The sequence below is a fragment of the Nostoc sp. ChiSLP03a genome (assembly GCF_034531215.2).
In the GTDB taxonomy this organism is placed as follows: domain Bacteria; phylum Cyanobacteriota; class Cyanobacteriia; order Cyanobacteriales; family Nostocaceae; genus Nostoc.
In genome coordinates this window covers 1-49664 of the sequence record NZ_JAVRBQ020000030.1, presented here as the reverse complement: position 1 = coordinate 49664, position 49664 = coordinate 1, and the positions used below count along the sequence as shown (strand labels likewise).

The window sequence follows — 49664 nt, the reverse complement described above, 5'->3', positions numbered from 1 at the left end:
TAGGGAAGGGGGGCTAGGGGGGTTAGGTTTCCGAGGTCTAGAAGTTACTAAAAATACTTTTCAAACATTCTCTCAGAGCAAGGATTATCGGGACTAAAGTCCTTACTACAAACTTGAAATTTATTTATGCCTAGATACTTAGCAGTTTTTAACTGTCTAGAATCAAAGACGTTTGTGGAAGAGAAAGCTTTTGTTCTTCCATAACGTATTACATAGATATGAGAATCTTTATAAAGTTAATAAAGCTTAATCTTAAAAAGTTTGTTTTTTATTACAAAAACAAAGATTTTTGTATAAGGCGTCACTTTTTACTAGTAAACTATCGCACTATTATCACACTTTAAAGTTTGATATTGTCAGCTTTCTATTAAGTTAGCTGATTCATCTACAGGAAAATTCATACAAAGATGAGAAGACAATTTAACCGACGCAAGTTTATAATCTACGGTTCTTTAACTTTTGGTAGCAGCTTTTTTTTGAAAGCTTGCGCGAATAATTCTCCAACTGCGACAGAAAGTCCAGCCGCACCTCCTGCTGCTTCCCCAGCTGCGGCTACTGCTGGTGACACCATCAAAGTAGGTATTTTGCACTCTTTGAGTGGTACGATGTCTATTAGTGAAAAAAGCGTTGTTGATGCTGAAAAGTTAGCAATCAAAGAAATTAACGCAGCTGGTGGTGTCTTAGGTAAACAAATTGAAGCAATTACCGAAGATGGCGCTTCTAACTGGGATACTTTTAGAGAAAAAGCAACTAAGCTAATCGATCAAGATAAAGTCGCTGTAGTTTTTGGTTGTTGGACTTCTGCTAGCCGCAAAAACGTTAAGCCAGTATTCGAGAGCAAAAACCACATGCTCTGGTATCCTGTGCAATACGAAGGTCAAGAGTGTTCTAAAAATATTTTCTACACTGGCGCTGCACCCAATCAACAAATCGAACCATCTGTTGATTGGCTGTTAAAAAATAAGGGCAAAGAATTCTTCTTAGTTGGCTCTGACTACGTTTTTCCCCGGACAGCTAATACCATCATTAAAGCTCAACTGGAAGCTTTAGGCGGAAAAACAGTTGGTGAAGATTATTTACCTCTTGGTAATACAGAAGTTACACCAATTATCACTAAAATCAAGCAAAATTTGCCCAATGGCGGCGTGATTTACAACACTTTAAATGGTGATAGCAACGTTGCTTTCTTCAAACAATTAAAAGGGGCTGGATTGACACCAGATAAATATCCCTCTATGTCTGTAAGTATTGCCGAAGAAGAAGTGAAAGCAATTGGTGTAGAGTATCTCAAAGGTCATTATGCAGCTTGGAACTATTTTCAAACAATAGACACACCTGCTAATAAGAAGTTTGTAGCAGCTTTCAAAAAAGAATACGGTGAAAATCGGGTGACAAATGACCCAATGGAAGCTGCCTATATTGCAGTTTATTTGTGGAAACAAGCAGTCCAAAAAGCTGGTACTACAGATATAGCTAAGGTAAGCGCTGCGGCTTATGGTCAAACTCTAGATGCACCTGAAGGTAAAGTGACAATGGATGCCAATCATCACATATCCAAAATTGTGCGGATTGGTCAAGTAAGGCTAGATGGTTTATTTGATATTGTCTATGCTACTCCAACAGCAGTTGAGCCGGTTCCTTGGAATCAATTTGTAAAAGAAACTAAGGGATTTGCTTGTGATTGGAGTGACCCTGCTAAGGGTGGTAAGTTCAAGAAAGTTTAAGTCAATTAGTCATTAGTCATTAGTCATTAGTCATTAGTCATTGGTGAAGAACAAAGGACGAATGATAAATGACCAATGACAAATAAGGAGAAATAAGTGTTAGCAGGATTTTTAGAAGCTGTATTTAATGGGATTAGTATTGGCGCGGTATTATTAATCGCGGCGTTGGGACTGGCGATTATATTTGGCTTGATGGGCGTTATCAATATGGCGCACGGCGAATTGATGATGTTCGGTGCTTATACAACATTTGTTGTGCAAAATGTCTGCAAACAATTGGGTGGGGTGTGGTTTGAAGTTTATATATTTTTGGCTTTGATTATTGCATTTATATTCACGGCTGCTGTGGGATTGATTTTAGAAAAAGGTGTGATTCGTTATCTCTATGGCCGCCCATTAGAAACTTTATTAGCAACTTGGGGAGTAAGTTTAATTTTTCAGCAGTTTGTTCGCAGTGTGAATTGGGTATTGATAATTGGTATCGGCTTATTTTCTCTGCTGTTTTTTGGAGGTTTATGGATTTTAAATTCTCGCACTGATTTGGGAAGGGTTCGTAACTGGATTGTGGCGGTGATATTTTTATTATCGCTGGGGGTGACAATCACAACGGGCAATTTCTTGAGTCAAACTTATCAGTTAGCAGTAACTCAACCTTGGTTTGGCGCTCAAAATGTGGATGTAACAGCACCGACTTGGTTACAAGCAGGGATATCTTTAGGTGGTGTACAATTACCCTTTGCCAGATTATTTATTATTGCTTTAACAATCATCTGTGTGGCAGGAATTTACTTATTTTTACAGCGTTCTAGCTGGGGTTTAAGAATTCGGTCGGTGACACAAAACCGGAGTATGAGTGCTTGTTTGGGTATCCCAACTCAAAAGGTGGACGCGATTACTTTTGCACTGGGTTCTGGTTTAGCTGGTGTGGCGGGATGTGCGATTAGTTTACTCGGTTCTGTGGGGCCAAATACGGGACAAAACTATATTATTGATACTTTTATGGTGGTTGTCGTTGGAGGTGTGGGTAATTTAGCCGGGACAATTGTGGCGGCGTTGGGTATTGGTACGGCTAATTTTTTAATTGGTTCTGGGACTTTGGCTTTGTTGTTGACTCCTGTTAAACCTTTGGTAGATTTCTTTACTTTTTTTGCCACGACAAGTATGGCCAAGGTGATGGTATTTGCGCTGATTATTGTGTTTTTACAGTGGAAGCCTGGGGGAATTTTTCCGCAGAAGGGACGTACTGTTGATGTTTAACGAACCGCAGAGACGCAGAGGACGCAGAGAATGAGGAAGAGGGGAGGAAGGTTATTAATTGAGGCGGGGGTGGTAGTCGCGATCGCACTCCTGCTTATAATTATCATGCCACTGCTGCTGTCGGAGTTTCGCCTAAATTTGTTGGGGCGATTTTTATCGCTGGCGATCGCAGCTTTGGGTATCGATTTGATTTGGGGTTATACTGGTTTACTAAGTTTGGGACATGGTATTTTCTTTGGTTTGGGTGGATATGCGATCGCAATGTACCTGAAGCTGCAAGTCCCTACTGGAGAATTGCCTGATTTCATGGGGCTTTATGGGGTTACAGAACTTCCCGCCTTTTGGCAACCTTTTTATTCTTTTCCTTTGACAATAGCTTTGGTGGTATTAATTCCGGGGTTGTTGGCGGGATTATTGGGATATTTGGTTTTCCGAAATCGCATCAAGGGAGTTTATTTTTCCATCTTGACTCAAGCCGGAACGATTGTATTTTTCAACTTCTTTAACGGTCAACAGCAATTTTTCAACGGTACGAACGGACTGATAGATTTTACAACTTTGTTTGGCGCAACGGTGAGCGATGCCAAGACGCAGTTTATTTTCTACACGCTGACGGTAGTGTTTCTTGCAGCCACCTACGGAATTTGTCGCTGGTTGACAACTGGACGCTTTGGGAAGTTGTTGATAGCGATTCGTGATGATGAAAGTCGGGTAAGATTTTCTGGCTATGACCCTACAGATTTTAAGGTGTTGGTGTTTGCAGTTTCCGGTGCGATCGCAGGTATAGCAGGAGCATTTTACACCATTCAGAGTGGTTCTGTATCACCCAGAGCAATGGATATTGCCTTTTCGATTGAAATGGTGATTTGGGTAGCAGTAGGCGGACGCGCTACTTTAATTGGCGCGATTGTCGGAACTTTGTTAGTAAATTATGCCCGCACTTTTTTAAGCGAACAATTTGCCGAAATCTGGCTATTTTTCCAAGGCGCACTATTTTTGATAGTCGTCACAGTCCTTCCTGACGGTATTGTGGGATGGTTGCGCAGTCAGAATATTTCTCTTTTCCACCGTCGTCAAGAAATTGCGACATATCCCACCTTAGAAGAAGACCCCGAAGTGCAACATGAACGCGAAAATATTGGAAACTGAAAATGTAACTGTTAGCTTTGACGGTTTTAAGGCTTTAAACCAGCTTAACTTTAGTATGAATGTGGGGGAATTACGAGTCGTAATTGGCCCCAATGGTGCGGGAAAGACAACGTTTCTAGATGTGATTACGGGGAAAGTTCAGCCAACCGTGGGGCGAGTTTTATTCAAAGGTAAAAATCTACGTTCTTTACCTGAATATAAAATTGCCCGATTGGGAATTGGACGCAAGTTTCAAACACCTCGAATTTACCTGAATTTAACACCACGCGAAAATTTAGAAATTACCAGTCATAAGAAGAAAAATGTCTTTTCTACTTTGTTTGAACGTTCTCATGCTGTGGAAAAGAATCATATTAAAGGATTATTAGAAACTATCGGGTTAACTTTTAAAGCCGATATCAAAGCAGCTTTACTTTCTCACGGAGAAAAGCAACGTTTAGAAATTGGAATGTTAGTAGCACAGTCTCCAGATTTATTACTTGTTGATGAACCAGTTGCTGGTTTAACAGATGAAGAAACTTACAACATCGGCGAACTCCTTTTAGCACTAGCGCAGAGTCATTCAATTTTAGTAATTGAACATGATATGGAATTTGTGCGTCAAATTGCCAAGAAAGTAACGGTGTTACACGAAGGTTCGGTGCTGTGCGAAGGTAATTTTGAAGAAGTGCAAAATGACTCTCGTGTGATTGAAGTATATTTGGGAAAACAGGAAGAATGAAAAACCCAGTTGCACTTTCTATGCACCTGCTGATTCTGGTCTATTTGCGCTGTTAAACACCTGCTCTACTGTTAGCGCCCAATCAGCAATTACTACTGATTCCATGCAAGTTGCACCTGTAAATATCTTATCCTCATACTGCCCGTCCACCCACTGACAAATAGTAATTTGTTGTATCTGTGGGTCAACAATCCAATACTCTAATATTTCCCTAGCAGCATACTCTGTCCGCTTATAGCGATAATCACGAACACTGTTTGCCGTCCCCGGAGAAACAATTTCCATCACTAGCGTAGGCGGCGGCATATCACGGGTGAGGGTAGCGCGAGTAGCACCGATAAGGGCAGCATAAGATTCTTCTGTGTGAACCATTAAGTCAGGTAAACGACATCTCGCCCGTCGCCCTGCTACCTCAATTTCTGTATCTTTGTGAGCAATTAAATAAAAGGGGAAATATTTTAGTAGTTCAACGAATAGAAATCTTGCCAGATTGCTATTTTCCTGACTTTCTGGTGGCATCTCGACTAGTTCTCCATCCACCAACTCATAGCGCGTGTCTGTACCATCGTCATAGGTAAGATATTCTTCAAAGGTCAGCAGTTTTTGAGTTTTCGTCCTTTGGGTCATTTGCTTTGCCTTCTTACCCTACACAGACTACCACTGAATGTTATTGCCATTCTAATCGAATACCGTTCAGTTAAGGAGAATCGTAGCTTGAGGAGCCACTGCCCTATTTCAGTTGTGAAAAATATCAGTGGTGGCTGTTATTTGACTACACTTGACAGTCAACAATCACTGGTAAACCTTATGCTACATTAATATTACAATTTATTAGACGAATTCCCTCATGTTTACTCGTTTTGAGATGCTATCTAGACGTGCATCAGAGTTGACAAACTGCTTCTACTGTGGCGCTTTCCTTCCAGCAATATCTGGAGAACACATCTTCAACTCATCTTGGGGCGGTTCATATAAAGATAAAAACTTGATTTGCTGTCAATGCAACTTTAGCTTTTCAAATTCGACAGACAAAGCTTTTCTTATTTATGTGCAAGCTGTAATGAATTCATGGGTATTCAAAGGAGAACGTCATCAGGAAGTACCTAAAATCATTTTAGAAAATGAATACTTTTTAGATCAAGGCGCCAAGCTAAAGCTTAAACAACCTCTTATTGAAGACGAAGTTTTGCCTGATAAAAGTATAAAATCACGTCTTATTTTCAATTCTAAAAGTGAAGCCAAACGTTGGATAGAAGGAGATGGTATTGCTACTTGGCTGGGAAGGACTCCATCAGCCGAAGAAAAAGAAAAACTTAAGAAAATTATTATAGAGGCACAGCTAAACATAACAGATGCAAAACCTCAACGAACCTCAACTCAGCTAAATCTTCGAGAACAATATCGTTCTACAGCACATACAATTCTTAAATGTCTTGGATTTTTCTTGCCAGAGTGGGTTCAGGGAGATTTGACTAAGCCAATCCGAGAATTTGCTAGATATGACAAAGGTGATTGGCGGACTTTTGCCATTGAGACTAAAGAATTTTTTTCAGTAGCTGAACAAGCAACAAGAATTTTGGGTTTAGGAGTTCAGCATAATTCAGTAGAAGTTTACTGGAATTCTTCGACAAAAATGGTGGTTGGAGTATTGACTATTCTTAACCGTGTTAAGAGATCGGTTGTCATTGCCCAAGATTACTCTGGTTCAGACTCTATTCTATATGTTGTCAAAGGTACACACGGTTCTAAGAAACCGCCTGATTCAGTATTTATTGAAATTGATTTTAAGCAATTTTCTCTACCCCTATTGAGTGTTCAATATTTTTCATCTCCCAACAATCTTTGCCAGTATTTCCGTGATGAACTCGCAGTTTTAATGGAAATTTACTATCCAATTGATGCAATTACAGCTCGTTTAATCCAAGAGATTGAAAAAAACAATAAGAAAAATTTGAAACTTGACCAGGTAAGTTTAGAAGAGTACCTAAACTTATTTTTGAGCTTTCTCCTAGATTTAGGCAAAGTTGTTGGTACTTCTGTAGACATGAGTAAAGCTCGTTCTAAGCTTCTTGAGTATGGTTTCGCTAACCAAGCTGATCAGCACATTGGAAAATTGTATACAGATCCAGATGTTGAATTTTTCATGACACTTGCTTTTGAGCGCATTGTAAAAGACTTTCATGCTGGGGTGCATAGTGTAGGCTAACACGGCGTTGCAGCACACGGAAGGGAGATCCTGGTGCTTAGATATCTATGCAAAAGTCCTTAACATCCCACCCTTTAATTTCCTCCCCAAAGCATTGGGGAGGGAAGACAAAGCTTAATTTTCTATGCAGTTTTCTCATTTTTATCTGATGCTTGCTCTGCAATATTTTTTAAGCGGCTTGCTCTCATTTTGCGGAGGCGATCGCTATTACGAACACCACCCGCCATTTCATATTCAGCGCTGTCTTTGCCGTACTTGATAGCAACCACCATTAACATTTTCTCAGAAAGCTGCTTCAAGTTTTTTTCCATCTCTTAAACTTCTGTTAAAGTAGAGTCAACTATAGCCAGAGCGCTATTATGAACATCAATTTTATTACGTAACTGTTCGATTGAATCAATCAGTTTTTCTAAAGTATAATCTTCTTCAAATTTAATGCTGGGAATAATCGATTTCATCCCAGATGCTCTTAATTCAGCTTTTTCTAAAACGCGGGATGTACGCTTTTGACGAGACATAATTTTTCTCTTTTAAGATATTTCTAAAACTAGCTTGCCTCAATTAAACCCGATTCCGGTTCAGCATAAATCGCAAATTCTCATAATAAAATTTTTAGCTTATACCAGTAATATCTCGGTATATAATTACTCCTGTACGAGAGCAAGAGGTAGAAAACACAAGAGTAGTCGCTACAAACTTGAGAGTAGTCGCTACAGGCTTGGGTGTAGTCGCTACAGACTTGGGAGTAGTCGCTACAGACTTGGGAGTAGTCGCTACAGACTTGGGAGTAGTCGCTACAGACTTGGGAGTAGTCGCTACAGACTTGGGAGTAGTCGCTACAGTATTTTAATAAAGCTTACTGGTATATCTCTTATCTTGCAGCACAATCTAAGGGCAGCGATGGTAAAGTCAAATATATGTGGAGGTGGTAACTATGACTCAAACCCTACCCAAGTTAGTAACCTTTGAACAATTTATCGAGTGGTACCCCTCAAACGGGGCGCGATATGAACTACATAAAGGAGTCATTGTAGAAATCTTCGCCCCAACTGGTGAACACGAAAATGTTGTTGGATTTTTGGCGGCACAGATAACCTTCCAGTTCTTGCAAATGGGACTTCCGTTTCGCATCCCCAAAACTGCCTTTGTCAAAATTCAGAGCAATAACTCAACCTATTCTCCTGACATTTTGCTATTAAATCATGACAATCTCGTGAATGAACCTCTGTGGAGCAAGCAATCGACTGTTATTCAAGCTGCATCTATCCCACTAGCTGTTGAAATTGTTAGCAGCAACTGGCGAGACGACTACTATGACAAGTTCAGGGATTATGAAGAGATGGGGATTCCTGAGTATTGGATTGTAGACTATGCCGCGATCGGTGGCAAAAGATTTACTGGTAATCCTAAACAAAAAACTATTACAATTTGTGAATTAGTTGACGGAGATTATCAAATGACTGTGTTTAGGGAAAATAATCTTATTGCATCGCCTTTATTCCCCAAACTCAACTTTACAGCACAACAAATTTTTGATTCTGCTTTCTAAGTTTCGGCTTGAACGTATCGCGGCAGTCCAAAATATAACCAGATTCACAATTAGCTGCTAGTAACAGATAAGCTTGGCTTAACTGCTACTTTGCATTAGCTTCGCAACACTTTATCAAAGGTTGTTTAGCTAAATTCTCTAAATCTACGGATTTAAGCAAATTCATCCACTCCACCGCTAGAGTTGGATCTTCAGGTTTGCTAAGACGTAATTCAGCTAAAGTAGTTAAGGCATCGAACCAAATACCATTTTCGGCATAAAGGTTTACCCGTTGCTGAGGAGTTGCTTGCTTCAAGCTATCTACTAATTGAGGATTTGGATTGACTCGTTGCACCCATCCTTCCACATACTCTCGTTCTGGAGGTTGTTGTGGATTGCAAATGACTTTTATCTTAAAAAACCAGTGATACATCTTGTCTACTTGCAATGGAGAAGCATTTGCGTTTAAGCGTATGCTAACAATTCCTGGTGTTTCTGGTATTGTTACTATTGTTCGGTAAAGAGTTTGACTTGATTTACCTGACTCATCTTTGACAACAAATTCAATGGAATCAATTAGAGACTTTTGATAGGGGACAAAAAACCAAAAATTTGGATATTCCTCATTTGTCAAGCCCCAAACTTTAGTAACAGAAACAGCTTCTGTTTTTCCTTGATTGACCGTCTCTTTGTATATAGGTACAAGTCCAACTATAGACTGATTCCCAACACCACAACCGCGACTTGCAGCCCCTCCGCGATCGCCTGCTGCACCCCTGTCTGGAGGAGGCGGGGGAGGCGAAAATTTCTTAGGAGTGACCGCTGCAACTGGTGTCATCCAAATCATTGGAGAATAGGCGATAATTCCCCACAAAGTCATTCCCACCGCCGCGATTAATTGCATTTTTTGCCAATAGCTTTTCATCTGAATTCTGACTCCTGAATTCTGACTTGTTAAATATTAATTTTTAAATTTGATGTTTAAATAAGTTGTAGCTATTAAACTATTAACTACTAAAGCCAACATAGCAGGAATTAGCGGAACCCAACAACTATATACAATTAAAAATATAAAACAACTAACGTATAAACTAATAATGGCTATTCCTCCTGCCAAGCTTAAGTAAATGAATCGGTGCAGATAAGCAGTAAATAAACCGCCTAAAAAAGACCAACCCCAAACCCAAATAACCTCACCCCAAAGCGGCCAAGTCCACAACAGAGGTTTTCCGTCCAAAGCAGCACTGAGCAGTTGACTGACCATCTGGGCTTGTAAAAATACTCCTGGTATTGCGTGTAATTTTCCTTGAGGAGTGATGTAGGGAGTTAACCAGTAATCACCAAAAGTTTCTGCTGTTGTGCCAATAATGACTATTTTGCCTTTGACTGCATTGGCATTTAGCTTACCTCTTAACACTTGTTGTAAGGTCATACTTGGTGCAATCGCTTCTGGTGAAGGAGAAGAACGATAATTTAATAAAATTTGGTGTCCAAAAGCATCAACTCCTTGATAACCTCCGGTATGAGCTTCTATTGGTTTAAATGTCACCTTCCCTAATTGCCATGCGCCATCAGGGGTAAATTGCAACCGAATTCCTTTCGTATATAGGTAACGCAGCGCCAGTTGAACGTTCAAGGCATAGGGCGCAGTACAAGGAGATGAAGGCGCAGGAGTTAACGCTAACAGCTGGCGACGCACGACATTATCTGAATCTACGGCAATATCGCTAAAACCGAGATTCTGTGAAGAAACTTCTGGGGGTGGTTTTACACCTGGTTTTCCGGCTTGAGAATCGCTGAGTTGACATACCCCGACAAAGCGATCGCTTTTTCGCATCCTTTTTGCCAATGCTGGATAATCCTTATCCACTGGATAATCTCGGTATATATCCAAACCAATAACTTGTGGTTGATATGCCTCTAATTTTTCTAACAGTTTGGCAAGTGATTTGTCTGACAACGAACCTTGAGGTTTTTCCGGTTTTTGCGCCTGGACATCTTCTTCAGTTACAGTGACAATCAGTAGGCGTGAGTCTGGTTTTTCAGCAGGGCGCAAGCGTACCAGTTGGTCAAATGCACTTAACTCTAATGTTTGCAGCACGCCCAAAAACCTTATCCCAATTAATATTACGGTTACTACCATGCTCGTCAGTAAGATCGATGAGAAGCCAAGCCGATTTGTGGTTCTTCTAACAGGCGTGGTTTGAGACAAAGATGCAGGAAGATTGGGTGGATTTCTAAACAATTCCCGCCAATTCAACGGCATCTCAGCCGGATTTTGAAAGATGACAGGCAACCATGTAGCACAGGGAAATTGGTTTTCTAGTCCCTGTAACCTTTCTCGTGCTTCCCTGACGGCTAAATACAACGAGCCTCCCCGCGCAAAGGCTTCTAAAAAATACTTTAAAAACTGTTGCGCGACGCGATCGGGTACAGGCTCTCGCATGACGATAATTTGGGGAATATGTAAATCTGCAAACTCCCATGCCAACCCCAAGCCATCACAGGAATTGAAAATCGCTAGTTTTAGACCTCGCTCTACTGCCTTTTTTAAGGCATACTTTAACTGGCTAATTGTGACACTTTCTGTTTGATTAATGTAGATTTTTCCAGTTTGATTCGTTTCCTGAGTGGAACTATGTCCGGCGAAAAATAGAATTTGCCAATTCTGCTCCCATAGCTGATCGGTCAGGTCAAGACATTGTGGTTCAACTAAAAAAGTAATATCTGTATTGGGTAACAAATTAAGCAGCGCTTGGTCTGCTTTGGTATCAATACCTTGACTGTTACCCAAAATCGCTAAGATTTTTACTTTGTCGGATGTAGTTGCTATGCGGTTAAGATTGACTTGTTCGTAAGCAGGAGCGCTCAAGGCGATTTCCGCTTGGGGATAGCGTTCTAGCAAATCCCAAAGATGCCAGGGAAATTTCTGTAATCGCAGGTCTTTGGTTTGTAAAAGCATCCGAATATTATCCGCAAGCATGAGTTTTTCTAACAATTTCTCGCGGATGGAACGAAAGGAATCGGAAGCAAGCCAAGTATTAAAACTTACTTTAAATTCCTCACTCACCTGCTGGCAGTATTCGAGGCTGGGAGCTTGGTTAAGTTCTTTAGCTAAACCAATCGGACGAGATGGCAGCCTTAAATTACGATAAATAGATTGCCAACGATGATAATCGCGGAGAATCTCTGGGTTGGGGGGAAGTTCACCTGTGATTTCCACAGTCGGGCGGACATTTTCATCGCCAATCTGTAGAGTCACGGTAAACCCTTGTTCAAAGTTTCCCTCCCCTAACTTTAAGATGATTAACTTGTCCACAGCTAGTTCTCCCTAGATGTTGAGTACACCCGTAGGGGCAGGGCACTGACCATTAAACTTAAGCTTAAACGCTTGTTGCACATACGCTTTACCCCCCTAACCCTCCCCGTATCTATTGGGGAGGGAACTAGATTTCCGGCTTTTCCCCTTACTTAATCCTGCCCTTGTAAAGGGGAGGGAACTAGATTTCCGGCTTCCCCCCAATACACGGGGGGATTGAGGGGGGTAATTTGACTTGTGTGTACACCGTAGCCCCAAGGCATCCGGGAGGGGCGGTTTTAGCTTTAGACAAAACCGAGGTAGGGTGACGCTGTGAGTAACCATAAGCAAATGAACTCAATATCACGTCTTGACAAGGGTTTCAGGTTAAACTGACACTTATGGGCACTATCGTGCCCTTACACCCTGCTGCTATATATATCTTGGTTGCTAAATGAATTGCCTACTGTGTGTAGTTAAATTCAGTGTAAGAGCAAATAATACAGGCTGAACGTGAATATTTTTGAAGGTTCAAACTTAAAACCGCAAAATCTCTCGGTCATAATCTTCAGGAGTGGGTTCTATTTCCCAAACCAATCCTTCTCCTAGTTCCAAAATTACTTCTAAATACAACATATCTACAGCAGTTGTTGCCGTATCTTGATTATTTTCAAAAGTTTGTAAATCTTCCGTTAATAGTCGGAGCTTAAACCCAGCCGGAATTTGACCATCAACAGTTGTACTTCGCAATTCAAAACGCCAAACATAATCCTCAGAAGCGCTTTTAGGGAAAATGCGTAACTCGTATGTTTGCTGTGCAACTATTATTTGCCGAGACAAGCCGAGAACTGGTTCTGCACTCCGCATTCCGGCAGGTACTACAACGAATTCTCTTTTTTCCCATCCCCACTGTTGAGCTAAATTAGTTACTCCTGTCTGCAACCATTGCGGAATCGATTGCTGTATGGCTAAACCCTGACGCAGTTCATACAACTTTTTTCGCCAACCGCTATGTGCCAAGAGCGCACCCCAGAGTGAAAATGGAACTGCTAAACGTGGGAATTTTACATTGCGATCGCCTAATCTTTCTAAAAGGTTTTCTGCCTGGGTTTTGCCAATCGGATCTAAAGGTGCAATCTCAGCACGTAAGGCTTCTGAGCTATCGAGTTGGCGTGTAACCCACAGCACATTAATATCTGGAATTAAATCTTCACTTTCCAAACTGTAAGTGCGATCGCCAGCATCATAAACCCCTTTTGTTTTCAGAATTTGATGGGTTGTGTAACCAAAAATCTTTATCCAGCCATCATCGGGATTAACTTGTACTGCTATGTAATAATCAGCAATCCACTCAGGTATATCTACCCATTCTTGCGGTACGCGCAACTCATCGTCATCCATTGCCAGGGTGGGAATTAATACCAGGCGATCGCGATCGAAAGTAATAGCTGTGCCATTGACTACTTCCCAAAAACTCGGCAATGCCGCACTGTGAGGATAAACCCTGGCGCTGGGAGCAATTTCCTCTTTAAACCAAGGCAAAAATGCTTGCAAGCATTTTTGATTTATCCACCCGCGTTGACAAGCACCAGCTGTTGAGTATGGTTGTTCTTGCACTTCTGGAGATTGGGTAATTTCCAAGTATAAATGCTGTGAGTCAATGGTGAATGGGTGAGGTGGGTTCAACATAGGGACTTCCAAGTAAAAAAATATTCAATCGCAGAGGGAGAAGGGGGACAAGGAGGACAAGGGGGACACAATACGGTTTCGGTTATGATCCCCCCGCCTACGGCGACCCCCCTTAAGAAAGGGGTAAAAGAGGCTTGGAAGCCCTCCAATTTATCGGGGGGTTGGGGAAATCTTCAAAATATGAAAATGTTAACCGAACCGTATTGCAAGGGGACAAGGGGACAAAGAAGAAAGAAGTCTAGTTGAGTAGACAAATTGGATAATTTATTTTTTGGAGTTCCCATAAATAATTTTAGAATGGCTCCATATAAAGACCATGTTAGGGAAAGGGGAGGCATTGTGGGGAAAAGGGTAAAGGGTAAAGGTATGGAATTTTCCCTTACTCAGTAACCTTTAACATGCACCCCAACATCAAGGCAAAAGTAACTTTTGCAAGATGTCTACTGAATTTGGGTCTGGCTATATTGGACTTTGAGCCATTCCTCTAAACTTGTGTTTATGGCATCTACTACGTCGGATTTCGGGGAAATATGCAAGGTGTTTTGACTCCATTGTGTGAGAGTCAGGAGCAATGACTTTTTAATGCTGCTCAGGCGACGAGAAACAGTATATTGCTTCATTTCTAACTGGGCAGCAATTTCTTGTTGAGTCAGTTGTTGAACGTAGTAAGCTTGTAGTACTTTTTGGGACTCAGCATCGAGTGCAGCGATCGCTTTGTGCAAAACTTGGTTTAACTGAGCTTGCTGCGATCGCATATTCACAGCTTCTTCCTGCTCAATAATTTCCGTTAGTAAAGATGTTTGCAAATCTACAGGCAGTATATCTAATAAATTACCTTCATCTTCTTTGAGGGGAGCGTCTGCGGAAACAAACTTAGGATAAAGGAAATTACGGGCAGCTTTAGCAGCAGATAATACCCAGGTTTCTATGGTTTGCTGATTGACTGCGGTAGTGGGCGAACTTAATCGACTGAAACGTTCTGCATTATAAAGATGACTAATAGCCTCCCAAGTTTGAGCATCTGGTTTGGTCAGCTGACGAATTTTTGTATTATCACCCGTGTAGAGTTCCTTAAAGCATTCCCAGGCTAAAACATAACTCTCGATGCTTTCTTTGTTAAATCCGGCATTTTCTAATGACCGCACTAGTCGTTTGCGGCTGAGTTTGTGCAATAATGCCCAGTCTGAGCAAATGTCTGCTTCCCGTTGTAAGCGCACTGCATCTTTGATAATCGATTCAAAAGTTAATTGTGCGTAAGCTTTTAAATGCGAACTGTATTGAGGATTGAAAGTTTTGAGTATTTTGTTAATATGAGCGATCGCCATCTGAAAACAATCGGCTACAGACGACTGCGTGGAAAAGTTGAGGGCGAATTTCCTGGCAGTCCAATAGCACACCTCTTGTAAATAAGCAGAAATATGTGCAAGTGCCACAGCACTAGATTGAGTCTGCCAAACTCTATACCAGTAAAGCGCCCAAAAGGTATCTGATTTCTCAGTTGACGACTCCTCCAGGCAAAATTTCATACTACGTCGCAGTTTGGCATCTGTTGCCCAACCACTAAATTGATCTAGATCGAATTGCACAAACGTAGAAAAGATTTCAATAATGCCCTGTCGGGGTTGCATGGAATACTTGCCGTTGTTTGAAACATAGCTGATTACAATTATACAGCCAGAGGTACAAAAGCTAATTCCTTGCTGCGTAAGGATTTTACAGATTTTTCCAAAACTTTCTTATCCAAATGCATAAAAACTAAAAGTCATCGTAGAGAGTGATATGCAGAGAAGTTCATTTAAAAAGATGCTTTCTTTGGGGACTAGCGGAATCATTGAATAAGTTCGTCAAATACAGAACAAAATTTCGATAGTTACAACCGCAAATTTATCCCACAAATATGCAACTTCTTAAAAGTTACCTAATTATCTCTGCATCACCTAATTAACCAACATCAACAACAAAAGGAGTCAAAAATGACTGTCTACGATGATATCGGTGTTCTGCCTTCTACCCCTGTTACCCGCAATGACTTTAATTTAAATGTTTTAGATTCCACTGATGTCTTTGAGTTCAGAATTGACACCACCCAAAACATAAATTTGTCTCTGACAAATATCAGTGCTGGTGATGATGCCGATTTGCGCCTTTATCAAGATAACGGTAACGGTTTCTTTGATACAGGCGACCAACTAGTTGATTCTTCCAGAAGAGGAAGCAACCAAGATGACTTCCTTAATCGTCGAGCAGACGCAGGTACTTATTTTGCCGAAGTCAGTCGCTTTAGCACTTCATCAGGCGATGTAAGTTACAATTTAGCCTTGTCTGCAACTACACCAAATTCGACAAGTGGTTTCAGCAATCTTTTGCCTAGAGAGTTTGCACTTGGTGACTTGTCAGGTGATGTTACCCGCTTTGGGACAATAAGTAATACCAACACCACAGATACTTACGAATTCTCTCTGGGATTATTTGAGGGTGTCGACATTACACTAAGCGGACTCCAAAGTGATGCTGACATCCGACTGATTGCGGACTATAACAACAATCGTATTGTTGATGTAGGCGAGGAAGTTGCACGTTCTACTAGGGGTGGTATTACATCGGAATTAATTTCCAACACTAATCTTTCTGGTAATTACTTCTTGCAGGTCAATCAATTTAGTAGTATACAGACTGCTTACACCTTAACTTTTGACCAATTTACCACCACCGATGCTTAAGTTTAGGCATTAGAAGTGATAGGCGGTAATTGAAAGCATTGTAAGGTAATGCTCTCAAGTGTACGTAAATAGTCTTGCGGCAGAGAATCATACTTTAACTTTGCCGCTTTATTCCAAAAACGATCACTGCACTTATCAAATATTTCAACAAAATAGTCTTGAAATATGACTAAAGCTTTACAACAAATAAGCGATGTCTACGACAGGCATAGCTGCATCTCGGTCTTACCTAAAGAAATTATCCCATTTTTGGCTAGTTACAACCTGATTGGGCAATTGTTATCTCAGAGCATTATCGAATCTGCGATCGCACCAATCACCTGCACACAAGCAGAAACATCTCATGCTCTAGAGCAATTTTATCAGCATTGGGATTTAACAAGCGAGCAAAAAATCCAAGATTGGTGTTCGCGTTATTGTCTGACTCAAGAGCAATTAGAACTTTTCGCAACCCGAAAGCTCAGAGTTGAAAAGTTCAAGCAAATAACTTGGGGACATCAACTAGAATCTTACTTTATCAAATACAAAAAACATTTTGATAAAGTCATTTATTCTTTAATTCGGACTGAAAATAGAGAAACTGCCAACGAACTATTTTTCCGAATTACAGAAGGGGAACAGTCATTTGCTGAACTAGCGCGTGAATATTCTCAAGGGGCAGAAGCTGATACAGGCGGCATCGTCGGCCCAGTAGAACTTGGTACTATTACTCCCAATTTTGCTCAGTTACTTTGCACAAGGCAAGTGGGTATAGTTCAACCACCCATACCCTTTGGAGAATCATGGATCATTTTACGTGTGGAAAAGTTTATAACTGCACAGTTGGACAATTTTATGCGCCAACGATTACTGCAAGAAAATTTTGAAACTTGGTTTCAACAGCAAGTAAATCAACTGTCACCGGAAGAAAAAACCTGGATGTGAATCATACCAATTCAAAATTAAAATTTTCAACTACTCTTCTTCTATCACTCTCTGGAAAATATTATGATATCGAACTCTATCGGGTAGACTAATCTGCAATTATCAAGTTGATTTACTGATTTGAATTTCCGAGGTTAGATTGTCCTATCTCGATTCAGATCGAAGAGCTAACTACTCAAAAATCTGAGCTAAAAAGTTGAATACAATATAACGTCGGGGCAAGTGCCCCGATTTTTTCATGCATAAGGATTTGACAGCTTTTTCAAAATTTTTCCGTTCTTAGTGCATAAAGACTAAAAGACATCGTAGAGAGTGATATGCAGAGAAGTTAATTTAGAAAAATGCTTTCTTTGGGGAATAGCGGAATCATTGAATAAGTTCGTCAAAAACAGAACAAAATTTTGATGGTTACAGCCGCAAATTCACCCCACAAATATGCAACTTTCTAAAAGCTACTTAATTAGCTCTAGACGATCTAATTAACAAGTTAGGCTAATCTGCAATTCTTAAGTGTATTTAGTAACTTACAATCAAGGATAAAACTCATGTCAAAAATTATTTCTACTAACGCCGCTGTTGTTGCTCAAGAACAACTTTTCACTAACCTAACACCAGAAGAAGCGTCTGTCATTGAAGGAGGATATAACCTCTATGTAAGTAGTATAATTTGCCTGAAAGATGGTGCAGATACTTTTAGCCAGGATGATGTTTATGCTAACGTCACTGTTGATGAGATAACCAGTAGACTCGATGTAGGTGGTATGAGTGCAGGAGATGGTAAAAATCTCGGTTGGGAATTTAACTTTTTTGAAAATGCAGAAATCAGCTTTTTCGATAGTGATTGGCCAGATTCTGACGACGCTCTAGGCGGTTTTTCCGTCTCTGGCCCAACAAACGGCATACAAAGAACTACTATCAGTGGGGGCGGTTCTAGATACAGAGTATCTTACTCAGTCAGTTGAGGAGATTACAAACCGACCTGAGTAGTACCATTTTGGATTTTAGATTTTGGATTGTAAAAGAGTTAGTGACTAAGCTTTTGGGCGATCCATATATCGCAATCATTTTTCAAATTGGTAGAAGTTTCCAGAAATAGCTCAGTATTCGGATGTCTAGGTTTGACCAACTAAATATCATCTTTAGTCGGGGATAAAACCCCGACTTCTCTTTTTATATTAGCTTTTGTATTGACAATAAAATACCAAATAGTCTTTCAACATCAATACGCTTGGGTTAGCGTCAAAAACCTTAAGTTGTTTAGTAGCGTGGTAAGCTTAATTTATTGGGTTGAGTAGTTATGTTAATGATTGAATTTTGGTTTTTATGAGTTTTTTAAACCCAACATTTTAAGCATGTCACCTAGTAGGTTAGCTTGAGGAACGAAACCCAACACTTCCTTGATTGCCTAAGCATTTTACAGATTTTTCAAAAAATTTTCTGATTTAAGTGCATAAAGATTAAAAGTCATCGTAGAGAGTGATATGCAGAGAAGTTCATTTAGTAAGTATCACGAAAAAGATGCTTTCTTTGGGGACTAGTTGAATCATTGGATAATTTCAGCAAATGCAGAACAAAATTTCGATGGTTACAGCCGCAAATTCATCCTGCAAATATGCAACGTGTCAAAACTTACCTAATTCTCTTTGCATAATCTAATTAAACAAGGAGAAAAACCATGTTAAATATCGACAGCATCACTTCTACTTCTAACTCTTCTGTTGTTAGTCAAGAACAACTGTTCACCGAATTAACTCCCGAAGAAGGAGCAATTCTTGAGGGAGGAAAATATATAGTTTTAATTAGAGATGCCGGTCCAGCTAGGGCCAGCTTGCCTGCCCAGGGTCCCGATAATGCTTTTGCTCTCACCATAGCCAACCCGACGGTTCTTCAAATAACAAATAGCACTAAGTACAATTTGTTCTATGACTTAGCCTATGATGATCCTAGCGCTGGCAGTAATCTTCCCATTGCCCCAGGACAAGTTTCAGATTTTCTAGGTCTAGATCCAATAGCCATAGCAAGTTGGGATCTTAGTCTACTGCTACCAGGGGTACAAAATCAGACTCAGGAGCTAGCACCAGGAAGAAGATATGAATTTTACGAAGCCTAACTGAACTGGTTGTCTGACATCCTAAAAAGTCCCTACTCAGTTAGACCTAATAGTAAAGAGTAGGGTGGACATCTTTTAGCGATCGCAATCGGTGCGTCTTGAGGGACTGCCAAGCGATCGCTCTTATCAACTACTTTTGACTATACCCCAAGCAGTCAAAGGTTTGAATGGAAAAACTAAACACTTAATACAATCGGGTCACAAGACTCGATTGTATTTTCTCGCCAATCATCATACCAGAAGATGAAATACCAAATAGTCCTTTAACACAGTGAAGAAGACTGTGGCGCTGCAAGTCTTGCCACAATTGCCAAACACTACGGACGCACATTTACCCTCAACCGCGTCCGAGAAGCCGTAGGCACAGGTTCTAGAGGAACATCCTTGCTAGGATTGAAGCGGGGTGCAGAAGTACTAGGATTCAACGCTCGCCAAGTTAAAGCCAGTCCCCAAGTAATCGACCAATTAGATCGAGCTCCCTTACTAGCAGTTATCCACTGGAAAGGCTACCACTGGGTCGTATTATACGGGCAAAAAGCCAAAAAATACGTCATTGCTGACCCTGGTGTTGGTATTCGTTATCTTACCCGTCAAGAGTTAATGGCGGGTTGGGGTAATGGCGTAATGCTGCTGCTGACTCCAGACGACAGTCGTTTTTATCAACAAGAGTCAGATAAAATTGGCGGTTTGGGAAGATATCTGCAACGGGTTTGGCCTTATCGTTCTATTCTCGCTCAAGCGATCGCCATTAACATCGCCATTGGATTGCTTTCTTTGGCATCTCCTTTTATGATGCAACTGCTCACCGATGATGTCTTAGTCCGAGGTGATACCCAACTACTAACGACTGTGGCCATTGGCGTTATCGCCATGAACTTAATTAGAAGCGCCATTAGTTTAGTCCAATCTCACCTTATCGGTCACTTTGGTCAAAGATTGCAATTAGGATTAATTCTAGAATACGGACGCAAACTCTTACATTTACCCCTATCCTACTTTGAAGGACGACGCAGTGGGGAAGTTGTCAGCCGTATTGCCGATGTCAAGGCCATCAATAATTTAGTTTCCCAAATTGTCCTCGGATTACCCAGTCAATTCTTTATTGCGGTAATTTCCTTGGGTTTGATGCTCTTTTACAGTTGGGAACTAACTCTAGCTTCTATAGTTGCATTTATGGTTGTCACGGGTGTTAACCTGCTTTTCTTACCCGCGATGCGGCAGAAAACCCGAAATTTAATTGTTTCTGGTACAGAAAACCAAGGCTTTTTAGTAGAAACATTTCGCGGCATCCAAGTATTAAAAACTACCCAAGCCACTCCCCAAGCTTGGTCAGAATACCAAGGAAATTATGGTCGCCTTGCCAATTTGGGCTGGAGTATGATGAAACTGGGACTGTATAGCAGTACGGTTACTGGTATTCTTTCCACCTTCATTAGTATTGGCATCCTTTGGATGGGTAGCTATTTAGTCATTAATCACAACTTAACAATTGGTCAATTAATGGCATATAACGGCATGAGTGGCAACTTTCTTGGCTTCTTAGGTGCTGCCATCGGCTTAGTAGATGAATTTATCACAGCCCAGATAGTCCTGCAACGCATGACAGAAGTGATTGACGCTACCCCAGAATCCGAGAATGATTTTAAAAAGCCTTGGGCAGAAATTCCTGGTCATGCAGATATTACTTGCACTGAACTTAACTTTCATCATGCAGGTAGAGTTGACCTTTTACAAGATTTTTCCTTAACTATTCCTGGCGGTAAAGTTATTGCTTTAATTGGCAAATCTGGCTGTGGTAAAAGTACCCTGGCAAAATTGCTGACTGGTTTATATAAAGTTGAATCTGGCAATATTCGTTATGGTTTTTATAATCAGCAAGATTTATCTTTAGAATGTTTGCGTCAACAAGTGGTATTAGTTCCCCAAGAACCCCACTTTTGGAGTCGTTCGATTATTGATAACTTCCAGTTTAGCTATCCCCATATTAGTTTTGAAGAAATTGTCAAAGCTTGTCAAATTGCAGGTGCAGATGAATTTATTAGCAAACTCCCTGATAAATATCAAACTGTTTTAGGAGAATTTGGGGCAAATCTTTCTGGTGGACAACGCCAAAGATTAGCCATAGCCAGAGCCATAGTTACTCAGCCACCGATCTTAATTTTAGATGAATCCACGGGGCACTTGACCCAGTAAGTGAAAGACAAGTACTAGATAGACTTCTATCGCATCGTCACAATCAAACGACTATTTTAATTAGTCACCGTCCCAAGGTAATACAGAGAGCAGATTTAATTGTATTTTTAGAGCAAGGACGCTTAAAAATCCAAGGGACACCAGAAGAATTGCGCTCTTTACCTGGCGAACATTTAGATTTCTTAGATGATATTTTTACTTATCATAATGGGTTAACGCTGATATCTTCCCCGGCTCATCATAACGGTAAGACTGCCACTGTTAATTAAGAGAATTCGTAATTCGTAATTTGTAAAACATTATGGTTAGCAATACAAATTTTCTCCCCCCAATTCAAACAAACGAATTTCTCCCACCAATTACTCGTTGGACAACATGGGGCGGCATGTTTATTCTCTGCGTTCTCGGATTAGCTGTACCACTTGCGGCAATTTGTAAGTATAAGGTTACAGTCCAAGCACAGGCGGTTGTGCGTCCGGCGGGTGAATTGCGAATTGTGCAAGCGGCGACTGAAGGCCAGGTTATGCACATTTATGTCAAACAAAATCAACTTATCAAAAAAGGAGATGCGATCGCAACTATTGATGACTCCCGCCTACAAACCAAAAAAAGCCAATTGCAAACTAGTATTCAACAATCTAAGTTACAACTAGTGCAAATCAATGCCCAGATTAGTTCCCTTGATAGCCAGATTCGAGCCGAAACTGACCGCCTTAACCGGATTATTACTGGCGCTCAAGCGGAATTGAGCGGTCGCCGTCGGGAATACCAAGATAAAAATCTCACCGCTGTTTCCGAACTTCAAGAAGCTGATGCTAACGTCAAAATTGCTGAGAAAGAATTGCTGGCTGGGGAAGCACAGTTAAAAACAACACAAGCAAATCTCCATGCTGCTGAAGCTGCTTTGGGTGTAGCCCAGTCAAAACAGAAGCGATATGAGAGTGTAGCTAACCAAGGGGCGCTATCTCAGGATCAATTGGAAGAAGCACAATTATCTGCCAGACAGCAAGAGCAAGCGGTAAAGGCACAACTTGCAGCAGTAGAGGCGCAAAAACAGACAATTGAACGGTTACAACAAGCGGTATCTGCTGTGATGGCCAGAAGACAACGCGCCCAAGTTGCCGTAAATCCAAGTAATGCAGCTGTAACTGTTGCTACTGAGCGAATTGCTCAAGAAAAAGCCGGAGGGGAAAGCAACAAAGCAACATTAGAAAAAGAACGCCAAACCCTAGTTAACCAACGGATTGAAATTGAAAAGCAGTTAGAGCATGATACTAGCGAACTCAAACAAGCCAAAATAGATTTAGCTCAAACCGCGATCGCAGCTACCGCCGATGGTATCATTTCCCAACTCAATCTGCGAAACCCAGGTCAAACTGTGCGTGCTGGTGAGGAAGTATTGCAAATTGTCCCCACTGATGCACCTCAAATTTTGAAAGCTGCCGTGGCATCTGAAGATCAAAGTAAGTTAAAAATTGGTCAAAAAGTCCAAATGCGGGTTAGCGCTTGTCCCTACCCAGATTATGGTACTCTGAATGGTCAAGTGCAGACGATTTCTCCAGATGCGATCGCTCCTCAAAAGAATGGCACAAATACATCGATGAATGGGACTACTAGCCCAAAAGCTACTGCGCCTGGTGCTTTTTATGAAGTCACAATTGAACCGGAAACTCTGGTTTTAGGTCAAGAGAAAAACCAGTGTCATATTCAATTGGGTATGGAGGGTAGGGTTGATATTATTTCCCGTGAAGAAACTGTGCTGCAATTCTTTCTCCGTAAGGCGAGGTTGATTAGTGATTTGTAACTTTTAAAATACAGCAACCTACTGGTAGCATCAGCGTATAGGATTGATAAATATTAATTTTCCGGCTTTTGCTAATGAACAATGCATTTGGTAGCTGGCAAGAATGGCTAACAGTATTCATCTATCTAGGTTTTACCGTCTTGATTATCTGGCGCGTGTTTACCGCCGAGAAGAATTAAAAAAGCTGCATATCATCTCACCAGGGCCTTTTTGCTCAAAAGGCAAAACAGTCCCAGTTTGTTGAACCTTGACTCGTTCGCGACAATTGTAAACCTCTGTAGGTCTTTTTATGCCATCTACGCTAACAATTGCCTTGTATTCCCAATAATTTTTGGCACTTCGGCTGATACTGAGAATGCAAATCTGGTGGCGTAGACCGTCGTAGACAGAGTAATTACGGCATACAGATGCAAAAGCCGGATCTTCCACGGAGAAAGGTAGTATTAATAGCAACATAAATATTATGTATTTAATCCTGCTCATAAAAATTTTTTAATATTATTTGGAAATATTATTAAATTTTTCGACCTTTTGAGTTGATTCAATTACTTTTCCTAAGTTTGACAGACTAGAGATCGCAACTCCATAGCACACAAAGCATGAGAGCAGCAAAAAAGCTCACAATGCTTTATGTGCTATTTTCCGTTAAAGTTTACTAAGCTCAATTGAACCATGCCCAAACGCCTCTTTTACTTTGAGGGTCAACATCTAGTACAACACGGCTTACATCAACCACACATTCCAAATAAATGAAGCAGTTATACTGTATACCTGTTTGAATACGTGAATTTTAAATTTTGAATTCCGCCTTGCGGTAGTAGTGCGTTTGTTCATGTACCATACCCTAATACCAATTCGTAATATCCTGCGGTAAGCCGCACTTAGTGCGTCTATTCAATTGAGAAAGTCAGATTACATCTGGCTGGGTTCCCACCATTTGTATCTGTAGTCTAATTTTGGAAAATTGATATAACAACAAATGTGCAAAAAAAGTCAGTCGTAAGGACGATAAAATTGCAACCAAAAATAAAATTTGAGCAATCTGGGATTACACGCTGTTTTGCAGCAATACTGCTCTTTGGTCAAGTGTGGCTACATTTACTCCAAGGGAAAACCTACTATCGCAAGATTTTGCAACATCTTGTTACCGCTGGGCCAGGTTCTATCTCTCCAGTTCTCCTTGTCAGCGGTTTTGCCGGAATGATTTTTACTATTCAAACAGCGAGAGAATTACTACGATTTGGCGCTGTTGATGCAGTGGGAGGTGCTTTTGCCTTAGCTTTTTGTAGAGAATTAGCTCCAATTTTGACCGCTAGTATTATGGCGGGACAAGTAGGTTCTGCTTTTGCAGCGGAAATAGGTGCAATGCGAGTCACCGAACAAATTGATGCACTTTATATGCTCAAAACCGATCCAATTGATTATCTAGTACTTCCTAGAGTAATTGCTTGTTGTTTGATGGTGCCTTTGATGACGATTTTGGCTTTAGTTACAGGCATCATTGGCGGAGTTTTTGCCGCATCAAAGTTTTACCAAATTATTCCCGAAACATTTTTAGAATCAGTCAGAAATTTTTTAGAACCGTCAGATTTGTTTATTATTTTGCTAAAAGGGTTTATTTTTGGAGTGCTGGTTGCTGTCATTGGCTGTAGTTGGGGTTTAACTACTAGAGGGGGAGCAAAAGAAGTAGGAGAATCGGCAACAAAAGCAGTTGTTACTAGTTGGGTATCCATTTTTATTATGGATTTTTTCCTATCTCTACTGCTGTTTGAACAGCCTGCATTTTGAACCCAAGTAAGTATTGAACAAAATTCCCGACTTTTTCAGAAATTGGGAATTTAAGCTACACAGGAAATTGTAGGTAAATAGTGCTGCTTCTAAAGGATTGGCACAACCCAACCCAGGCATGGCTTGCTTTTTCGGGTATACTTCATCACGTTAACAGAATGTGGGAATATATGAACTTGTAGATTAGCGCACCCAAAGCTAAACCTCCCAATGAAAAGATAGAGGCAGTCGAAAAAGCTAACCCTTTTCTAAGACCCGCTCTTTGAAAGTCTATCCTGAGTAATATAGTCGCTGAAATAATGAGTAAAGTATCAAGAAATATCCGAAACCAGGCAATCATAATAAAGAATAAGAAAGCTGCTAAGACGGCAACAGCAAAAGCCCTGGTATTTGATTGCAGAAAAATACTGTAGTAATATGTAATCTTTGGCCAAGGAGCGGTCAACGTTATGATTAAAAGCAAGATACCAATTACAGTTGCCACCCACACAAATATAGGAGCACGTGTTTCTGATATTACCCAGCCCAAAGTACTGTAACTCAACAGTACTAGCGCTAGGGACACCCAAGGAACTCTTTTCAAAATTGACATGGGTTTATATTTCTAGTACAGGGTTAAGGTCTTATCGCATAAATAAGTTTACTAACTCAAGACTTTATTTGGCTTGAGGATTTGCTTAGTTTACGAAAATTGTCCTTCCTTAAGCATATCCCAGTATCAAAGGAGTTGTTTACGATACGGGTATCAGTGAGATCGCAAACTAGAAGTTCTTACAGATAAAATTATATAGATTTTGAATATATGGCTTAAACTAGTAAGTTTAGCATCATATTTTATAACTTCAATCAATAGACTTTTATGCTATTTACAAGAAAGCTAAACAAGTTTGTCGAGAATTGCGGTACAAAGTAGTTAAAGATTTGTAAACTGTTAGCAGCCGAGTAGCCGCGTGTCACATCTTGTTAAGGAATTATCATGAAACAACTTATTATTGCTGAACGCGTATGCCTCATTGGTCATATCGCGTCAAAAGCCTTTGGACTGGTAGGGATGCTACTGGTAGTACCTAATGCCGAAATAATTTTCAACTTATCGCAGGTAGGAGAAACTGCCGTACAGTTAAGTATGGCTGGCGGGGGTGTAGTTGATATCATCTTAGGGACAATAGCTGTCTCTATTTATGCCTACCGGACTTTGGGATTCGGAACTTGGCTAGCATTTATGCTACCAGCTATGTTTATCTCTTTGGGGAGTGAACTACTGGGAACTAGTACAGGGTTTCCATTTGGCGATTATAGCTACTTGAGTGGTTTGGGTTATAAAATTGGTGGGCTAGTTCCTTTCACAATTCCTTTATCTTGGTTTTATGTTGGGCTGTCGTCTTACTTAATTGCGAGAACTGGTTTGAAAGTGGCTCAAAAACCCAGTTGGGGTCGCCATATTGCTGCAATAGCCGTTGGTGCTTTGCTCTTCACTTGCTGGGACTTTGCCCTTGAACCGGCTATGAGTCAAACTTCTCTGCCTTTCTGGTATTGGGAACAACCAGGAGCTTTCTTTGGAACACCTTACCAGAACTATGTAGGTTGGTTTGGTACTAGCGCTCTGTTTATGAGTGTGACAGGATTATTGTGGAGAAATACCTCGATTCAATTAGAGCGATCGCAACTAAATCTGCCTTTAGTCGTTTATTTAACTAACTTTGCATTCGCCGCTGGACTCAGTTTGGCCGCTGGATTCTTTATCCCTGTGTTACTTGGCTTATTGCTAGGTGTAATTCCGGCTATGGTGTTGTGGTCAAGGAGTTCAACCACATCGGCTCAAGTTACTGTTGAACCAGTAACCAAAGAAGTATCAGTAGCAAAGGTTGAAGTTGCCTTGAAATAAGTCTAGAAGTTAGGGGGTGGGGAGGCGAGGGAGCAGGGGAGAAATCAATTCAAAATTCAAAATTCAAAATTCAAACATTTTAGAACTTCTGTCTCCTGCCTCCTCTTTCCCAATGACTAATGACTAATGACTAATGACTAATGATTAATGACAACGCTTTGATAGTAGAAAACGCTATCTCTCTTTTATTGCTACTTATCCAAGTACCAGCAACGGCGATTCTGTTTTCGCGCCTGTTAAAAGGGCCAAGACGCCATCCTCCAATAGAACCCCAACAACCGACACCTGAGCTTTTGGGTAGGGTTAGCATCGTTGTTCCCACGCTGAACGAGGCGCTTCGCATTCGCCCTCTGTTGGCTGGTTTAAGTCAGCAAAGCTATGAAGTTCGGGAAATTATGGTTGTAGATAGTAAATCGAGTGATGGCACCCCCGATTTAGTCAAAGCTTCACAGCAGAAAGATCCGCGCTTTCGCGTGATGACAGATGATCCCTTACCCTCTGGTTGGGTGGGGCGTCCTTGGGCGTTGCATAACGGTTTTCTTTATAGTTCAGACGCTAGTCAGTGGTTCTTGGGACTGGATGCTGATATCCAACCGCATCCTGGTTTAGTTGCTGGGTTGTTAAAGACGGCCGAAGCACAGGGCTACGATTTGGTTTCTCTTTCACCCCAATTCATCCTCAAATATCCTGGGGAATGCTGGCTACAACCGGCTTTGTTGATGACTTTGCTTTACCGATTTGATCCAGCGGGGATCAATACAGAGCAACCAGAACGGGTAATGGCAAATGGGCAGTGTTTTTTGTGTCGTCGCTCCGTTTTAGCTGCTGTAGGTGGTTATAGCAGTGCGAGTAATTCTTTTTGTGATGATGTCACGTTGGCACGCAATATTGCTATCCAAGGTTATAAGGTGGGCTTTTTAGATGGCGCAAAGGTATTAAAGGTAAGGATGTATGAAGGGGCAATGGAGACGTGGAAAGAATGGGGGCGGAGTCTCGATCTTAAAGATGCAACTTCTCGCTCTCAGTTGTGGGGAGATTTATGGCTACTCGCATCTGTTCAAGGTCTACCGCTTTTAATTGTCCTGACTTTTTTGTTGATTTCTCCCCCACTCTCCTACTTGCTACAGACGCGATTAATCGCGTCTCTACCCACTCCCGCACTCCTGCTGCTGGGACTGAATTTATTCCTATTGGTGATTCGCTTTGCGATGCTAATAGCGATCGCACCTTCTTACGATCGCACAAACGCTAAAGGTAGCTGGTTATTTTGGCTTTCCCCTTTAGCCGATCCCTTAGCTGTGCTACGAATCTTTTTATCTGCATTCCGCACCCCACGCGAGTGGCGAGGACGCAAGTATAGTGCTGAGTTGTGAGTTGTGAGTGCTGAGTAGAGAGTAGGGAGTAGGGAGTGAGCAGTGAAGAGTTTAGAGTGAGGAGTTAAAAATTCAAAACTCAGCACTCAGCACTCCCTTACTCTTCTTCACCTCCTACTCGATCCCCGCGTTCCAATTCCCAAAGAATTTGATTTCCTTCACGGCGTACCCGTGACACTATCCAATTTCGCCAGCGCCATTGATCTCCACGACTGGTGACAGCACTGGCGTGGACATCCATCAAGTCTGCTAATTCAGAACTGGTGATTAAGTAGCCTTTTTCAGAAATTTCGTCAGCTATACGCAGAGTTTCGACCAAGCTGCGGAGTTGCGAAACCCTCATTTCTAGCGGTTTTTCATCGATCACGGCCGCAGTTGGCCCAGTTGATGGTTCCATAACGGTTATTTCTGGTGCAGAAGTACTGATTTCTTGCGGACTTTGGTTAGTTATTCGAGAGTTTTTTTCATAATCAGCTACTTTTGCTACATTTAGTTGATTTTGGGAAGGTAAAGATTTATAAAAATCTGTGGAAGATAATTGTTGTAGGGAAGGGGTTTTGCCACTTGCATAAGTGCGAGCGATCGCATCACAACGTTCGTTACCTATGTTACCAGAATGTCCCCGAACGTATTGCCATTTTACTTGTTGGGTATTGAGTTCATCTAAGGTTTCTAAAAGGTCTTGGTTTTGGACGGGTTTACCATCTGACTTTTTCCAGCCTTTGTTTTTCCAGCCTTTCACCCACTTGGTAACACAGTTAATCAGGTATTCGCTATCGGTATGAAGGGTGATGGGTTGGGCTTGTTGAGATGTTTGCAGAAATTGAAGGGCGGCGATCGCAGCTTGCATCTCCATTTTATTATTAGTGGTATGAGGGGATGCATCGCCCATTTCGTGGATTGAGCCGTCGCTGAAGTAGACGACAACACCCCAACCGCCAGGGCCAGGATTCCCGGTGCAAGCACCATCGGTGTATATGCTTTGAATTATGGGTTGGGTGGACATGTTTAGAGTATCAAACCGCGAAGGCAAGAGTTATTAGCGGCGAATTTTTTAACAATATCCAGGCTATTATACTGATAAAAACTCTTAATTCTGACTCCTGACTTCGGAATTCTTCTTTAATCCTCATCATCAGGCAAATTTTCCATTTCTTCAGTAATTAGCGTCTGAAAATCTTCGTCACAATGATTATACAGATGAACCGCAGCAGCTAGGAGTTCTGCTAGAATTTCAGCTTGTTGGTTCGCAGTCAAACTAGTTAACTGTAGCTGGTTAATTAAGGCTTGTACTTTCAGGCATTCTATACCTAATTCAGCAATCAAGGTACTAAGGGTTGAATTGGTTATTGCAAGAGGGCGATCGCTAATCTGCATATTTATTGTCCCAATCTTTTACGCGCTTGTTGGATTGCCTTGTCAAAAGCACGAATCTCTTTTTCCCAATGCTTAATTAGACCTTCGTCAGCAAAACTCTTTTCTGATTCCAGTCTAATATGTTCTTGATGTTCAGTAATTCTTTTAGCTAAAGATTCAATTGCCTTTTGATGGTGCTTTTTACCCATTACTCTGAACGATAAGCAACGCGGAGACTTTGGATTAAAATCACTAAAGATGCGATCGCCATTAACCCACCCCAAAACCAGTAAGGTAAAAGCAAATATCGCTGTATTTGCGCTGTATCAGAAGCACCAAGAGGACCAGCAGAACTACTAAATAGATAATCAAGTTGATGGTAGGTACTTACACAAGCTTGTACGCCCAGAAATTGAATGACAAACCCTTGCGCCCAGCGAGGTGCTCTCAGGGCAATACCTAAGATTATTAAACCCAGTAAAGGAATTGCTACTAATCCAAACCAGGAACGCACCCAAATTAATGTGGACAACAGCAAAAAACTTCCTAAAATTTTTAAACACAGGGTAGCTGCTGTAAAACTGCGGGAAGCCAAAATTAAAGCTGCACCGGCAAGAGGCGGCCCCATTGGACCGGCTGCGGCAATTATTGCTGGGCCAATTGGCCCCAATGACGACCGGATGCCATAAGTTGCGACACCAGAACCATTGCTAAAAATCTGCAACTTCTGAAATTGTCCCCCTAATAGCAGTGCCATTAAACCGTGACCCATTTCATGAAACCAAGTTGCCAAAATTGTAAATGGGTATAAGATATAATCTCCTCCTGGTACTTGCCACAACAAAGCAGTTGCGATCGCTGCTCCAACTAGCCAGGTTAGCCCCATACGCTCAACAACTAACGGGGCTTCTTTAGTCAGCAAAGGTTCAAAATTTTTGTTTGATTTGCTCATAAGTTACTCAATTTTAGATTTTAGATTTTAGATTTTGGAATTAAGATTATCCCCCGATTAATTCGTGGGGCATTCAATTTTGGATTTTAGATTATTCCTTCAATTTAATCTTGACAGTATATTTTCATCTATCCTAATGTAATTATTGAGGTATTAGGGTTGCTGAGAAATGCAACAATTCGCACCTCAAAGCGACGGCTGTAAACTATGGCGCCATCAAAAACAACATAGCCATCCGTCGCTTGTATGATGCGGTTCAAGTAGTTTATCCTCCAAAATGGATATCGGAGGATGGGCAGAAAATACTTAAACCGATGTCACAATTGAGTGAGAATCAGTTAAGCAAGTTGAAACAGGAATGTCATTAAGTCTCCTTTACCCAAGCTGATGCGATCGCCTGGTCGCAAGCGATGACGGTTCCCTGGTAAAAGTGGCAAATTATTAATGTAAGTGCCATTAGAACTTCCTACATCCTCTACATAATGGGCATCTCCCTCGACGCGAATATCTGCATGAATCCGCGAGACAATTTCGGAATTGGGAAACCCTGAAACATCTATATCTGGAGGAATTCGGTCATTAGGCTTGCCGATATGAATCACAGAGAAATTTTGCGGCAATTCAATTAAGCGATCGCTTTGAACGTGGATTAACCGCGCTGTAACCTGCTGCAATTGCGTTCTGGCAGCAGTTGCAGTTGGTGCTGGTGCTGCTGGCGGGGGTACTTCGGCTTGGGAGGCTGGTGCTGGTTCCACTGGTGGTGGAGTCGGAATACTACTTTGTCCAGAGACTACGGGTTGAGCTACAACGGTTGACACAGGTTCTGGAGGACTGCTTTCTGCAACAGGTGTTTGTGGCACAGGTTCTGGGGGAACTGCCATCTCTGTTGGTGGTAAAGATGATTCTGGAGGATGGGAGTTAGTAGATTTACTCATTCCCAAAGCATCTGGTTGTAAAAGTTCTAATAGTGGATCGGGTGGAACTAACGCTGGCACTTCCACGGGAATATCGGGAGTAACTGTTGTAGCTACTGCGGGATGAACGTGTGGAACACCTGCGGAGTGAAGGTTATAGCCACATTGACCACAGAATGCAGCATCTGCCTGCACAGTTGCCCCACAACTGGGACAATTAGTAGTTGCAGGTAATGGTGTATAACAAGCTTCACATTGGACAGCGCCATCAGGGTTGGGATGATTGCAATTAGGGCAGACGATCATCGATATTTAGCCTTTGTTCAAGATCATCATAAATATAGTTAGGACTGGCAAGCAGAGGGCGGCCCTAGCTTTAGATTCTAGCAATTACTGCTAATGAAACGGTTAGAATAATTCGTAATTGATAATTCGTAATTCGTAATTGCTTTACACATAAATACCCTTGGGTTAAGCAACGAATGTGTTTTCTCTTTTTCATAACCAAGGTTAGTTGCTTTAAAACCTTGATGAATTAATTACGAATTACGAACTACGAACTACGAATTACTAATTACCTATTCAATGTTGAAGTTCCAAACCTGCTGCCGCATCCAGCAGCCACCAAAGTTCTCCTTGGGGCTGAATTAAACGGGATGGGTAAGTGAAGTCATCGGCTACAGGTGCAAAAACTTGCGCTAAAGCTGGTCGTTTATTAGCACCAGCAACCAGAAAAATCACGCTACGAGCAGAGTTGATGAAGGGGTAGGTGAAACTTATCCTGGGGTTTCCGTCTTTATTACCCACAGTCACGAGGCGATCGCGTACTTTCAGAGCCTCTGTATGGGGAAACAAAGATGCAGTATGTGCATCATCACCCATTCCTAGTAATACTACATCCAAGGGGGGAAACTCGACCCCAGAAGAATGGAAAAATTCTTTGAGATGTTGTTCATATTTGGCAGCAGCCAGTTCTGGATTGGCTTCTAAAGTTGGTACGGGGTGAATGTTAGCCGCTGGGATGTCAACGCGATCTAGCCACGCACGACGCGTCATCAGTTCATTGCTATCGGGGTGATCTGGTGGTACGTAACGCTCATCTCCCCAGAATATATGAATTTTATCCCAAGGCAGTTTTTGAGTAGCAATCGCTTCGTATAACGGTTTAGGTGTACTGCCGCCAGATAAGGCGATAGTAAACTGCCCCCGCTGCTCAATCGCAGTTTCTAACTTGGACAGAATTAATTCTAGCGCTCGTGCAACCAGCGCCGGCTGATCCGGTAGAACTTCAACAGTTTTGTTCATGGCTTCATCATCATATTGCTGGCTTCTGGCAATACAATACCGAACTTATTACAATCCCCCTTTTTAACTTTTGAAACATTTAACATCGTGGATTAAGTAAGCTGGAAAATATAGACCCTCCTTATCACCTTTTACCGTAAGTTGTCAGTAGTGAGTCGTACCAACTACTAACCACTCTAATGATTATTTTTATTTACATCCAGTTACTTGATACTTTGTTGATTCACGCCACAAAGCATACATTTATTAATTCTTATTAAAAATTAATAGAACTAATCGAGCGCAAACAACTTTTCCCAGTCAGGGATCGCTTCACGTTGGGCAATCAACAATTCCTGAATTCCTTTTTGGGCAACATCTAGCAGTTGATCCAACTGAGTGCGGCTAAAGCTGCCTTCTTCGGCTGTTCCTTGGACTTCAATGATTCCCAGATGTTGATTCATCACTACATTAAAATCTACTGTTGCAGCCACATCTTCGATATAATTTAGATCCAAAAATGCCTCTTTCTCCAGTAATCCTACGGAAACTGCCGCTACCTGTCCACACAAAGGCGATCGCTCCAACACGCCTTCTTGCAACAATTTAGAAATTGCATGAGCCAACGCCACAAACGAGCCTGTAATAGCTGTTGTCCGAGTTCCGGCATCTGCTTGCAACACATCAGCATCTACAGTCAGCGTGCGTTCTCCCAGTGCCTCAAAATCCACTGCGGCGCGTAAGCTACGTCCAATTAGACGTTGAATTTCTTGCGTCCGTCCAGATAATTTCAATAATTCCCTTTCTTGGCGTTTTTGAGTAGCAGATGGTAGCATTCGGTACTCAGCAGTTAACCAGCCTTTACCAGTTCCTTCGAGAAACTTCGGAACTCCCTTATTAAAGCTAACAGTACAAAGTACCTGAGTATCACCGCATCTTGCGAGAACAGAACCGGGGGCAAAGCGGGTGAAACTGGGGTGAAAGCTAATCGGACGTAGTTCGTAGGGAATCCGACCATCAGGACGCTGCCAAGCCATTGGAATTGCCTCAAGTTTTACAATACTGCCTTAAGATTACCTTAGTGTTGTAAATCATCATTTTTGCGGCATTGGGCGTTAGGAGTGCTGTTAGCGGAAAGCTAAGGTTTAGCCCGTGCTGAGTCAAGAGTTAGGAGTTAGGAGTTAAGAGTTAAGAGTTAGGAGTTTTATTTATCTCCTTGTCTCCCTCATCTCCCTCATCTCCCTGCTCCCCTGCTCCCTGCTCCCTGCTTCTTCTCTAAGGAACTGAAAGCAGAGTCAAAATATTTTGCTGCACCATCTCTGGTGATTGGTCGCCGTTGATGGTCAACAAGCAGCGACGACGGTCGTAATATTCTAGGATGGGAATGGTGCGATCGTAGAATAATTCTACACGGCGCTGTACGATTTCTGGTTGGTCATCTGGTAGCGATCGCCCCAAGGATCGACTAACCATCACTGCTTCCGGGACTTGGAGATAAATTGCCCAATCTAGCTTTTGCCCTAAATCATCCAATAAAAAATCTAATTCTTCAGCTTGGAAGGCAGTACGGGGATAGCCTTCTAACACCCAATCGCAGTTAATATCTGGTTGTCTGAGGCGAATTCGGATCAATTCAACGATCGTTTCGTCTGGAACTAACTCCCCTTTTTGCATGTAGGGCCGTGCGTGGTAGCCAAGTTCGCTCAAGCTAGCGTAAACCGAAAGAGAAGTCCGAAGATCGGCTTCCAACCATCGAAATTCCGGTAGGGGCTGATTGCCAGATATTGCTTCTCGTAAAATCTCACCTGTGGAAATCAGAGGAATATCAAAGTATCTGCAAAGCCTTTGTGCTTGAGTGCTTTTTCCCGATCCTGAACCTCCCAGAATCACCAATCTCACAACAATTTACTCCTCATCCTGTCAAACTCACTACTAGCTAAGTCTGTTTTGCCTAAACAACCGACAAATTTAACATTTAGCGATTTTTAGGCGTTGTGCCTAGCTTTTTTAAATAATTAGAACTAGAGATTTTATGTTTTCATTTTTACAATTCATTACAGAGGAAAGACGAAAACTTACAGCAGTTAGCGGTTTTATAAACTACATCTAGAGACGTTATATGCAAAGTCTCTACAGGCTTTCGGGTTTTGTCTATGTACTTCATTTACGTGAAATCTGCTGTAAATCAAGCAGAACTCTTGACTTCAATACAAACCTAGTGTTGACTAAGAATGCAATTTGCCAAATCCACCACACCTGTGAAAAACAGATTGATTATACAGGCAAATTTGTCAGTTTTACCGCCAGTAATAACCCTTTACTTATTGTATTTTTTTGAACTTAACTTTATGGTTGCCCAGCTAGAAACTCAAAGTATCAATTCAACCCTAACTCTACCATATCCAGTTGAAGGTCTAGTGCAAGTTTTCACTAGCTCACATCGTAACTTTTTCACGAGTGTGATGGCTCAATCACTGAGAATAGCTGGACAAGGAACGCCAGTATTAATAGTACAGTTTCTCAAAGGAGGTATCCGCCAAGGACAAGATCGACCTATACAATTAGGACAAAATTTAGATTGGATTCGCTGTGATTTGCCTCGTTATATCGATACACCACATTTGGACGATACAGAAAATCAAGCCTTACAAAAGCTGTGGCAGTATACACAACAAGTTGTGTGTGAGAGTAAGTATTCTCTCGTGGTGTTAGATGAGTTAAGTTTAGCGATTAACTTTGGTTTAATTTCTGAAACGGAAGTTTTAGCATTTTTGGCAAAACGCCCTCCCCACGTCGATATTATTCTCACAGGGCCAGAGATGCCAAAATCCCTCTTAGATGTAGCAGATCAAATTACAGAAATCCGTCGGAGTTATCGACCTTAAACAAAATACTTCGTTCGTGCTAATATATCGAGTCGGCTTAAATTAATGTTAGTAGCGAACTTGTGATTAAGAACGATATCTGGATTACTGAAATGGCTCAACAGGGTTTGATTTCGCCCTTTGAGCCGAGCCTAATACGTCACCTTGAGAATTTACCTGTAATTTCATTTGGTCTTAGCAGCTTTGGCTATGACATCAGACTATCACCAGATGATTTTCGCATTTTTAGGCATATTCCAGGCACTGTAGTAGATCCTAAGAATTTTAATCCTGAAAACTTGGAGCGAACAGAACTCCATACAGATGTTAATGGCAAATACTTCATTCTGCCTGCCCACTCCTATGGGCTTGGGGTTGCCCTTGAAAGGCTGGAAATACCAGATAATATTACAGTAATTTGTATAGGTAAGAGTACTTATGCTCGTTGTGGAATAATTGCAAATGTAACTCCAGCCGAAGCTGCTTGGCGCGGTTACTTGACACTAGAGTTATCCAACGCCTCTAGCGCTGATTGCCGCATTTACGCCAGTGAAGGAATAGTACAGTTGATGTTTTTGGAGGGAGAACCATGTGCTATAAATTATGAAGCACGCCAGGGTAAGTATCAAGACCAGCTCAAGGGTGTAACTCTGGCTAAGGTTTAAACTTCAAAAGAATTATTTAGTTTTCTCTCTGCTTTCTTTAGGAAGTGTCTGTACTTCCTGTTTACCTAAAGGCTGCACAATTTGAACTATTGTTAAAACTATGGTTGCAATAGTTAAGATAATAGTAAAATAGGTCTGATTTGTCTCAATAAAATCTCTAACTCTACTTAATAAATCCTTTCTAGAGTTTCCGGCAATTTTTTTAGCGTCTTTTGTATAAGGAATAACTCCTTCCCTGACATCAAGTACATAGAGCGTACAAAAATCTTGTCCTTTCTTAAGTTGAACTGTTCTTTTGCCTAAATTGAAAACTGTGATAGAAAGTTTTCCTTCATATCCAGGGTCTATCTTTGATGAGGTGTTAGATAACCCATCTTGCAGAAGAGATACTTTTGGAACTACATGGCCAAATCTAGATTTGGGAAATTGAACTGATTCAACTGTCTCAATAATGACGGCAGAACCTGGTTGAAGAGATATTGTGCCATTCTCCAACAGATCAGTTTTACCGGAGTCTCTATGATCTCTGTATTCATCACCAACTCTTAAATCATAGCTGGCATTGCTAGACTTCGTATTATGAATTTGTTTGATATTGAGATTCTGTATAAAAATTACATCTCCTTCAAGACCACCAGCTCTCTCGTACTCTTCCCTGGTCTCTACTACTGTTCTATTACTACCATCCAATATAAATGGGATAACACTCATTGTTTTGCTGCTTGTGAAATAGTGTAATTTATTATACTCTATCCCCTTTCCTAGATACTCAATTATTTAAGGTGCTAATTTTACCTTACCTAGATGCTGCTTTTCACACCATTGTGCGATCGCTCTAAATCATACCCAAAAATTAGAGTGCGATCGCTTGCTTTATCCCACTGCAAATTCTGTCAGCTTTTGCATATAAGGAGGCTGATAAGCCAGCACTATATCTTGCTTAGGAATACCATACTCTATTAATTCATTAGCCACGCCAATCTCAGTCCCATCATACTGAATCCAAATCTTACCATCTCGAATATCTAGATGAATTAAACAGCCATAAACTCGACGACGATTTTCCCACCCCGTATTCACAACTTGATAATGATCTTGTTGTACATCAAAAATAGTTTGCCGTTCGATTTCACCATAGGCAGGTTTAACCTGAGCATGAATTGTCAAAACTTGCTGGATGATTTGTCTATACTTTGCTAGTTTATCCATTGTACAATTACCTCATTTTCCGGGTCAAATACTAGCAGTTTCAATTGATATTCATGAATACTCAGTTGTGGCAATTGCCGTGAGAAAAAATCTTCATAAGTTGCTAGCGGAACTGGTAAATAGAGAACTCGCTCTGGTTCTTTTAGTTTTAGTGCAACTCGATAATTTAAACATTGTCCTAAAGCTGTATGAAATTCGGAAATTGCAGAAGGAGCAACAAAACTCTTGATTTATACAGCAATTCTTTCATCTTGTTTTTGGGCAGCAATTAACCGTTTTGCACCCAGAACGATTTGCAGTTGTCCATCTGCTAAATCAATAGAGAGTGGATCGTGCGTAATTGTCCAGCCATCTTTTTGCAAAGCCAATCTAACTAAATTATGGAAAATATCTCTTGCAGACATTCATTAAAATTTTAAGTGTAATAACTTGAAAATTTTATAGTCTAAACTTTCATCATATTTTAGCTCTCAGGCAGGAGTTGGTGCGATCGCTTTATCCTACAAAACATTCCGTAACTCTTGAATTGTATTTGCTACAACAATCTTGCGTAAAATCTCTTTCAATTGCTCTAAGTCAGAAATTTGCGAAATTTGCGACATCAACTCCAAACCATCGCTGCCAAATTTCGCCTCTAAACTTGTTTCGATGCTACAGATTATTCCACGTACTTCTCCTCTTGCTTCTCCTCTTGCTTCTCCTTCTGCTTCTCCTCGTGCTTGTCCCTCACGTAAAATTTCTTGATACCAAGGTGACTCTCTTAAGACTGTCATATCCCACCTCATGATTTCTTGAACTAAAGTACTTTCTAATACAAAGGTTGCAAAAAATGCCAGAACTGTCTCAAGTTGATTTAATTGCTCATCAGCACGCAGCATTCGCAATGCTTCCCTAATTGTAGACTCGTTTTCTCCGCCTTTGAGAATTGGTACAAAGGGAAGCAGCGACGGTAACGGTGTCTCAAAAGCAATATTTACATCAACCTCCCAAAGGTTGATTACGCGGTAATCTTGAATTGCTCTTAAGCCGATAAAATTGGATGCAAAGCTTGTAGGTATTTCGCTGTTGCTGATTTTGAGAATATTAATCAGTACAGGGTACGTTTGTAGTTTATATTTCTCTTCCGCAAGAGCCGCATAAGCACGCATCCGACGCGGCATTTCTGATGTGTAGCGCAATTGTAACTCATTGAGGATGAGAAATTTTCCGTATTGGGGACTTTCAGCCGGAATTACAACATCGCTTTGTCGGCTAATCCATTGGAATTCTGTATTTAAGATTTCGCCTGTAACAATGTCGGGAATTCTTGTCACCCATTTTGCCCAATTATTTGGTGCAAGGCTGATTAATTTTTTAGTGCTAATATCGACAGCTTTGTTCATCAAAAAAATAGATGCGATCGCCCTAAATCAAAGCCAGTAAATCCGATGACAATCGCTTCGCCTTATCCTACCGCAAATTGTGTCAACTTTCAGCCATTATCTAAGGTGCTAACCTGGCTTTACCTAGACGCTGCTTTTCATACCATTGTGCGATCGCAGGTGCCCAATCTTCAAAATGAGGCCACATCATTTCACACAACTTTTGAATTTCCAGTTGAGCATCTTTCTTATTTCTCAGGTCACAAAAATGCAAGAAAGACCTTAAATTGAAACTAACTACAAAATGCTGGCGATAGTCAAAAGGCACTTTACCTCTAGCGTGTTCTTCAGACATTCCACCCTCAAAATCAGCTTTATATCGTTTAGCTGCTTCTAAACACCACTCCAAATCTGCTGCTCGTTGCTCTGGTGAATAGTAATACTTTTTACCTTGTCTATCAGTGTAATAACCAACGGGACGTAGATAAAAAACATCTTCTATGTCTTTCTTACCTTCTACTACGTCAATAAATTGGTTGCCTGTGTACCTAAAAGATTGTACATCAAATGATACTCCTACCCGATGAGTCCGCGCCTGCTGCATCACACTGTGGGGAAAGTAGCCACAATTAAAAACAATCTGGGGATGCTCTAAAGGCCCATAGTGTCCCCTCTCACCTGCTAAAAGCCGCTTAACAATTACTTCGCCGCTTTGTAACTCCGAGGGCCAGGAGTCGCGCTCATCAAACACGAACCCATCGGTATAGTCCTGGTGCATCGCGGCATAAATCACCTGCTGCGGATTTGGTGTTTTGGCAATAACCTCTACTCGAAATCGATGCATTAGCTGTTGGGGAATGGATTGGTGACTGAGATTGCTTAGACAGAGTACTTAGACATGGCTTTGAACTCGATTCATCATCATATCTCTTCTCTGGCTTGGACTTCTAGTCGATTAGATGAAGATACTTTACAAATGTTAATAATTTTGTTACAGTTATTTACATAAACAGAAGACAGGAAAAAATCCATGCGTACAAGCACTGCTATCATTGACGACCAAGGCAAACTGAACAACTTTGCGATCGAGCCAAAAGTATATATAGATGAACAAGGCGATCGCACTGGTTTCACTCCTTATGCAGAAATGCTCAACGGTCGTTTAGCAATGATTGGTTTTGTCTCTCTGATAGCATTAGAAGTATTCACAGGACACGGTATTGTTGGTGTTTTGGCAAATCTGTAAAAACTAATTTATTTAATAACTCTCAAAAAATCATCAGAGACGGTAAATTTACCGTCTCTTATTTTATGGAAAACTTAGTGCTAGAGTGAAAATATACTGATAACAAAAACCGTTAGTTATCAGCGTCAAAATATTGGATGAACTATGGCTTTAGTTACTTCAACTATGTTGCCGCTAGGCACTAAAGCGCCAGATTTTAATCTACCGGAAGTAGTATCTGGAAAGGCAACTTCACTTTCTACCTTTGCAGATAAAAAAGCATTGTTGGTAATGTTTATTTGTCGGCATTGCCCGTTTGTAAAACACGTCCAACAAGAATTAGTGCAGTTAGGAAGAGATTATTTTACAAGTGATTTAGCGATCGTTGCTATTAGTGCTAACGATGCAAAAAATTACCCAGATGATGCGCCAGAGTCGTTACAAGCATTTGTTACAGAACAAGGTTTTAATTTTACCTTATGCTACGACGAGAGCCAAGAAACGGCAAAAGCTTACACAGCAGCTTGCACGCCAGATTTTTTTGTATTTGACGATCGACGCCAACTTGTGTACCGGGGACAATTAGATGATAGCCGCCCCAGTAACGGTAAACCTGTAACAGGTGCAGATTTACGCGCAGCCATTGAAGCAGTGCTAGCGGGTAAACCTGTTACGAGCGAGCAAAAGCCGAGTGTTGGTTGCAATATTAAATGGAAACCAGGAAACCAACCCAGTTATTTTGGTTAAGAGGGATTGGGGATTGGGGATTGGGGATTGGGCATGGGGCATTGGGGATTGGGGATTGGGCATTGTAAAACTTTTCCCTACTCCCTACTCCCTAGTGCCCACACCTATTAATGTTTAATTTCTAAATTTAATATGTAGTATCCTAATTGGACTTTTTCTGCCCACAATTCATATTCCAGCCGCAAATTCTCTGGCAAAGGATGTCCGTTGAGGGTTAGGCTACGAGTAAAATTTCGTAAACGAATCGGATCGTTAGGTTGCAATGACTCAGTTGGCAACCAATAGCGACTAATGCCATAAACACCCTGTTCCCAAAAGTGACGATAACTCACTTGAGCGTTACCTTGCATAGTCATGATGACTCGGTAAGGGGAAATCTCCAGCCACAATATTCTGGGACTGTTAGGCGCGTAAGCTTTGCTCTTGCTTTGAGGAAGTGTGTCTTCTGGACTTATGACACTCTCTACTTCGCAGCTAATTAAAGGCGGTGCGGTCATCAGTAAATGAAACCGATCGGTATCCTTTTGATACAATGTCGCGGCAGTTTCGACAACAGACCAGATCGGTAGGTCAGTGGAAATAAGTGATAAGCACACGGGCTTGCGGTGATGGGTCAGCATGGGAGCGATAAGGGCTAAAAGCTATTGAACAAAGTGAAATGAACACTCTAGCTGTCTAATAGGTCGGGCTAAGAAACTAAATAGTAAAGCAGGCTTAATATTAATGAATCCGTTGATTTGTTAATAAGCTACACAAATCTGGATGAAACAGGTAAAATGTCAGCTTACACAGTATAAATGGTACTTTTATCTAGAGAGAGCTAATTCGTAAGTAAAGCTTGTAAATATTCTAAGACTATAGCCTCAAAACAGTGGCAGTCGTTTTAGATGCTAAAAACCTTTTTCAGGGAGACTTACCGGAGATTGGAGTAAGTTTCATAAAGCCAAAAGCAATAGGATACTAGGAAGGAAGTCACCAGAAGCGACAAACTAAGTCGCTGATGAACTTCCGGTGTATTCAAATGCCAGTGTATCCTAATGTCGGCTTCTGTTATATCCGTAAAAACTCACGAAAACCTTTCTCACCAAAATATTGCTGAGTAAAAAGTAAAATTCATTGACTCAGCAATACTTTGGTCTGCCCATTGCGCGTCTCGCAGAGGCTGAAGCTTCATAAAAAATCATTCTGATTTATTTTTATTCATTACCGATGCCATTACACCTGTGAACAAGTCATGAGTGTTACAGGCTGGTACTTATTTGGGAATACTTTTATAGGAGTGATAAGAAAGGCGATCGCACTAACACTTTCAATTCAAATGTACTACGCCACCTTACAATCACTCTTATTTTACAAAAAAGACCTATCAATACTCACTAATCTACCAGGAGCAAGCAAGATGGGATTCACTGAAGATATTACCAAGTTATCTGAACAAGTGCGTAAGCGGGCTGATCAAGTTGTTGGCGAAGAATCTACTAAGATGGCGCTGATTGTTCCTTTTTTGAGTGTTCTTGGTTACGATGTTTACGATCCTAGTGAAGTAATGCCGGAATACGTGGCAGATTTTGCTATCAAAAAAGCAGGGCAGTTTGAAAAGGTAGATTACGCTTTAGCTATTAACAATAATATAGTTATGCTCGTAGAGGCAAAAGCTCGTGGTCAAAAAGCTGAGGCACATGATGGGCAACTGAGTCGCTATTTTAATGGACTTTTGACAACAAAAGTAGCTATCGTTACTAATGGGGTTGAGTACCGTTTCTTTACAGACTTGCGTGATAAAAATGTTATGGACAAGGAGCCATTTTTTACTTTTAACGTCCTGGAATATGATACCAAAGATATTGATAACCTCAAATTCTTTCACCGTGATAATTTTGAGGTTACAGCTATTACCAACCATGCCGAGGAAATGGTTTATGTAAAAGGCATGACTCAACTTCTAGGAAATCTTTTACGTTCTCCTTCTGAAGAATTTGTTCGCTTTTTAGTGACTGAACTTGGTACAGTTGCTCCTAGTTATGAAATTAAAGGTCGAATTACTGGTAAAATTATTGATAAATTCAAACCAATTGTTAAAAAGTCGATTCAGGGAAGTTTAGTAGAGTTAATGACTCGCTCACTTACCCCAGTAATAGATCAGCCTGTTGAACCTCCAATAGACGTAGATATTGAAGTAGGGGATATACAACCAGATCCTCAAGAATCAAAAGTAGTAACAACTGCTGAAGAAATCGAAGCTTTTGAAAAAATTAAAGCAATCACGCAAACCTCAACGAGTTACAATTATCAACTCCAATACAAAGATACTGTTTCATACTTTGGTATCAATCTTGTTGGCAAAAGTACTTGGTGGTTTCTGAGACTATATCTGTCTTCACAGAAAAAAAGTTTTATTACTCGACTAAGTGTAGATGAAATAAAGTCGCTAGCTTCAAACTTTGAAGTGCAGGAAGTATCGGCTTCTCTGGGGGATGCCGCATCAAAAGTAATTATTTCCTCTGTCAGTGATTTAGATAAGCTGACATCACTAATTCTCAGATGCTATGAGGCAGAAGCAGCCAAGCATCAAATATTGACTCCAGACTTAATCAGAATGGAAAAATCAGCTTAACTCAAGGTATCTACTACCAAACTACAGCTAACCAACTATTTCCGATTTTTACCTGCTAACAAATTAGCGATCGCACTACTAATTACTTGACATATCGATAATCATTGGCTTGGAAAAAGTACAAAAAAAAGTGGCTCTGCAATCAGCAGAACCACCAAAGCTTTCGCAAATTTGTTATAAATTAACGAACTGCCCCTTGAGCAGAAACTGTATCAATCGGTTTCATCAGGTACAGCCGCAATAACTGCCAGCCGTTGGAGATGTAAAGCGGCAGTTTTTGGAAGAATTGCAGGAATTTGGGAGTGTTGGAGTTAGCGATCGCACCCAACTTCTCATTATTGCTTATACAAACATCCAAGCGATCGTAAAACTCTGGATTCTCTACATCCAGCATCAGTGGGAATACCCTACCTGCATTTTCGTTAGTCTTCTTAATTACATGGATATCGTATTCTCGCGCATCCAATCCCAGGGTGGCATAAAAGTCCTTGCGTTGGATGTCATTGAGATACATTGTCGCAAATACCGACAACAGGAAGAACCGACTCCATAGCCGTGCTTTCCAATCATTCAACATTTGCGGTTGAGATTTCATCACCGCATCAAAGAAATCGCCGTGACGGTTTTCATCTTGACACCAGTTTTCAAAGAACCGGAAGATTGGATAAACCCGGTCTTCAGGATGTGCTTCTAAATGGCGATAAATGGTGATGTAGCGCCAATAACCGATCTTCTCAGAAAGATAAGTAGCGTAGAAGATGAATTTCGGTTTAAAGAAGGTATAGCTGCGACTCTTAGTCAAAAACCCTAAATCTAGGGACAGATTAAAGTCCGACAAAGCTTTGTTCAAAAAGCCAGCGTGACGCGCTTCATCCCGTGACATCAGGTTAAAACACTCTGCCAAAACAGGGCTTTTGCCTTTCAAGCGACGACCAAGTTCTTTATACAGCAAAAAGCCAGAAAACTCTGCCGTACAAGAACGTTCTAGAAATTCAACGAACAACTTGCGAGTTTCCCCGTCAATATGATCCCAGGATTGTTCAAACTCGGCATCCCGAACAAAGTGGTGGCGGTTGTAGTCAGTGCGGAACTCTTCGAGAATGGCTTGTAACTCGTCTTCGTTGACGGAGATATCCATCCGGGCCATTTCATCAAAATCGGTAGTATAAAACCGAGGTGTTAACAGGGTTTCTTTTGCCGGGACTTTAATCCCTGGCCGGATTTCTTCAAAGCCTGGTTTTTTGAGGGAATCTACCATGTCTTGATTTCTCTTTCGTCTTTATTATCTTAAGTAGACCTTTCGGGTGACGTTCCTACGTCTCTACGCCACGGTAACGGCAGTTCGTCATGGGGAAACCCCGTTGGCGCTAGCCTCTCCCTTTGGGAGAAGACCGGACTGCCTTACCAGAAATCCTCTGGCAAACCGTAACAGCCCACAATAATCCAATTGTATAAAGTTCAGTCTACCAAGGTGCGGGTGAGAAATTTCTAAGCAAAACATTAAGAGTTGCAACAATCATTCAATATTTGCGGAATCAAAAATCGCGGATTGGTAGTCAAATAAATATAGTTCAGCAAGCAGCATTATCTCGTTTAAGTGGAGTAGGCACTTACCTCTTGATTTTCAAAGCACTAGTATTTCAGTAATTTTCTGTGGTTGTTACTACAATAAATTTATGGGGTTCTATTAATACATGAGACAGCTTAAAATTAACAATCCATGAGTAGCATAATTACTGAAAAATCTAAGTACTTTAGTTATTTTTTGCACCTTTATCAATAATTCTACATTAGACAATGCCCACAACTTCAAATCAGAACAGCAGTGTCTATTACGAAAGTTGTTAGAAAGCAACTGGTGCAAGATGTAAGTCTAGCTATTAGCACTTAGTATAAAAAACAGTCCAAAAAAACATTTTAAACAACAAGAGTAAATCCAAAAGGTTGAAAACAAGATGAATCTTGAAAACAATCAGCAGCATAAAGACCGACTTCTTGTCTCTTATATCTTATGTGCAGTCGGATTTATGGGGGTAGGAGGATTGCAGCGTTTCTACAATGGCAAAATCGGAACTGGTTTGTTATGGCTGTTGACTGGTGGTGTATTTGGTGTAGGGCAGTTCGTGGATTTATTCTTTATCCCCAATATGGTTGACGAATACGAACATAACTTGAGATTAAAAGCGGGTGTATCTCCCTTTGGTGTGCCGTTGAATCAAGCAGTAGTTGCTTCTCAAGTCCACCAACCAACAGGCAACCAACTGATGGTGAAACTGATTGAAGCGGCGGAAAGCAAAGGTGGTATTTTAACTGTCACTCAAGGCGTAAAGTTTACAGGAGCCAGCTTTGCTGAAGTGGAAGCTACTCTCAAAGAAATGTACAAATCAGGTTATGTAAAAATTGATAACGACCCCAATACTGGAGCCGTTACTTACCATTTCCACGAGCTTTAATTGTTATTAGTCATTTGTCCTTTGTCATTTGTCATTTGTCATTTGTCCTTTGTTATTTGTCATTTGTCATTTGTTAAAAACCAATAACTAATGACCAATGACCAATGACCAATGACTAATTTCTACCTAACCACTTTTGACCGTCCAAGCGCTGAACTAAGCCATATACCAACAAATCGAGGGTAATTTTGCGCTCATCGATTAAGAATGACTCAAGAGTGCTAGGTTTTTTGCCTTCATTACAAGAAAATCCTTTTTTTCCTTGAATATCTTCATCGGGGAAGTACAGGTTAAACTGACGCTTACTGATTTCTGACCAACTGCCAATAATTTGCCAGCATTCTTCGGCGGATTCAAAGCCAGTGATTGGCATCTTCTGCTTGGCAAAAGACACCTGTAAATCTTTTACACCTTTTTGAGCGATCGCTTTTTGTAAAGCTGGCAAGTAGTCTTGCTCAATGAACTCTACAAATGGCTTATTTTCAACAGCTGGGGCTTTTTCCTTTTTAGGGGCTTTAGCGGCGGGTTTTTCTTCTGTTGTGTCATCGTCGGCGGGTTTTTCTCCTTTTGCGGCTTTAGCTGCGGCGGCGGGTTTTTCTCGCTTGGGTGATGCAGCAGCTGGTTTGGCAGCATTGGGATTATCTTCGGGGTTTGCGGCTTTAGGATCTGGCGCGTTGGCAGTAGGAATATCTGTGGCTTCGGATGAGTCTGTACTGGGAGCGTGTTCTTCAGCTACACTGGGAGCTTGCTTGTCAACAGTGCTGGGAGCTACTTCTCCCGCTTGATTGTGATTGGTTGGGTCTGCCATTGCTCAGGTCAATCCTTTAATCTAGCTTTGGGAGCGATCGCTCACCTTGATGTATCGGGTACTTTTATTTTGACATACTACTACCGCTGTGCAGAATGGTTAAGGTAAGAGATGCGATAAATCGCCGTCTTTACAATAATCAGACGCGATAAATCGCCGTCTCTACAATAATCAGTCTTTGTCTTGACAGCGATTCATCGCGTCTTTGCGATGATTTATCACATTTTTAACGATCTAGAATTTTCATCAAAAAATCTTAACCGAGTTTCAATAAGCTCTCACTGCCACCTGAGATGCTTGGGATGTTCAGGATAAAACAAAATTAATATTTTGCTGAAACTAGAGGAGCGATTTGATTGCATCTAGGTTGCAATATATGAAGAAAAGCCCGGAGTCACAAAAACGTCTCCGGCTTTATGTTGTGCGTTTAGGCTTGAGCAAAAGTCTGATTTAGTTTTTCTCAAAAAATTATTAATTTTCTGGAATATCAGGTCAAATATAAAAGTTAAAACATGAAAATTTTCGCCCTTAAACTCTTATTTAATTATTTTCGTTCTAGGTATTTTACAATGAGGTTTTTAAAAGCGATCGCTTGCGAACAAAAATTGTTTAATAGCTATTAAAGCAATTATTCTATGCTACCTCACATAGATAATCGGTAGCAGTTCCAGATTAATGTAGTCAATGATTTTCCTTTTTTGAAAAAATATAAAAATTATATAATCCAGTCAAAAAAATCAGCAAAAACTAAACCTTAACCAAGATGCTATTCAATCTTAATGATTAGAAAAAATATTCTTAACATTATTCAAATACACTCTTGCTAAGATAACTCCAAATACAGATTACGATCTTAGTTTTTGACTTTTTATGGGCAAATAAAAGATGCTTAATTCTCGGCTCATTGTAATCAAACTTGGAAATAATGGGTTCCAAAAAAATGTGTGGAAGTGTAGCTAGATGTAGTTTTGAGATTTCTACATCTGACATCAAATTCTCACATATCCTAATTTCACAACTTGAGCAAATAGTAATTACAAAAATCTTGAGTTAAGTTTTTTTAGCCTATTTACAGTCAAAAGTTTAGTAATTAGTATTTCAGTTTTGCAAACTTCTCGGCTATATAAGCAAAGTAAGATAATGCAAACTAATCTGAAATCTCAACCTAGCAAAGTTAGCTTTGTTTGTATCGTACTGGCTTTTAGTCAGGTAGCAGTTTGCATATTTGGAGTGTTCCCAAACGTTTTACAGCTTGAATAAAGGGAAAATTCTTATGGCTCTCTATGGCTATACCATTGGAGAAGATCGCGACTCAAACGCTAGTAATGGCAAGCAACTTGACGTTTACCGCTTTTTGATCCCTTCTGGACCTGGAGGTTCTATTACTCCTACAAGAGTAGGTACAGTCAATCTTCCAGCTACTGCTACTACCGCCGATCTAGAAGGTTTGGGAACTAACCCTCGTACCGGAAGGGTAGGTGCGGTTAACGAAGCACGCGTTACTGGTGCTACAACACCAATCGATCCAACCGTTACTGTCGTTAATAATGTAGATCAGCCTTTTGCTCCAGCCACGACCTCACCAACCCGTACACCATCTGACCTACGTCGTTTTGGATTTGAGTCAGGTGCTGACTTTGGACGTGACTATTCAGTAGCTGCTCAACCAATTGTTCTATACAACATTTCAGGGAATCCGAATCCCGCAAATGGGCCAGTAGGAAGCTCTCTTTATAAAATTACTACAGCTACCCCTGGAACTGTTAGCCTTGTAGACGGCTTTGGCGCACCTACTACTACTGCACAAAGACAAGGAACTCAACCTACCAATCCTGGAAAATTTGCCGATGGATTAGCTATCGACAATCTCAATCCTGGTAGAACTCGCGCTCTTGCTAGCGATTTCAGGACTAATGATGGAGATGGAAATCAGCTTTACAAAGTCGATGTACTCACTGGTGAACTATCTGCACCGATTACTCTAAGAACTCCTTCAGGACAAGCTCTGAATGTCAACGCAGATTCTGGGTTGTCATTTACTAACTTCGGTTCTCAAAGATTGCTGGGTTGGCTGGAAACTGGCGCTGTCTATGAGATCACAGGCTACCAAGATGAACTTGCTGCATCAGGTCTAGGTTTAGGTAGTGCCACAGGTACTAATGGCGCTGGCTTTGCAACCGCCACCTTACTTGGTAACGTTAATTTACCAAATGCTGTGAGCGGAGTCGTTGATTATGAAGGCTTTACGATTGTTAATGAATAACAGTCGTCAATAGCATACTCTTTCTTCAACTCTTGTAAAAAGTACTTTTGCAAGAGTTGAAGAACGAAGCTAAGGATAAAAAAGTGCCAAGCGGGATTATGACTGATTAACTGAGTTTGTAGTAAGCACTTTAGTCATTAAATAAGAGCTATCACTATTCAAAGTTTTATTTGATGAGCCATTAGAGCCTATAGTTAACGTTTCTCTCAAAATTAATTTATTGTTCTCAATCGATAAACAAATATTTGTTCCTTCAATAATTTTTTTCAAAAAAGTTGTTAGTTTTTCAGCATGCTTTTCTCTTTTTTGATCAAAGGCTGGAATTTTCTCTCTCAATATTTTGTGAATTTGAGATATAGGAATACCACCTTGCTTCAACTGAATTAATTGCTCAATATTCTGCTTCAATTCCTCTAAAGCTTTCTTCGTTATACCAATTTAATGTGAAGTTACACATATCTAGATCCCCCTAAATCCCCCGATAAATTGGGGGACTTTGATATGTTTTTCTGGTTCCCCCCTTTATAAGGGGGGCTAGGGGGGATCGAATTCTATGCAGCTTTATAAAAAATTGGTATAA

General features: G+C 40.9%; 46 protein-coding genes and 3 pseudogenes. 23 read left to right on the top strand and 26 right to left on the bottom strand.

Features of this window, described 5'->3' with window-relative positions; all coding sequences use genetic code 11:
* The first annotated feature begins 407 nt into the window (after window positions 1–407).
* The 4 genes from urtA (at window position 408) to urtD (ending at window position 4851) form a co-directional block, all read left to right on the top strand.
* Window positions 408–1724 (top strand): urea ABC transporter substrate-binding protein, encoded by a 1317-nt coding sequence (gene urtA / locus RMY32_RS04500; protein ID WP_322697368.1) that lies wholly within the window; start codon window positions 408–410, stop codon window positions 1722–1724.
* Between the two features lie 96 nt (window positions 1725–1820).
* On the top strand, window positions 1821–2981 hold the full coding sequence (locus RMY32_RS04495) for an ABC transporter permease subunit (RefSeq protein ID WP_322711687.1): 1161 nt from the start codon (window positions 1821–1823) through the stop codon (window positions 2979–2981).
* Window positions 2982–3011: 30 nt separating this feature from the next.
* Window positions 3012–4130 carry an urea ABC transporter permease subunit UrtC gene (urtC, locus tag RMY32_RS04490; RefSeq protein ID WP_322711685.1) on the top strand — a complete coding sequence of 373 codons (1119 nt, stop codon included), beginning with the start codon at window positions 3012–3014 and terminating at the stop codon, window positions 4128–4130.
* A complete protein-coding gene (gene urtD, locus RMY32_RS04485) occupies window positions 4105–4851 on the top strand; it encodes an urea ABC transporter ATP-binding protein UrtD (RefSeq protein ID WP_322711683.1) in 747 nt (248 codons plus the stop codon). The genes urtC and urtD overlap by 26 nt, the downstream gene beginning before the upstream one ends.
* An 18-nt stretch (window positions 4852–4869) precedes the next feature.
* On the opposite strand, the gene RMY32_RS04480 is transcribed toward urtD, so the two are convergent.
* Window positions 4870–5478 carry a Uma2 family endonuclease gene (locus RMY32_RS04480; protein ID WP_322711682.1) on the bottom strand — a complete coding sequence of 203 codons (609 nt, stop codon included), beginning with the start codon at window positions 5476–5478 and terminating at the stop codon, window positions 4870–4872.
* A gap of 220 nt (window positions 5479–5698) precedes the next feature.
* On the opposite strand from RMY32_RS04480, the gene RMY32_RS04475 reads away from it, so the two are divergent.
* Window positions 5699–7057 (top strand): HNH endonuclease, encoded by a 1359-nt coding sequence (locus tag RMY32_RS04475; RefSeq protein WP_322711680.1) that lies wholly within the window; start codon window positions 5699–5701, stop codon window positions 7055–7057.
* A gap of 122 nt (window positions 7058–7179) precedes the next feature.
* Here RMY32_RS04475 and RMY32_RS04470 read toward each other — a convergent pair.
* A pseudogene (locus RMY32_RS04470) lies at window positions 7180–7575 on the bottom strand (hypothetical protein).
* 179 nt (window positions 7576–7754) lie between these two features.
* On the opposite strand from RMY32_RS04470, the gene RMY32_RS04465 reads away from it, so the two are divergent.
* Window positions 7755–7907, top strand: coding sequence for a hypothetical protein (locus RMY32_RS04465; protein ID WP_322711679.1), 153 nt, complete (start codon window positions 7755–7757; stop codon window positions 7905–7907).
* A gap of 84 nt (window positions 7908–7991) precedes the next feature.
* The gene (locus tag RMY32_RS04460; RefSeq protein WP_322711678.1) at window positions 7992–8606 is read left to right on the top strand and encodes a Uma2 family endonuclease; all 615 of its coding nucleotides are present in this window, start codon (window positions 7992–7994) and stop codon (window positions 8604–8606) included.
* An 85-nt stretch (window positions 8607–8691) separates the two neighbouring features.
* Here the strand turns inward: RMY32_RS04460 and RMY32_RS04455 are convergent, their stop codons facing one another.
* From RMY32_RS04455 to RMY32_RS04440, 4 genes are all read right to left on the bottom strand, one after another.
* Window positions 8692–9510, bottom strand: a complete 819-nt coding sequence (locus RMY32_RS04455; RefSeq protein WP_322711677.1) for a DUF928 domain-containing protein — start codon at window positions 9508–9510, stop codon at window positions 8692–8694.
* Between the two features lie 36 nt (window positions 9511–9546).
* Window positions 9547–11904 (bottom strand): CHASE2 domain-containing protein, encoded by a 2358-nt coding sequence (locus RMY32_RS04450; protein ID WP_322711676.1) that lies wholly within the window; start codon window positions 11902–11904, stop codon window positions 9547–9549.
* A gap of 516 nt (window positions 11905–12420) precedes the next feature.
* Complete coding sequence (locus RMY32_RS04445) at window positions 12421–13572, bottom strand: DUF1822 family protein (RefSeq protein WP_322711675.1); 1152 nt, start codon at window positions 13570–13572, stop codon at window positions 12421–12423.
* Window positions 13573–14012: 440 nt separating this feature from the next.
* Window positions 14013–15200, bottom strand: coding sequence for a sigma-70 family RNA polymerase sigma factor (locus RMY32_RS04440; RefSeq protein WP_322711674.1), 1188 nt, complete (start codon window positions 15198–15200; stop codon window positions 14013–14015).
* 345 nt (window positions 15201–15545) lie between these two features.
* Here RMY32_RS04440 and RMY32_RS04435 point away from each other — a divergent pair, with 345 nt between their 5' ends.
* From RMY32_RS04435 to RMY32_RS04410, 6 genes and pseudogenes are all read left to right on the top strand, one after another.
* Entirely contained in the window at window positions 15546–16292 is a 747-nt protein-coding gene (locus RMY32_RS04435) for a pre-peptidase C-terminal domain-containing protein (RefSeq protein ID WP_322711673.1), read from the top strand.
* A 165-nt stretch (window positions 16293–16457) separates the two neighbouring features.
* Window positions 16458–17216: a peptidylprolyl isomerase gene (locus RMY32_RS04430; protein ID WP_322711672.1), complete on the top strand. Its 759-nt coding sequence runs from the start codon at window positions 16458–16460 to the stop codon at window positions 17214–17216.
* Window positions 17217–17761: 545 nt separating this feature from the next.
* Window positions 17762–18178: a hypothetical protein gene (locus RMY32_RS04425; RefSeq protein ID WP_322711671.1), complete on the top strand. Its 417-nt coding sequence runs from the start codon at window positions 17762–17764 to the stop codon at window positions 18176–18178.
* 713 nt (window positions 18179–18891) lie between these two features.
* The gene (locus tag RMY32_RS04420) at window positions 18892–19326 is read left to right on the top strand and encodes a hypothetical protein (RefSeq protein WP_322711670.1); all 435 of its coding nucleotides are present in this window, start codon (window positions 18892–18894) and stop codon (window positions 19324–19326) included.
* A gap of 243 nt (window positions 19327–19569) precedes the next feature.
* Window positions 19570–21788: pseudogene (locus RMY32_RS04415) on the top strand (peptidase domain-containing ABC transporter).
* Between the two features lie 32 nt (window positions 21789–21820).
* Window positions 21821–23323, top strand: coding sequence for an HlyD family efflux transporter periplasmic adaptor subunit (locus tag RMY32_RS04410; RefSeq protein ID WP_322711669.1), 1503 nt, complete (start codon window positions 21821–21823; stop codon window positions 23321–23323).
* 159 nt (window positions 23324–23482) lie between these two features.
* Here RMY32_RS04410 and RMY32_RS04405 read toward each other — a convergent pair whose 3' ends face one another.
* Window positions 23483–23779, bottom strand: a complete 297-nt coding sequence (locus RMY32_RS04405; RefSeq protein ID WP_322711668.1) for a hypothetical protein — start codon at window positions 23777–23779, stop codon at window positions 23483–23485.
* Window positions 23780–24337: 558 nt separating this feature from the next.
* Here RMY32_RS04405 and RMY32_RS04400 point away from each other — a divergent pair.
* Window positions 24338–25111, top strand: coding sequence for an MlaE family lipid ABC transporter permease subunit (locus tag RMY32_RS04400; protein ID WP_322711667.1), 774 nt, complete (start codon window positions 24338–24340; stop codon window positions 25109–25111).
* 145 nt (window positions 25112–25256) lie between these two features.
* Here the strand turns inward: RMY32_RS04400 and RMY32_RS04395 are convergent, their stop codons facing one another.
* Window positions 25257–25703, bottom strand: coding sequence for a hypothetical protein (locus tag RMY32_RS04395; protein WP_322711666.1), 447 nt, complete (start codon window positions 25701–25703; stop codon window positions 25257–25259).
* Window positions 25704–26087: 384 nt separating this feature from the next.
* Between RMY32_RS04395 and cruF the strand changes: the two genes are divergently transcribed.
* Together cruF and cruG are read left to right on the top strand one after the other, a co-directional pair.
* Window positions 26088–26996 (top strand): gamma-carotene 1'-hydroxylase CruF, encoded by a 909-nt coding sequence (gene cruF, locus RMY32_RS04390; protein ID WP_322711665.1) that lies wholly within the window; start codon window positions 26088–26090, stop codon window positions 26994–26996.
* Between the two features lie 140 nt (window positions 26997–27136).
* On the top strand, window positions 27137–28369 hold the full coding sequence (gene cruG / locus RMY32_RS04385; protein ID WP_322711664.1) for a 2'-O-glycosyltransferase CruG: 1233 nt from the start codon (window positions 27137–27139) through the stop codon (window positions 28367–28369).
* Between the two features lie 97 nt (window positions 28370–28466).
* Here cruG and rnhA read toward each other — a convergent pair whose 3' ends face one another.
* The 9 genes from rnhA to RMY32_RS04340 all read right to left on the bottom strand — a co-directional run bounded on the left by rnhA (window position 28467) and on the right by RMY32_RS04340 (window position 34774).
* Window positions 28467–29375, bottom strand: a complete 909-nt coding sequence (gene rnhA, locus RMY32_RS04380; RefSeq protein WP_322711663.1) for a ribonuclease HI — start codon at window positions 29373–29375, stop codon at window positions 28467–28469.
* Window positions 29376–29491: 116 nt separating this feature from the next.
* Window positions 29492–29746, bottom strand: a complete 255-nt coding sequence (locus tag RMY32_RS04375; RefSeq protein ID WP_322692908.1) for a hypothetical protein — start codon at window positions 29744–29746, stop codon at window positions 29492–29494.
* A gap of 2 nt (window positions 29747–29748) precedes the next feature.
* Window positions 29749–29934 (bottom strand): hypothetical protein, encoded by a 186-nt coding sequence (locus RMY32_RS04370; RefSeq protein ID WP_322711662.1) that lies wholly within the window; start codon window positions 29932–29934, stop codon window positions 29749–29751.
* Window positions 29934–30677 (bottom strand): M50 family metallopeptidase, encoded by a 744-nt coding sequence (locus tag RMY32_RS04365; protein ID WP_322711661.1) that lies wholly within the window; start codon window positions 30675–30677, stop codon window positions 29934–29936. Before RMY32_RS04365 ends, RMY32_RS04370 begins: the two co-directional genes overlap by 1 nt.
* Before the next feature lie 128 nt (window positions 30678–30805).
* The gene (locus tag RMY32_RS04360) at window positions 30806–30937 is read right to left on the bottom strand and encodes a hypothetical protein (RefSeq protein ID WP_322711660.1); all 132 of its coding nucleotides are present in this window, start codon (window positions 30935–30937) and stop codon (window positions 30806–30808) included.
* A gap of 78 nt (window positions 30938–31015) precedes the next feature.
* Window positions 31016–31897 (bottom strand): FHA domain-containing protein, encoded by an 882-nt coding sequence (locus RMY32_RS04355; RefSeq protein ID WP_322711659.1) that lies wholly within the window; start codon window positions 31895–31897, stop codon window positions 31016–31018.
* A gap of 276 nt (window positions 31898–32173) precedes the next feature.
* Window positions 32174–32896: a 6-phosphogluconolactonase gene (gene pgl / locus RMY32_RS04350; RefSeq protein ID WP_322711658.1), complete on the bottom strand. Its 723-nt coding sequence runs from the start codon at window positions 32894–32896 to the stop codon at window positions 32174–32176.
* A 272-nt stretch (window positions 32897–33168) separates the two neighbouring features.
* Window positions 33169–33912: a ribonuclease PH gene (gene rph / locus RMY32_RS04345; RefSeq protein WP_322711656.1), complete on the bottom strand. Its 744-nt coding sequence runs from the start codon at window positions 33910–33912 to the stop codon at window positions 33169–33171.
* A 238-nt stretch (window positions 33913–34150) separates the two neighbouring features.
* Window positions 34151–34774: a nucleoside monophosphate kinase gene (locus tag RMY32_RS04340; protein ID WP_322711655.1), complete on the bottom strand. Its 624-nt coding sequence runs from the start codon at window positions 34772–34774 to the stop codon at window positions 34151–34153.
* Between the two features lie 449 nt (window positions 34775–35223).
* On the opposite strand from RMY32_RS04340, the gene RMY32_RS04335 reads away from it, so the two are divergent.
* On the top strand, window positions 35224–35760 hold the full coding sequence (locus tag RMY32_RS04335) for a P-loop NTPase family protein (RefSeq protein ID WP_322711688.1): 537 nt from the start codon (window positions 35224–35226) through the stop codon (window positions 35758–35760).
* Between the two features lie 62 nt (window positions 35761–35822).
* Entirely contained in the window at window positions 35823–36404 is a 582-nt protein-coding gene (gene dcd / locus RMY32_RS04330; protein ID WP_409882175.1) for a dCTP deaminase, read from the top strand.
* Window positions 36405–36416: 12 nt separating this feature from the next.
* Here dcd and RMY32_RS04325 read toward each other — a convergent pair whose 3' ends face one another.
* The 5 genes and pseudogenes from RMY32_RS04325 to thyX form a co-directional block, all read right to left on the bottom strand.
* Entirely contained in the window at window positions 36417–37115 is a 699-nt protein-coding gene (locus RMY32_RS04325) for a dCTP deaminase domain-containing protein (RefSeq protein ID WP_322711654.1), read from the bottom strand.
* A 162-nt stretch (window positions 37116–37277) separates the two neighbouring features.
* The gene (locus tag RMY32_RS04320; protein WP_322711653.1) at window positions 37278–37613 is read right to left on the bottom strand and encodes a XisI protein; all 336 of its coding nucleotides are present in this window, start codon (window positions 37611–37613) and stop codon (window positions 37278–37280) included.
* Window positions 37601–38017 (bottom strand): annotated as a pseudogene (locus RMY32_RS04315) (XisH family protein). The gene RMY32_RS04320 and the pseudogene RMY32_RS04315 overlap by 13 nt, the downstream one beginning before the upstream one ends.
* Before the next feature lie 96 nt (window positions 38018–38113).
* A complete protein-coding gene (locus tag RMY32_RS04310; RefSeq protein ID WP_322711652.1) occupies window positions 38114–38995 on the bottom strand; it encodes an Rpn family recombination-promoting nuclease/putative transposase in 882 nt (293 codons plus the stop codon).
* A 100-nt stretch (window positions 38996–39095) separates the two neighbouring features.
* A complete protein-coding gene (thyX, locus tag RMY32_RS04305) occupies window positions 39096–39818 on the bottom strand; it encodes an FAD-dependent thymidylate synthase (protein WP_322711651.1) in 723 nt (240 codons plus the stop codon).
* 186 nt (window positions 39819–40004) lie between these two features.
* Here thyX and RMY32_RS04300 point away from each other — a divergent pair, with 186 nt between their 5' ends.
* Window positions 40005–40220 (top strand): chlorophyll a/b-binding protein, encoded by a 216-nt coding sequence (locus RMY32_RS04300; RefSeq protein ID WP_114083012.1) that lies wholly within the window; start codon window positions 40005–40007, stop codon window positions 40218–40220.
* Window positions 40221–40364: 144 nt separating this feature from the next.
* Complete coding sequence (locus RMY32_RS04295; protein WP_322711650.1) at window positions 40365–40946, top strand: thioredoxin family protein; 582 nt, start codon at window positions 40365–40367, stop codon at window positions 40944–40946.
* A gap of 107 nt (window positions 40947–41053) precedes the next feature.
* Here the strand turns inward: RMY32_RS04295 and RMY32_RS04290 are convergent, their stop codons facing one another.
* The gene (locus RMY32_RS04290; RefSeq protein WP_322685102.1) at window positions 41054–41566 is read right to left on the bottom strand and encodes a hypothetical protein; all 513 of its coding nucleotides are present in this window, start codon (window positions 41564–41566) and stop codon (window positions 41054–41056) included.
* A 614-nt stretch (window positions 41567–42180) separates the two neighbouring features.
* Between RMY32_RS04290 and RMY32_RS04285 the strand changes: the two genes are divergently transcribed.
* On the top strand, window positions 42181–43560 hold the full coding sequence (locus RMY32_RS04285; RefSeq protein WP_322711649.1) for a type I restriction endonuclease: 1380 nt from the start codon (window positions 42181–42183) through the stop codon (window positions 43558–43560).
* 181 nt (window positions 43561–43741) lie between these two features.
* Here RMY32_RS04285 and acsF read toward each other — a convergent pair whose 3' ends face one another.
* Window positions 43742–44818: a magnesium-protoporphyrin IX monomethyl ester (oxidative) cyclase gene (acsF, locus tag RMY32_RS04280; protein ID WP_322711648.1), complete on the bottom strand. Its 1077-nt coding sequence runs from the start codon at window positions 44816–44818 to the stop codon at window positions 43742–43744.
* 697 nt (window positions 44819–45515) lie between these two features.
* On the opposite strand from acsF, the gene RMY32_RS04275 reads away from it, so the two are divergent.
* Window positions 45516–46013 (top strand): TM2 domain-containing protein, encoded by a 498-nt coding sequence (locus RMY32_RS04275; protein ID WP_322711647.1) that lies wholly within the window; start codon window positions 45516–45518, stop codon window positions 46011–46013.
* Window positions 46014–46128: 115 nt separating this feature from the next.
* Here the strand turns inward: RMY32_RS04275 and RMY32_RS04270 are convergent, their stop codons facing one another.
* The gene (locus RMY32_RS04270) at window positions 46129–46821 is read right to left on the bottom strand and encodes a DUF2996 domain-containing protein (protein WP_322711646.1); all 693 of its coding nucleotides are present in this window, start codon (window positions 46819–46821) and stop codon (window positions 46129–46131) included.
* 1273 nt (window positions 46822–48094) lie between these two features.
* Here RMY32_RS04270 and RMY32_RS04265 point away from each other — a divergent pair.
* Complete coding sequence (locus RMY32_RS04265) at window positions 48095–49084, top strand: water stress protein WSP1 (protein WP_322711645.1); 990 nt, start codon at window positions 48095–48097, stop codon at window positions 49082–49084.
* Between the two features lie 96 nt (window positions 49085–49180).
* Here the strand turns inward: RMY32_RS04265 and RMY32_RS04260 are convergent, their stop codons facing one another.
* Window positions 49181–49492, bottom strand: coding sequence for a hypothetical protein (locus RMY32_RS04260; protein WP_322711644.1), 312 nt, complete (start codon window positions 49490–49492; stop codon window positions 49181–49183).
* Window positions 49493–49664: the final 172 nt, after the last annotated feature.

Coding starts and splice junctions, on each gene's coding strand:
- urtA (WP_322697368.1), top strand. CDS start 408: ATGAGAAGACAATTTAACCGACGCAAGTTTATAATCTACGGTTCTTTA.
- urtC (WP_322711685.1), top strand. CDS start 3,012: ATGAGGAAGAGGGGAGGAAGGTTATTAATTGAGGCGGGGGTGGTAGTC.
- urtD (WP_322711683.1), top strand. CDS start 4,105: ATGAACGCGAAAATATTGGAAACTGAAAATGTAACTGTTAGCTTTGAC.
- RMY32_RS04480 (WP_322711682.1), bottom strand. CDS start 5,478: ATGACCCAAAGGACGAAAACTCAAAAACTGCTGACCTTTGAAGAATAT.
- RMY32_RS04475 (WP_322711680.1), top strand. CDS start 5,699: ATGTTTACTCGTTTTGAGATGCTATCTAGACGTGCATCAGAGTTGACA.
- RMY32_RS04460 (WP_322711678.1), top strand. CDS start 7,992: ATGACTCAAACCCTACCCAAGTTAGTAACCTTTGAACAATTTATCGAG.
- RMY32_RS04455 (WP_322711677.1), bottom strand. CDS start 9,510: ATGAAAAGCTATTGGCAAAAAATGCAATTAATCGCGGCGGTGGGAATG.
- RMY32_RS04445 (WP_322711675.1), bottom strand. CDS start 13,572: ATGTTGAACCCACCTCACCCATTCACCATTGACTCACAGCATTTATAC.
- RMY32_RS04440 (WP_322711674.1), bottom strand. CDS start 15,200: ATGCAACCCCGACAGGGCATTATTGAAATCTTTTCTACGTTTGTGCAA.
- RMY32_RS04435 (WP_322711673.1), top strand. CDS start 15,546: ATGACTGTCTACGATGATATCGGTGTTCTGCCTTCTACCCCTGTTACC.
- RMY32_RS04430 (WP_322711672.1), top strand. CDS start 16,458: ATGACTAAAGCTTTACAACAAATAAGCGATGTCTACGACAGGCATAGC.
- RMY32_RS04425 (WP_322711671.1), top strand. CDS start 17,762: ATGTCAAAAATTATTTCTACTAACGCCGCTGTTGTTGCTCAAGAACAA.
- RMY32_RS04420 (WP_322711670.1), top strand. CDS start 18,892: ATGTTAAATATCGACAGCATCACTTCTACTTCTAACTCTTCTGTTGTT.
- RMY32_RS04410 (WP_322711669.1), top strand. CDS start 21,821: ATGGTTAGCAATACAAATTTTCTCCCCCCAATTCAAACAAACGAATTT.
- RMY32_RS04405 (WP_322711668.1), bottom strand. CDS start 23,779: ATGTTGCTATTAATACTACCTTTCTCCGTGGAAGATCCGGCTTTTGCA.
- RMY32_RS04395 (WP_322711666.1), bottom strand. CDS start 25,703: ATGTCAATTTTGAAAAGAGTTCCTTGGGTGTCCCTAGCGCTAGTACTG.
- cruF (WP_322711665.1), top strand. CDS start 26,088: ATGAAACAACTTATTATTGCTGAACGCGTATGCCTCATTGGTCATATC.
- cruG (WP_322711664.1), top strand. CDS start 27,137: ATGATTAATGACAACGCTTTGATAGTAGAAAACGCTATCTCTCTTTTA.
- rnhA (WP_322711663.1), bottom strand. CDS start 29,375: ATGTCCACCCAACCCATAATTCAAAGCATATACACCGATGGTGCTTGC.
- RMY32_RS04375 (WP_322692908.1), bottom strand. CDS start 29,746: ATGCAGATTAGCGATCGCCCTCTTGCAATAACCAATTCAACCCTTAGT.
- RMY32_RS04370 (WP_322711662.1), bottom strand. CDS start 29,934: ATGGGTAAAAAGCACCATCAAAAGGCAATTGAATCTTTAGCTAAAAGA.
- RMY32_RS04365 (WP_322711661.1), bottom strand. CDS start 30,677: ATGAGCAAATCAAACAAAAATTTTGAACCTTTGCTGACTAAAGAAGCC.
- RMY32_RS04355 (WP_322711659.1), bottom strand. CDS start 31,897: ATGATCGTCTGCCCTAATTGCAATCATCCCAACCCTGATGGCGCTGTC.
- pgl (WP_322711658.1), bottom strand. CDS start 32,896: ATGAACAAAACTGTTGAAGTTCTACCGGATCAGCCGGCGCTGGTTGCA.
- rph (WP_322711656.1), bottom strand. CDS start 33,912: ATGGCTTGGCAGCGTCCTGATGGTCGGATTCCCTACGAACTACGTCCG.
- RMY32_RS04335 (WP_322711688.1), top strand. CDS start 35,224: ATGGTTGCCCAGCTAGAAACTCAAAGTATCAATTCAACCCTAACTCTA.
- RMY32_RS04325 (WP_322711654.1), bottom strand. CDS start 37,115: ATGAGTGTTATCCCATTTATATTGGATGGTAGTAATAGAACAGTAGTA.
- RMY32_RS04320 (WP_322711653.1), bottom strand. CDS start 37,613: ATGGATAAACTAGCAAAGTATAGACAAATCATCCAGCAAGTTTTGACA.
- RMY32_RS04310 (WP_322711652.1), bottom strand. CDS start 38,995: ATGAACAAAGCTGTCGATATTAGCACTAAAAAATTAATCAGCCTTGCA.
- thyX (WP_322711651.1), bottom strand. CDS start 39,818: ATGCATCGATTTCGAGTAGAGGTTATTGCCAAAACACCAAATCCGCAG.
- RMY32_RS04300 (WP_114083012.1), top strand. CDS start 40,005: ATGCGTACAAGCACTGCTATCATTGACGACCAAGGCAAACTGAACAAC.
- RMY32_RS04295 (WP_322711650.1), top strand. CDS start 40,365: ATGGCTTTAGTTACTTCAACTATGTTGCCGCTAGGCACTAAAGCGCCA.
- RMY32_RS04290 (WP_322685102.1), bottom strand. CDS start 41,566: ATGCTGACCCATCACCGCAAGCCCGTGTGCTTATCACTTATTTCCACT.
- RMY32_RS04285 (WP_322711649.1), top strand. CDS start 42,181: ATGAGTGTTACAGGCTGGTACTTATTTGGGAATACTTTTATAGGAGTG.
- acsF (WP_322711648.1), bottom strand. CDS start 44,818: ATGGTAGATTCCCTCAAAAAACCAGGCTTTGAAGAAATCCGGCCAGGG.
- RMY32_RS04275 (WP_322711647.1), top strand. CDS start 45,516: ATGAATCTTGAAAACAATCAGCAGCATAAAGACCGACTTCTTGTCTCT.
- RMY32_RS04270 (WP_322711646.1), bottom strand. CDS start 46,821: ATGGCAGACCCAACCAATCACAATCAAGCGGGAGAAGTAGCTCCCAGC.
- RMY32_RS04265 (WP_322711645.1), top strand. CDS start 48,095: ATGGCTCTCTATGGCTATACCATTGGAGAAGATCGCGACTCAAACGCT.